43 protein-coding genes and 7 pseudogenes (1 of these 50 running past the window's edge) are annotated in these 57,671 nt (G+C 71.5%); 36 read left to right on the top strand and 14 right to left on the bottom strand.

What is annotated here, in order from left to right; translation table 11 throughout:
* A protein-coding gene (locus ACFYOV_RS31395; RefSeq protein ID WP_389093577.1) for an ATP-binding cassette domain-containing protein crosses the window boundary here: on the bottom strand, positions 1–298 show its beginning. 2,000 nt of this gene lie to the left of the window's left edge; 298 of the gene's 2,298 nt are visible here — the first part of the coding sequence; its start codon is at positions 296–298; its stop codon lies off the left edge, out of view.
* Positions 299–308: 10 nt separating this feature from the next.
* Positions 309–1,934 (bottom strand): ABC-F family ATP-binding cassette domain-containing protein, encoded by a 1,626-nt coding sequence (locus tag ACFYOV_RS31390; RefSeq protein WP_389093574.1) that lies wholly within the window; start codon positions 1,932–1,934, stop codon positions 309–311.
* Between the two features lie 313 nt (positions 1,935–2,247).
* On the opposite strand from ACFYOV_RS31390, the gene ACFYOV_RS31385 reads away from it, so the two are divergent.
* Positions 2,248–2,919: a GPP34 family phosphoprotein gene (locus ACFYOV_RS31385; RefSeq protein WP_389093571.1), complete on the top strand. Its 672-nt coding sequence runs from the start codon at positions 2,248–2,250 to the stop codon at positions 2,917–2,919.
* A gap of 141 nt (positions 2,920–3,060) precedes the next feature.
* Positions 3,061–3,261, top strand: a complete 201-nt coding sequence (locus tag ACFYOV_RS31380; RefSeq protein ID WP_389093569.1) for a hypothetical protein — start codon at positions 3,061–3,063, stop codon at positions 3,259–3,261.
* Positions 3,262–3,318: 57 nt separating this feature from the next.
* Here ACFYOV_RS31380 and ACFYOV_RS31375 read toward each other — a convergent pair whose 3' ends face one another.
* Positions 3,319–3,909, bottom strand: coding sequence for a hypothetical protein (locus ACFYOV_RS31375; RefSeq protein WP_389093566.1), 591 nt, complete (start codon positions 3,907–3,909; stop codon positions 3,319–3,321).
* A gap of 283 nt (positions 3,910–4,192) precedes the next feature.
* On the opposite strand from ACFYOV_RS31375, the gene ACFYOV_RS31370 reads away from it, so the two are divergent.
* The 3 genes and pseudogenes from ACFYOV_RS31370 to ACFYOV_RS31360 form a co-directional block, all read left to right on the top strand.
* The gene (locus tag ACFYOV_RS31370) at positions 4,193–12,862 is read left to right on the top strand and encodes a DNRLRE domain-containing protein (protein ID WP_389093564.1); all 8,670 of its coding nucleotides are present in this window, start codon (positions 4,193–4,195) and stop codon (positions 12,860–12,862) included.
* Between the two features lie 97 nt (positions 12,863–12,959).
* Entirely contained in the window at positions 12,960–13,454 is a 495-nt protein-coding gene (locus tag ACFYOV_RS31365; protein WP_389093561.1) for a hypothetical protein, read from the top strand.
* A gap of 223 nt (positions 13,455–13,677) precedes the next feature.
* A pseudogene (locus ACFYOV_RS31360) lies at positions 13,678–13,908 on the top strand (isocitrate lyase/phosphoenolpyruvate mutase family protein); the annotation flags it as partial.
* A 24-nt stretch (positions 13,909–13,932) separates the two neighbouring features.
* Here the strand turns inward: ACFYOV_RS31360 and ACFYOV_RS31355 are convergent.
* Positions 13,933–14,349: an SsgA family sporulation/cell division regulator gene (locus ACFYOV_RS31355; RefSeq protein WP_389093559.1), complete on the bottom strand. Its 417-nt coding sequence runs from the start codon at positions 14,347–14,349 to the stop codon at positions 13,933–13,935.
* Between the two features lie 246 nt (positions 14,350–14,595).
* On the opposite strand from ACFYOV_RS31355, the pseudogene ACFYOV_RS31350 reads away from it, so the two are divergent.
* The 4 genes and pseudogenes from ACFYOV_RS31350 to mmpA all read left to right on the top strand — a co-directional run bounded on the left by ACFYOV_RS31350 (position 14,596) and on the right by mmpA (position 17,241).
* Positions 14,596–15,716: pseudogene (locus ACFYOV_RS31350) on the top strand (WD40/YVTN/BNR-like repeat-containing protein).
* Between the two features lie 71 nt (positions 15,717–15,787).
* Entirely contained in the window at positions 15,788–16,111 is a 324-nt protein-coding gene (locus ACFYOV_RS31345) for a plasmid stabilization protein (protein ID WP_389093556.1), read from the top strand.
* Between the two features lie 182 nt (positions 16,112–16,293).
* Positions 16,294–16,986, top strand: a complete 693-nt coding sequence (locus ACFYOV_RS31340; RefSeq protein WP_389093554.1) for an endonuclease V — start codon at positions 16,294–16,296, stop codon at positions 16,984–16,986.
* Positions 16,987–17,091: 105 nt separating this feature from the next.
* Positions 17,092–17,241, top strand: coding sequence for a morphogenic membrane protein MmpA (gene mmpA, locus ACFYOV_RS31335; RefSeq protein WP_389093551.1), 150 nt, complete (start codon positions 17,092–17,094; stop codon positions 17,239–17,241).
* A gap of 18 nt (positions 17,242–17,259) precedes the next feature.
* Here mmpA and ACFYOV_RS31330 read toward each other — a convergent pair whose 3' ends face one another.
* The gene (locus tag ACFYOV_RS31330; RefSeq protein ID WP_389093549.1) at positions 17,260–18,438 is read right to left on the bottom strand and encodes a saccharopine dehydrogenase family protein; all 1,179 of its coding nucleotides are present in this window, start codon (positions 18,436–18,438) and stop codon (positions 17,260–17,262) included.
* Positions 18,439–18,540: 102 nt separating this feature from the next.
* Between ACFYOV_RS31330 and ACFYOV_RS31325 the strand changes: the two are divergent.
* From ACFYOV_RS31325 to ACFYOV_RS31310, 4 genes and pseudogenes are all read left to right on the top strand, one after another.
* Positions 18,541–18,905: pseudogene (locus ACFYOV_RS31325) on the top strand (MmcQ/YjbR family DNA-binding protein).
* A gap of 128 nt (positions 18,906–19,033) precedes the next feature.
* The gene (locus tag ACFYOV_RS31320; RefSeq protein ID WP_389093548.1) at positions 19,034–20,188 is read left to right on the top strand and encodes a CaiB/BaiF CoA transferase family protein; all 1,155 of its coding nucleotides are present in this window, start codon (positions 19,034–19,036) and stop codon (positions 20,186–20,188) included.
* Between the two features lie 11 nt (positions 20,189–20,199).
* Entirely contained in the window at positions 20,200–21,414 is a 1,215-nt protein-coding gene (locus ACFYOV_RS31315) for an acetyl-CoA C-acetyltransferase (RefSeq protein WP_389093546.1), read from the top strand.
* A 44-nt stretch (positions 21,415–21,458) separates the two neighbouring features.
* Complete coding sequence (locus tag ACFYOV_RS31310; RefSeq protein WP_389093544.1) at positions 21,459–23,636, top strand: 3-hydroxyacyl-CoA dehydrogenase NAD-binding domain-containing protein; 2,178 nt, start codon at positions 21,459–21,461, stop codon at positions 23,634–23,636.
* Between the two features lie 29 nt (positions 23,637–23,665).
* On the opposite strand, the gene ACFYOV_RS31305 is transcribed toward ACFYOV_RS31310, so the two are convergent.
* Positions 23,666–24,373, bottom strand: a complete 708-nt coding sequence (locus tag ACFYOV_RS31305) for a MerR family transcriptional regulator (protein WP_389093541.1) — start codon at positions 24,371–24,373, stop codon at positions 23,666–23,668.
* A gap of 96 nt (positions 24,374–24,469) precedes the next feature.
* On the opposite strand from ACFYOV_RS31305, the pseudogene ACFYOV_RS31300 reads away from it, so the two are divergent.
* A pseudogene (locus ACFYOV_RS31300) lies at positions 24,470–24,673 on the top strand (Appr-1-p processing protein); the annotation flags it as partial.
* Between the two features lie 121 nt (positions 24,674–24,794).
* Here ACFYOV_RS31300 and ACFYOV_RS31295 read toward each other — a convergent pair.
* A complete protein-coding gene (locus ACFYOV_RS31295) occupies positions 24,795–26,357 on the bottom strand; it encodes a M1 family metallopeptidase (protein WP_389093538.1) in 1,563 nt (520 codons plus the stop codon).
* Positions 26,358–26,566: 209 nt separating this feature from the next.
* Between ACFYOV_RS31295 and ACFYOV_RS31290 the strand changes: the two genes are divergently transcribed.
* Both ACFYOV_RS31290 and ACFYOV_RS31285 read left to right on the top strand, forming a co-directional pair.
* Positions 26,567–28,519 (top strand): Xaa-Pro dipeptidyl-peptidase, encoded by a 1,953-nt coding sequence (locus ACFYOV_RS31290; RefSeq protein ID WP_389093535.1) that lies wholly within the window; start codon positions 26,567–26,569, stop codon positions 28,517–28,519.
* A 329-nt stretch (positions 28,520–28,848) separates the two neighbouring features.
* Positions 28,849–29,269 (top strand): annotated as a pseudogene (locus ACFYOV_RS31285) (BCCT family transporter); the annotation flags it as partial.
* 66 nt (positions 29,270–29,335) lie between these two features.
* Here ACFYOV_RS31285 and ACFYOV_RS31280 read toward each other — a convergent pair.
* Positions 29,336–30,295 carry an FAD-dependent oxidoreductase gene (locus ACFYOV_RS31280; protein ID WP_389093532.1) on the bottom strand — a complete coding sequence of 320 codons (960 nt, stop codon included), beginning with the start codon at positions 30,293–30,295 and terminating at the stop codon, positions 29,336–29,338.
* Positions 30,296–30,361: 66 nt separating this feature from the next.
* Here ACFYOV_RS31280 and ACFYOV_RS31275 point away from each other — a divergent pair, with 66 nt between their 5' ends.
* Positions 30,362–31,384 carry an oxidoreductase gene (locus tag ACFYOV_RS31275; protein WP_389093531.1) on the top strand — a complete coding sequence of 341 codons (1,023 nt, stop codon included), beginning with the start codon at positions 30,362–30,364 and terminating at the stop codon, positions 31,382–31,384.
* A gap of 91 nt (positions 31,385–31,475) precedes the next feature.
* On the top strand, positions 31,476–33,116 hold the full coding sequence (locus tag ACFYOV_RS31270) for an ABC-F family ATP-binding cassette domain-containing protein (RefSeq protein WP_389093528.1): 1,641 nt from the start codon (positions 31,476–31,478) through the stop codon (positions 33,114–33,116).
* Positions 33,117–33,269: 153 nt separating this feature from the next.
* Here ACFYOV_RS31270 and ACFYOV_RS31265 read toward each other — a convergent pair whose 3' ends face one another.
* From ACFYOV_RS31265 to ACFYOV_RS31255, 3 genes are all read right to left on the bottom strand, one after another.
* Positions 33,270–35,657, bottom strand: coding sequence for a Tex family protein (locus ACFYOV_RS31265; RefSeq protein ID WP_389093526.1), 2,388 nt, complete (start codon positions 35,655–35,657; stop codon positions 33,270–33,272).
* Between the two features lie 106 nt (positions 35,658–35,763).
* The gene (locus ACFYOV_RS31260; RefSeq protein WP_389093523.1) at positions 35,764–35,895 is read right to left on the bottom strand and encodes an LPFR motif small protein; all 132 of its coding nucleotides are present in this window, start codon (positions 35,893–35,895) and stop codon (positions 35,764–35,766) included.
* A gap of 116 nt (positions 35,896–36,011) precedes the next feature.
* Complete coding sequence (locus ACFYOV_RS31255; protein ID WP_389093520.1) at positions 36,012–36,767, bottom strand: enoyl-CoA hydratase/isomerase family protein; 756 nt, start codon at positions 36,765–36,767, stop codon at positions 36,012–36,014.
* 197 nt (positions 36,768–36,964) lie between these two features.
* Between ACFYOV_RS31255 and ACFYOV_RS31250 the strand changes: the two genes are divergently transcribed.
* The gene (locus tag ACFYOV_RS31250; protein ID WP_389093656.1) at positions 36,965–37,582 is read left to right on the top strand and encodes an HdeD family acid-resistance protein; all 618 of its coding nucleotides are present in this window, start codon (positions 36,965–36,967) and stop codon (positions 37,580–37,582) included.
* A 174-nt stretch (positions 37,583–37,756) separates the two neighbouring features.
* Positions 37,757–38,263: an ATP-binding protein gene (locus ACFYOV_RS31245; RefSeq protein ID WP_389093653.1), complete on the top strand. Its 507-nt coding sequence runs from the start codon at positions 37,757–37,759 to the stop codon at positions 38,261–38,263.
* A 32-nt stretch (positions 38,264–38,295) separates the two neighbouring features.
* Here ACFYOV_RS31245 and idi read toward each other — a convergent pair whose 3' ends face one another.
* The 3 genes from idi to galE form a co-directional block, all read right to left on the bottom strand.
* On the bottom strand, positions 38,296–38,889 hold the full coding sequence (gene idi / locus ACFYOV_RS31240; RefSeq protein WP_389093518.1) for an isopentenyl-diphosphate Delta-isomerase: 594 nt from the start codon (positions 38,887–38,889) through the stop codon (positions 38,296–38,298).
* A 190-nt stretch (positions 38,890–39,079) separates the two neighbouring features.
* Positions 39,080–40,018 carry a cation diffusion facilitator family transporter gene (locus tag ACFYOV_RS31235; RefSeq protein ID WP_389093515.1) on the bottom strand — a complete coding sequence of 313 codons (939 nt, stop codon included), beginning with the start codon at positions 40,016–40,018 and terminating at the stop codon, positions 39,080–39,082.
* Between the two features lie 247 nt (positions 40,019–40,265).
* Positions 40,266–41,237: a UDP-glucose 4-epimerase GalE gene (gene galE / locus ACFYOV_RS31230; RefSeq protein WP_389093512.1), complete on the bottom strand. Its 972-nt coding sequence runs from the start codon at positions 41,235–41,237 to the stop codon at positions 40,266–40,268.
* Between the two features lie 341 nt (positions 41,238–41,578).
* On the opposite strand from galE, the gene ACFYOV_RS31225 reads away from it, so the two are divergent.
* From ACFYOV_RS31225 to ACFYOV_RS31150, 16 genes and pseudogenes are all read left to right on the top strand, one after another.
* Positions 41,579–43,432 carry a DUF5941 domain-containing protein gene (locus ACFYOV_RS31225; RefSeq protein WP_389093510.1) on the top strand — a complete coding sequence of 618 codons (1,854 nt, stop codon included), beginning with the start codon at positions 41,579–41,581 and terminating at the stop codon, positions 43,430–43,432.
* On the top strand, positions 43,429–44,181 hold the full coding sequence (locus tag ACFYOV_RS31220) for a sugar phosphate nucleotidyltransferase (protein WP_389093507.1): 753 nt from the start codon (positions 43,429–43,431) through the stop codon (positions 44,179–44,181). Before ACFYOV_RS31225 ends, ACFYOV_RS31220 begins: the two co-directional genes overlap by 4 nt.
* Complete coding sequence (locus ACFYOV_RS31215; protein ID WP_389093505.1) at positions 44,169–45,230, top strand: iron-containing alcohol dehydrogenase family protein; 1,062 nt, start codon at positions 44,169–44,171, stop codon at positions 45,228–45,230. Before ACFYOV_RS31220 ends, ACFYOV_RS31215 begins: the two co-directional genes overlap by 13 nt.
* Complete coding sequence (locus ACFYOV_RS31210) at positions 45,208–45,987, top strand: CDP-alcohol phosphatidyltransferase family protein (protein ID WP_389093503.1); 780 nt, start codon at positions 45,208–45,210, stop codon at positions 45,985–45,987. The genes ACFYOV_RS31215 and ACFYOV_RS31210 overlap by 23 nt, the downstream gene beginning before the upstream one ends.
* Positions 45,984–46,868, top strand: coding sequence for a glycosyltransferase family 2 protein (locus tag ACFYOV_RS31205; RefSeq protein ID WP_389093501.1), 885 nt, complete (start codon positions 45,984–45,986; stop codon positions 46,866–46,868). The genes ACFYOV_RS31210 and ACFYOV_RS31205 overlap by 4 nt, the downstream gene beginning before the upstream one ends.
* 98 nt (positions 46,869–46,966) lie before the next feature.
* Entirely contained in the window at positions 46,967–47,902 is a 936-nt protein-coding gene (locus tag ACFYOV_RS31200) for an ABC transporter permease (RefSeq protein WP_389093499.1), read from the top strand.
* Complete coding sequence (locus tag ACFYOV_RS31195; RefSeq protein ID WP_389093498.1) at positions 47,895–48,683, top strand: ABC transporter ATP-binding protein; 789 nt, start codon at positions 47,895–47,897, stop codon at positions 48,681–48,683. The genes ACFYOV_RS31200 and ACFYOV_RS31195 overlap by 8 nt, the downstream gene beginning before the upstream one ends.
* A gap of 360 nt (positions 48,684–49,043) precedes the next feature.
* Positions 49,044–49,955 carry a squalene synthase HpnC gene (hpnC, locus tag ACFYOV_RS31190; protein ID WP_389093496.1) on the top strand — a complete coding sequence of 304 codons (912 nt, stop codon included), beginning with the start codon at positions 49,044–49,046 and terminating at the stop codon, positions 49,953–49,955.
* Complete coding sequence (gene hpnD, locus ACFYOV_RS31185; protein ID WP_389093493.1) at positions 49,952–50,902, top strand: presqualene diphosphate synthase HpnD; 951 nt, start codon at positions 49,952–49,954, stop codon at positions 50,900–50,902. Before hpnC ends, hpnD begins: the two co-directional genes overlap by 4 nt.
* Positions 50,902–51,042: a DUF6380 family protein gene (locus tag ACFYOV_RS31180; protein WP_389093491.1), complete on the top strand. Its 141-nt coding sequence runs from the start codon at positions 50,902–50,904 to the stop codon at positions 51,040–51,042. The genes hpnD and ACFYOV_RS31180 overlap by 1 nt, the downstream gene beginning before the upstream one ends.
* Positions 51,000–52,547, top strand: a pseudogene (gene hpnE, locus ACFYOV_RS31175) (hydroxysqualene dehydroxylase HpnE); the annotation flags it as partial. The gene ACFYOV_RS31180 and the pseudogene hpnE, both read left to right, overlap by 43 nt.
* Before the next feature lie 62 nt (positions 52,548–52,609).
* Positions 52,610–53,677, top strand: coding sequence for a polyprenyl synthetase family protein (locus ACFYOV_RS31170; protein WP_389093488.1), 1,068 nt, complete (start codon positions 52,610–52,612; stop codon positions 53,675–53,677).
* A gap of 119 nt (positions 53,678–53,796) precedes the next feature.
* The gene (gene shc / locus ACFYOV_RS31165; protein WP_389093486.1) at positions 53,797–55,857 is read left to right on the top strand and encodes a squalene--hopene cyclase; all 2,061 of its coding nucleotides are present in this window, start codon (positions 53,797–53,799) and stop codon (positions 55,855–55,857) included.
* The gene (locus ACFYOV_RS31160) at positions 55,857–56,498 is read left to right on the top strand and encodes a 1-hydroxy-2-methyl-2-butenyl 4-diphosphate reductase (RefSeq protein WP_389093483.1); all 642 of its coding nucleotides are present in this window, start codon (positions 55,857–55,859) and stop codon (positions 56,496–56,498) included. Before shc ends, ACFYOV_RS31160 begins: the two co-directional genes overlap by 1 nt.
* 5 nt (positions 56,499–56,503) lie before the next feature.
* Entirely contained in the window at positions 56,504–57,526 is a 1,023-nt protein-coding gene (gene hpnH / locus ACFYOV_RS31155; protein WP_389093482.1) for an adenosyl-hopene transferase HpnH, read from the top strand.
* 4 nt (positions 57,527–57,530) lie between these two features.
* A pseudogene (locus ACFYOV_RS31150) lies at positions 57,531–57,671 on the top strand (4-hydroxy-3-methylbut-2-en-1-yl diphosphate synthase); the annotation flags it as partial.

The raw sequence follows: 57,671 nt of genomic DNA, 5'->3' as shown, positions 1-57,671 counted from the left end.
CGACCGTGGACCGCGAGTGCCCCCCGATCGGACGCTGGTCGACGACGATCGCGGGGGAGAGGTCCGCGATGGCGTCCGCGTGCGGTCGTTCGTACTTGGGCAGCCGGTTGCGGACGAACCACGTGAACGTCTCGTTCAGCCGGCGCTGCGACTCCACCGCGATCGTGTCGAGGACGACGGACGACTTCCCCGACCCCGAGACACCGGTGAACACGGTCAGCCGGTCCTTCGGAATGCGGAGGGTGACGTCCTTGAGGTTGTTCTCCCTGGCTCCGGTAAGCCTGATGTAGGCGGGCATGAGCCCGACGCTAGGCCGGATACCCGACAGCCTCTGTCGTGATTTCCTTCAGTTCTCCCTCCTCCATCAGCAGCCACCGCGTGATCCCGATCGACTCCAGGAACGGCAGGTCGTGGCCGGCCACGATCAGCGCGCCCTCGTAGGACTCCAGCGCCGTGGTGAGCTGACGGACGCTCGCCATGTCGAGGTTGTTGGTCGGCTCGTCCAGCATCAGCAGTTGCGGCGCCGGCTCGGCCAGCATCAGCGCGGCCAGCGCCGCCCGAAAGCGCTCGCCGCCCGACAGCGTCGCCGCCTTCTGGTCGGCGCGGGCGCCGCGGAACAGGAAGCGGGCCAGTCGTGCCCGGACGCGGTTGTTGGTGGCGTCCGGCGCGAACCGGGCCGCGTTGTCCGCCACGCTCAGCTCCCCGTCGAGGACGTCCAGCCGCTGCGGTAGGAACCGCAGGGGGACGTGCGCCGTCACCTCGCCCGCTCGCGGCTCGAGCTCCCCGGCGATCGTGCGCAGCAGCGTCGTCTTGCCCGCGCCGTTGCGCCCGATCAGCGCGACCCGCTCCGGTCCCCGCAGGTCGAGACCGCACCGCACCCGGGACCCGTACGCGAGCTCCAGGTCCAGCAGGGTCAGCACGCCGCGCCCCGGCGGTACGGCGGTGTACGGCAGGTCGACGCGGATCTCGTCGTCGTCCCGCACGGCCTCCACCGCCTCGTCGAGCCGCTCCCTGGCCTCGGCCAGCTTCTCCTCGTGCATGATGCGGTGCTTGCCCGCGGACTCCTGCGCCGCGCGCTTGCGGGCTCCCATGACGATCTTCGGCTCACGCTTCTGATCCCACATCTTCTGCCCGTACCGCTTGCGCCGGGCCAGTTTCATCCGGGCGTCGGACAGTTCGCGCTTCTGCTTGCGGAAGTCGGCCTCGGCCACGCGCACCATGCGCTCGGCCGCCTCCTGCTCGACGGCCAGGGCCTCCTCGTAGGCGGAGTAGTTGCCGCCGTACCAGCTGACCTCGCCGGCGCACAGGTCGGCGATCTGGTCGACCAGGTCCAGCAGTTCGCGGTCGTGGCTGACCACGACCATCACGCCCGGCCAGCGCTCGACGGCCGCGTACAGCCGTCTGCGGGCGTACAGGTCGAGGTTGTTGGTCGGCTCGTCGAGCAGCAGCACGTCCGGCCGGCGCAGCAGCAGCGCGGCCAGCCGCAGCAGCACCGACTCGCCGCCCGAGACCTCGCCGATCGTGCGGTCCAGGTCCACGTGACCGAGACCGAGTTCGCCGAGCGTGGCCAGGGCGCGCTCCTCGACGTCCCAGTCGTCGCCGACGGTCTCGAAGTGCTCCTCGGTCACGTCGCCCGTCTCGATGGCGTGCAGCGCGGCCCGCCGGGCGGCGATGCCGAGAGCCTGGTCGACCCGCAGCGCGGTGTCCAGCGTCACGTTCTGCGGCAGGTGGCACACCTCCCCGGCGACGTGCACCGTGCCGTCGCTCGGCGCGAGTTCGCCTGCGATCAGCTTCAACAGGGTCGACTTGCCGGAACCGTTGACACCGACGAGCCCGGTCCGGCCGGGACCGAAGGCGACGTCGAGACCCTCGAGGACGGGGGTGCCGTCGGGCCAGGTGAAGGAAAGGGACGTACAGGTGATGGATGCGGTCATGCGGACCTCCGCGGTTGCTCGGAGCGGTCAGGGGCACACGCGTATCGAGACACCGCCAGACGACGACCGAAGGCCGGGACGGCCGGGAGGGAAGCACCGGGCATGAGAAAAGCCCTGTTCCGCAAGGACGGCTCGAACGCCGAGGTCGCACGCTGCGCACACACCTTCGCGGTGTGACGCGGTGTCTCAGGACCTCAGACGAGCAACGTCCTTCTCCAATCGACGGCAACAGGACCGCTGTACACCGTACGAGAGGCCGGATCCGCTGTCAACGCCTTACCGTGATCGCGACCTCACGCCCCGAGGAGGCCCCGTGTCCAACGGCCCGCTCTCGCTGCCGGCCCGGCTCTACCTGCTGGCCTGGGACACCGCGCGGCGGGAGGTCGCCGACCCGGCCCGCCTGCCCCCTCTGGTGCGCGCCGGCGCCCTCACCGATCTGGCCCAGCGTGGTCTGCTGATCGACGACGACGGCATCGCCACCCCGCGCGACCTGGACACCCGCACCGGGGACGCGGTCCTGGACGGGCTCCTGGAGCTGGTCGGCGAGTCCTGCCCGCACCGCTGGCGCACCTGGGTGACCCTGCGCGCCCGGTACACCCTGGACGCGGTCCGGGAGCAACTGGTGGCCGAGGGGTACCTGCGGGCGGAGAAGAGGCGGGTGCTCGGGCTGTTCCCGTCGGTGGACCACGTCCTGGACGGCGTCGGCCGGGTGGACGCCCTGCGCGACCGGGCCCGCCGCATCCTCGACGGCACCCAGCCCCCGGCGGACGTCTCCGGGGCGGACGCGGCCGCCGTCGCCCTGGCCGCGGCGGCGGGCCTGCGCACGCTGCTTCAGGGCGGCGACCCGGCCGGCCACGAGCGGCGCATCGAGGAACTGACCGAGCGCGGCGGAGCGGCGACCCCCGCGCTGCGGTTGATCGTCGGCGAGGTGCGCGGGGCGATGGCGGCCGCGGTGTCGACGCCGTTGCCGGCCGCGGGCAGGTGATCGTCGGAGCGGGGGTGTGAAGCCGTCGACCGGGTGATCAGGACAACGGGGGGGAGCGGACCGCCCGTGCCGAGGGCGAACCGGTGCGGAGTCGCCGACAAGGCGCCGGCCGGCGCCGGTCGGCTCCCCGCCGGTCGTCGCGTGGCACCCGAGCCTGGCCACCCGCGGACCACGCCCGCCACCACCGACGACTTCAACCTCAACGAGGACGGCTGGTCCCGCGGCGTGTACGTCACGCAGATCCCCTGGCGCCTGGCGCCCTCCCCCCGGCGTGCCGACAGCATCCGGATCAGCTCGGCCAGAACAATGGCCGCCGGTGGGGCGCACGCGCGGATTCGATGACATTGGCGTGACGCAGGACAAGGGCCGTCGCAGCGACTTCGGCTTGGCGCTGGGATGTCAGCCTCCGGTCGCTGTCCGGCGGGGAAGAGTGCCGGAGCATGTCGCGCGGCCGAACGTGCCGGTGGCGGTGGCGCTTTGGACGTGTGTGCCGCGGATGGCCAGGGCGCAGCGGGCCTGTCCACCCTTCTCACCGAGGACGATGTTGACGATCGGATCCTTGCCGAGTGGGACGTGGACGGTCTTGCGCCACGGCAGTGCGGCTGCTTTGAGGACGATGGCCTGGCCGGTTTCACTGCGGGCTTGGTAGATGATGTCGGCGGTGCCCTGGCCGGTCACTTCGTAGGTGACCGCGGCGGTGGGAATGCGCCGCTCCGGCGGGTCGTCAGCATCGCCGGTGTCGAGAACGCCGTACAAAACGAGCCCGCCGCAGGCGGCCAGCGCGGTTCCGGCCACCAACAAGCCCGCCCGGTCCGCGCGCCGACGGGAGGGCTCGCGGTCCGGATTTTCGGCGTGCTGCGACAGCGCGTCCTGTCCGGCGCCGGCCGGCGGCAGGTCGTTCGGCGCGTCGGCCGGTTCGGAATCGGCCTGGGTTTCCGTCTCTCCCTGGACTCGATGGGATGGTGATGATATCCGGATTTGGTCAGGCACTGATTATCCCTTCGAAAGCGGTGTTCACATTTGAGTCCGGGCGGTTGTAGCGGATTCCGCGTACGGATGGCAAGTGGACGGAGATAACGGACATCCGGTGCCCGGATTTACCCTAACTGCCTCGCATGTCTACCGACTTGACAGAGCGTCACCAGCGCGAATAGAACCTCGGCGCCACCGTCGATGACCTCCATCTATGCAGGTGGATACGGTTCTTGGTGGCGTGTTGCGGTCCGTGGCATTCGAGGAAAGGTTTAGCGTGAGACCCAGACTGGGCAGGCTCATGGCATGCCTGGTGGTATCCGCGGTGACAAGTACCGCGCTGCCCCAGGTCGCCTATGCGGCACCGGCTGATGACGATGACGGAAAGGGAATTGTCGATACCGTCAAGGATTGGTTCTCGGGCGACGACGAGGGAAACGGAAATCCTTCGCCGTATGACGAACTCGAGATAGCGGACCGGCAGAAGCTTCCGAAGGGAAAGAAGGAGCCGGAGCCGAAGCGGGTCAAGGAGCTGACGGGTCGGCGCACGGCGCACGCGCGGTTCTGGCTGCTGTCGGACGGCCGAATCTCCGCGGAGCTGTCGGCGGTGCCGACGTCGTACCGTTCCGGCACGGGCAAGAAGGCGACCTGGAAGGCGATCAGTACCGCCGTCCGTGACACGGAGGCGAAGGGCTTCGACTTCGCCAACACCACGAACAACGGCCGCAGTTGGTTCGGTCGCAACGCTGACCGGCTGGTGCGGTTCGCCTCGCCGAGCGGCCGTTCGGTCACCCTGGGTCTCGACGGTGTGGACAAGGACCTGAAGCCCGCGGTCAAGGGTTCCACCGTCACCTACCGGGACGCGATGCACGGCGCGGACCTGGAGTACTTGGTCGGCCCGGGCCAGGTGAAGGAGAACCTCACTCTCGCCGAACGCCCCGACGGGCCGGTGAGGTTCACCTTCACGCTGGACACCGATGGGTTGACCCCGAAGGCGCACAAGGACGGCTCGATCGCGCTGTACGGCGAGTTGCCGCACACGCCGGAGCTGGTGATCCCGGCGCCGTACATGACGGACGCGAAGAAGGCGAATCGTTCCGTCTTCGGTCAGACCTACAGCACCAAGGTCACCCAGAAGCTCACCAAGGACGGCGACTCCTGGAAGCTGACAGTTGCACCGGACCCGAAGTGGCTCGGGGCGAAGGAGCGGCAGTATCCGGTCGTCATCGACCCTACGATCACGATCGCGCCGAGCGCTTCACAGTCCCAGGATGTCATGGTCCTGTCGGACCAGGCGTCGCTCAACTTCAACACCACCTGGAAGCTGTCGGCGGGTAGGACCGACACGGGCACGGCCCGGTCACTGATCAAGTTCCCGCTGAGTGAGATCCCGTCGGGTACGCAGATCGATTCGGCGCGTCTGGAGATGTACTTCGACCAGGTGCACACCACCAACGCCAATGACGTCACCATCGGCGCGTACCGGGCGACCGGGTCGTGGAGTGAGTCGACGGCGACCTGGTCCAGCACCAGTGCGCTGGTGGGCGAGTTGTCCGGGACCAGCGTGCAGGTGGACGACGGGGATGCGGGGACGACGGCGGCGGTCGGCTCGTGGAAGCCGGGGTCGCAGACGTATGGGATCGACGGCGACTACCTGTACAACAAGGACTCGATCACCACTGACACCTACACCTGGCAGCCGAAGATCCCGGAGACGGCTTCCTACCGGGTGGACGCACACTATGTGACGGCCTCGGACCGGTCCACGGCCGCCCCGTACACGGTGACCGGTCAGGACGGAACCGCCACCTATACCGTGGACCAGACGGCCGGTTCGGGCGGGGTGTGGGCCTCCCTCAACGGTGGGGCGCAGATCGACTTCACCAAGGGCACGGCCGGCAAGGTCGTTCTCGGGGACACCGACAGCGCGACCGCGGTGATCGCGGACGCGGTGCGCTGGGTGAACCCGGCGACGATCGTGAAGAACACCGGCGAGTACAACCAGTGGCACAAGTTCTCGGTCACGGACACCGTGCAGAAGTGGCTGGACGGCACGGCCACCAACCACGGCTTCGTGCTGAAGGCCACGGACGAGTCGTCGACGGCCCCGACCGGCGGCCCGCGTTATGAGGCGGGTGACGGCAGCGACTACGGCGGCGAGACGTCCACGATTCCCCGGCTGACGGTGACCTACGGCAAGGTCGGCACGACGCTGAACTCGCCGACTGTGGTGCATTCCACCGGCCCGGAGCTGTCGTGGAAGGCGTACTCCAACTCCACCGGTGACTCGGGTCTGGACATCGTGGAGTACCAACTGCACCGCTCCACGCAGCAGGCGTTCACGCCGTCCGCGGCGACCCTGATCGCGCCGGTCGACAAGTCGGCCACGACGTACACGGACACCACCGCGACTCCGACCCCGAACTCCTACAGCGGGGAGATCGGGCGGTCGTACTACTACCAGCTCGCGGTCAAGACCGCAGACGGCCAACTGCTCGGCTCGCCCACGCGCATCGTGGGCGTGCCCAAGACCGGTCGCACCATGCGGCTGATCCAGGGCACCTCCGACGTCGCAGACACGACACTGTCCTCCGCGCAGCCGACCACGAACCAGGACACCATCCAGTCCTGGGGCGTGGGCCAGAAATGGCTGAGCGTGGGCAACAACTCCTCCACTTACGGCAAGACCCGCGCGCTGATGAAGTTCACCACGTCGGACATCCCGACCACGGCCACAGTGACCGAGTCGCGGCTGTTCATGTGGGGCGCGGAGACCACCACCGGCACCGACGGCGCGATCTACGAACTGCGCGGTCTGAACCAGGACTTCGCCGAGACGTCGGCCACCTGGAACAACGCCACGTCCACCACGGCGTGGACCACGGCGGGTGGTGACCACTCCGGCACCGTCTCCGACACCGTCGCGCAGGTGTCGGAGGTGGGCCGCCACGACTGGGACGCCACCTCGCTCACCCAGGGCTGGATCAAGACCCCGACCTCCAACAAGGGCGCGATGGTCAGACTGAAGGACGAGTCGTCCACCGGCCCGCAGGAGCGCACGCTGTTCCTGGCCTCGGAGGCCTCCGACTACCAGCTCGGCCCGCTGCTGCGCGTCATCTACGTCGACTCCACCACCGACGACACTTACTACGCGCCGCAGACCCCGGCCCGCATGACTCCGAACTCCACCTACACGGTGGACTTCACGGTCACCAACACCACCAGCATCGCGTGGGCAGCGGGTGAGCGGCAGCTGTCGTACACCTGGAAGCTCCCGGACGGCACGGACGTCACCAACGGTGGCAACCAGGCCGCCACGGCCATCCCGGCCCTCAGCCCCGGCCAGTCGGCCGTGCTCCAGGCGCAGGTCAAGACGCCGATCAACTCCGACAGCGGCAACAAGCGCGCCGAGTACGTGCTCGGCTGGGACGTGCGCAAGGTCTCCGACGGCAGCTGGCTGTCCGCCGGAACCGGCGGCATACCGCCGCTGAAGCAGAAGGTGGCCGTCGAGGACCCCACCTCCAACACCCTGGGCCTGGAGAAGTTCTACTCCTACACCGGCAAGAACACCGGCGCCGGCTCCACGGTGATGAACAACCTTGCCTTCGGCAACACCGTCTGGTCCTACAATGCCTTCACCAACCCCGGCCGCGGCCTGACCACGTTCGCGCGGTTCGCCTACAACTCGCTCGACACCTCCGACACCGTCTCCGGTGCGGGCTGGTCGGCGCAGCTGGCCGGTCCGATCCGGCTGGGCGGGCACCTGGACTTCCACCCCAACCCCAACGCCAACGCCACAGAAATCCGCCTCCCGGACGGCGACGGCACCACGCACACCTTCCGCAAGCAGGCCGACGGCACCTGGAAGGCCCCGGCCGGCGTCCACTACCGCATCACCATGAAGGCGGGCCTGGACTGCACCCCCGACAAGGACCCGGTCCCGGACGCCTGGACAATGCTGCGCCCGGACGGCACCCGCTTCCTCTTCGGCTGCGACGGCTACCTGACCTCGGTGGTCGACAAGAACGGCAACACGCAGACATACACCTACGAGGAGCGCAAGTCCAACCACAGGCCGACGAAGTTCCTCAAGTACATCACCGACCCGGCCGGCCGCAAGTCACTGCGCATCGGCTACTACCTCCGTGGCGACGCGACCTACTCGTACGTCAATGACAGCGGCGACCTCGTCTCAGGCACCAACCTCACCGACCCCCACATCTACGATCACGTGGCGTCCATCACGGACATCTCCGGGCGCCGGATCTCCCTTTATTACACCGACACGGGCCTGCTCGGCCGCATGGTCGACGGCAACGGCTCAAGCCAGCCGAAGGTCTTCGAGTTCACCTACGACGCCACCCAGGGCAACAAGAACGTCAAGCTGGTGACCGCCACCGACCCGCGCGGCAACAGCACCCGACTGGCCTACAACCAACCGCCGGCGGACGACCCGAAGTACCACTGGTGGACGAAGACCATCACCGACCGCCTAGATGGTGACACCGGGTTCGCCTACGCGACGAACACCACGAACACCAAGTTCACCGACACCACCGTCACCGACGCCGAGAACCACGCCACGAAGTACGTCACCGACGACTTCGGCCGCCCCGTCCAGCAGACGAACGCCAAGTCCCAGACCACGAAGATGTCCTGGGACGCGGACAACAACGTCACGTACCTGGAGGAGGACAACGGGGCGAAGACCGCGTACTGCTACGACCAGAAGACCGGCTACCCGCTCTGGCAGCGCGACGCCGAGAACAACAAGTCCGGCGTGCCGGACCAGGCGACCACTTGCTGGACGGGCACGTCCAACGTGACGGACCCGTCCAAGTGGCCGGCGAACGCCGCGAAGTACGAGTACCAGACGCGCGCCGACGGCTACTCCGCCGACCTGGTCCGCAGGACCTCGCCCGAGGGGCGCGCATGGAAGTTCGGCTACGACTGCTTCGGCAACCTCAAGACGGTCACTGACCCCAAGGGCACAGCCACCTGGACGTCGGGCGTCTGTGAGCCGACCACCAACGGCTACACCACGAAGTACACGTACGACTCCTACGGTCAGCTGACCAAGGCGACCGACGCCAACGGCAACCCGACGACGTACAGCGACTTCGGTCCGACCGGCTACCCGAACACGATCACTGACGCGAAGACCAACCCGACGAAGTTCGTCTACGACGAACGGGGTCAGGTCACCCAGGTCACCGACGCCAACCAGAAGGTGACCACGCAGACCTACGACACCTTCGGGCGTCCGCTGGTCAACACGGTGCCGAAGAATCAGGACGCCGGGGTTCTGATCACGACTCCGGCGCCGGAGTACGACGCGAACGACAACGTCACCAAGTCGACGGCACCGAACGGTTCGGTCTCCACGGCGGTGCACGACAAGGCGGACCAGATCACGTCGGCGACCGCGCCGGCGAACAATCAGACCACTCCGCGCACAACGACATACGCCTACGACAAGGTCGGAAACCTCAAGACGACTACCGAGCCCAAGGGCACTGTAACGACCTCGGACAACACCGACCACATCACCACGAACCACTACGACGCCGTCTATCAGCTCACCGATGTCGTCAACGCCAAGGGCGACAAGCTCTCGTACGAGTACGACAACGTCGGGAACGTAACCAAGGTCATCGACCCCAAGAAGAACGCCACGGCCGACACCACCGACTACACGACCAAGACCGACTACGACCTGAATCACCGGGTCACGGTCGTCACGGACGCGGCAGGCAAGACCACCGAACGGGGTTACGACAAGGACTCGCTGGTCGTCTCGACCACGGATGCTGAGAACAACACCACGACAGTCACCTACGACGAGCGTGGCAAGCGGACAGAGGTCAAGGTCCCCTATGAGGGCACCACAACCCGGTCGACGAAGTACGAGTACGACGAGGTCGGCAACGTCACCCAGGTGATCAGCCCGCGTGCCGTCGCCGCCGGTACAACTACGGCGTTCACCGCCCGTACCGAGTACGACGCGCTCAACCGGGCGGTCAAGCAGTATCAGCCCCATGATCCGGCGGACTCCCGCTACAACGATCCCAATGTCTATACGGAGACCGTGTACGACAAGGTGGGCCGGGTGGCGAAGACCTCGCTGCCGCCGTCGGAGGGCGAGACGGTCCGCAACGACACGATCTACAGCTACTTCGACAACGGCTGGGTCGAGTCGTCCACGGACCCGTGGGACATCACCACTACTTACGACTACAACGAGCTGGGACGACAGACCAAGCGGACCCTGACTTCGGCGGGCGGTTCCTCCAACCGCACGATGACGTGGTCGTACTACCCCGACGGCTCGCTCAAGTCCCGCTCGGACGACGGTGTGCCGGTGGGTCTGTCGGTGGTCCTGGTGGACAACTCCGACATCCAGAACACCTCCTCGACCGGAACCTGGGCGAAGGGGAGTGCCACCGGCCAGCACGGCTACGACCACGCCACCCACGCGGCGGGAACGGGCACGGACGCGTTCACGTGGACCCTCAACATCCCCCAGGACGGCACGTACACGGCGTATGTGAAGTTCCCGAAGGTGACCGGCGCGGCGACCACGGCGAAGTACACCCTCACTCACGCCACCGGCACGGTCGACAAGACCGTCGACCAGAACGCCACCGCCAACCAAGGTGCCTGGGTCTCCCTGGGGTCCTACTCCTTCAACCGGGGGAACGCTGCGAAATTGCAGCTTTTCCAGAACAGCGGCGGTGTGATCGTCGCCGACGGCGTCAAGCTCGTTCGTGACACCAGCGGCGGTCCCACCGACACTGAGAAGAACGACTTCGCCTACACCTACGACCTCAACGGCAACCTGACCAAGGTCGACGACACTTCGTCGACTGCGAAGATCGACGCGTACACGGTCGCCTACACCGGCCTCAACCAGGTCCAGAAGGTGACCGAGCTGCTCGCCGGAACAGAGAAGAAGTCGACGTCGTACACCTACGACGCCAACGGTCAATTGGAGACGGTCACCCATCCCGACCAGTTCTCCAAGTACACCTACGACCTGCGTGAGCTGGTGAAGACGGTCTCGGTCGGTAAGACGGCGACCGACTCTTCGCCGAAGGTGACGTCGTACACGTATACCGACCGTGGCCTGAAACTGAAAGAGATCAAGGCCAACAGCAGCACCGTCGACTACACCTACTACCTCAACGCAGCGCTGAAGTCGACGACCGAGAAGAAGGCCAACGGCACCCTCGTCTCCTCCCACACCTACGCCTACGACCCCAACGGCAACAAGGCGCAGGACGTGGCGAAGAAGATGAACGCCGACAACCACGCGGCCTACCTCGAGTCGACGACCGACTACACCTACGACCCCGCCGACCGGCTGAGGCAGGCGGTCAAAACCGGCACCGGCGCCGGAACGGAGACGTACGTCCATGACGACAACGCCAACGTCATCCGCCAGACGGTCAAGAACAAGACCACTGACTTCGGCTACGACCGCAACCGGCTGCTGACCGCCACGATCTCCGGCGTCACAGCGAGACACAACTACGACCCGTTCGGACGCCAGGAGTCGGTGACTTCGGGCAGTCAGATCATCGAACGGAACGTGTATGACGGCTTCGATCACGTCGTGGAGTCCCAGAAGTTGGACGACACCGGCGCATTGAAGACGACGAAGTACACCTTCGACCCGCTGGACCGGACCGTCACGAAGACCGCGGACGGTAAGACCACGGACTTCACCTACCTCGGCCTGTCCACCGAGGTACTGGACGAGAAGGTGGCCGGCACGCTCACCAAGTCCTACCAGTACAGCCCATGGGGCGAGCGGCTGTCGCAGGTCAAGCACAACAGCGACGGCACGACCGAGGACGGCTACTACGGCTACAACAGCCACACCGACGTCGAGACGCTCACGGACAAGAACGGCGACACGAAGGCGACGTACGGCTACACCGCCTACGGCTCCGACGACGAGTCCGAATTCACCGGCATCGACAAGCCGGACACCGCGGACCCGACCAAGGAGGCGTACAACCCGTACCGGTTCAACGCCAAGCGCTGGGACGCCCAGTCGGGTACGTATGACATGGGCTTCCGCGACTACAAGCCGGGCCTGAACCGCTTCACCACCCGGGACATGTACAACGGCGCCCTCGCCGACATGGGCCTCGGCGCGGACCCGTTCACCGGTAACCGGTACGCCTTCACCGGCGGAAACCCGGTGAGCTTCGTGGAGATCGACGGCCACACAAGCTGCGATATCACCGGAATGTGCGGTGGGGTCTATCGCGAGACCCCGATGATCCGGCATGAGCAAAGCCAGGAAGTCGGTGCGGCCGCAGTAGTCGGTGAGATCATCAACAACAGCGAAGGTACGCTGCGCCACAATGAGGCTCAGCGCGTGGCGACGGAGTTTCTGCGACTCACGCACCCGCGTGCGACCATTCAGAACGAATACGAGATACCAGGCGGTGGCAAGGGAGGCGCAAAAGACGGATCTGCGGATATCGTCATGGTCGAGAATGGCATCATGTACATCTGGGAGGTCAAGTCCGGCAGGCGGGCAAAGGACGAGAAGGTGGCGGCCGATGAAGTAGCCGCTTATGTCGAACGGGAGCGAATGCTGCAAAACGGACCCGGAGGTCAGCGTCTGATCGTCCAAGCCGGTTTCGACATTCCGCAGCTCGTCACTCCCGATATCGTTCAGGCGGACCGTGTCCTGGTGACCGTGTCGACGAACAAGAAACCGAACATTGTAGGAAAGGGCGGTCACGACGGGGCGATCAGCTGGTGGACGAGGAAGAACCCCCGACCGAGCGACCCGGGAATGAAGCCCTATCCGGTGACAGTGCCCGCCACAGTCTGGGACTGGGAGATGAGCCCGAGCACTGCGGATTCCCTGCAGAGGGGGGCAACGTGGGCCGGGGTGGGTGTTCTGGGATTGCTCGCCACGGTGCTGACCGGCGGGGCTGCTACTCCCTAGCGCATACTGCCTGGCCGATATAACGGGAAGCCGGCCCATGTTGCTCCGCAGCGCGGGCCGGCTTCTACCGCCGCATCTGATGAGATAGGTTGTCACCATGAGCGAGTATGTGGACTACGTGGGTGCCATTTCCGTGTCGCCCGCGCTCAACGCTGCCGAGATCCGCTACTTGGAGCGGTTTGCCGGAACACGGAGGATGGATCGGAAGTCGGGGCCTTACGCCACGATCGAAACCCCGCGTCTGGTCGTTCCGGACGGCGACATCATCGACGTGAACAGGCCGCCGTCAGGACAGCCGGGTCTCAGCTGCCAGTGGGCGCCGACGGCTGACGGGTCGCACCTTGAATGGAACCGGAGGACGAAGTTTCCTTTCGCTGCGGAGTGGCTCACTTACCTTATTGATTCGTTCTTGAAGCCGGACGCCGCCCTTCACCAGGAGCTCTTGAACCCGGTGACGGGACGTTACTACGCTCCCGAGTTCCGTGAATTTACCTTTGATCACGTTTTGGACGGCTTGATCGAAGCGCAGGGAGAGGATGGGGATCACTGGCAGATCCTGGTGCGCAATAATTCCGTCAGTGTTCTTGAGTGACTCTGCTCCGCCGGTCAATGCACCATCGTCATGTCCGACCGCTCACCGGCGGTTCACCCATGGGCGAACCCGGCTGGCGCAGCTGAGCCGAACTGGATTCGACGTGCGATCGATCCGATGAACACTCCGGCGCCAATCTGCACGGCAGCCGGACCGGAGCCGAGCACGGCATCCCGAGATCTCGTCGTTCGGAACCTGGCGGCCTCGAGCAGGAACCGTGCATGACGGGCCGCTGTGCGTCATGGCCGGTCCCGGCGCCCCGCCGGTCGGCGAACTGGCCGCCCTCGGCGTCGCCCGCGTGAGCGTCGGTTCCGGCATGGCCCAGGCCGCGTACGCCCTGGTCCGCCGCGCCGCACGGGAGCTGCTCGACGCGGGGACCTACGGCGCCCTGGCGGGCGGGCTCGACTACGGTGAGCCCAACTCCCTGATGAGCTGCGGACGTCGGTCCCGCTGAGGGCTTCGCCCCAGGGGGACCGGATCAGCAGGTGTCCCGCATCAGCTCGGCCAGGTCGTGGTCCAGGTCGAGTTGGAGGTGCTCCAGGCCGGCCGGCACCAGTTCCCTCGTGGCCTCGAGGAACCGGCGCACCTCGCCCGAGCGGACGTGGATGACGGCGGTGCCCTCGGGGGCGTGGAACTCCAGCACGGTGCGGTCGTAGCCGTACGGCCGCACCCGTACGTCCCCGTACCCCTCGGGCCCCAGCAGCCCCGCGGCGAGCAGCTCGCGGGCGAAGGTCCAGCAGACCTCGACGCCCTCCAGCGTGGCGGGGGCCGGGAAGGTCATGCACACGGCGAACGGATCGCGGCGGTCGTAGGAGAACATGGCGGGAATGCTCGGCATCCGCGGCGCGGCGGCGACGAGACGGGCCTCGACGGGCTGCTCGATGACGATGGACAACGCCTTGCTCCCTCGTGACGGGCTGGACGGGCTTCCGGGGCGGATCGGGCCGGGTACTGGATGAGACGACGGAATCAGCCAATCCGTGCACACGAGAACCGAGTGACCTCTGTCACCGCCTTCATGCACCCCGGTGACGCGCTTCTCCCCGCCTGCCCCGGACGGCACTTGTGCACCCTCGCGGGACCCGCGGGGCTCACGAGGCCGTCTGGACGGGCCCCGGGCGGTGGACCAGCTTCGCGCGGCATGAGGCGCTCGGGGAACACGCGACGGACGAGAAGGACACATCGCAGGGCGGCCGCGGTGGCCGGGTGCGCGGCGGCGCTGGCCGCCCTGACGGCCGTACCCGCACAGGCGAACGGGCCGGGACGGACGGCGGGGTACCGCACGAGGCGCCGCGCTGGGTGCTGAAGGACAGCGGGGCCCCGCAGGTACGGTTCCGGGGCCTGGCCGCCGTCAGCCGTGACACCGCCTGGCTGGCCGGGACCGCGGGAACCGTCCTGCGCACCACCGACGGCGGACGCAGCTGGCGGGACGTCTCGCCGCCGGACGCGGCCGAGTTGCAGTTCCGGGACGTCGAGGCTTTCGACGCGCGGAGGGCCGTGGTGCTCGCCATCGGCGAGGGCGACGCGTCCCGCGTCTACCGCACCGACGACGGCGGAGCGACCTGGACCGAGTCCTTCCGCAACACCGACGCGCGTGCCTTCTACGACTGCCTCACCTTCTTCGACCACCGCCACGGCCTCGCGATGAGCGACCCGGTGGCCGGCAGGTTCCGCATCCTGTCGACCAGCGACGGCGGCCGATCGTGGACGGTGCTGCCCGACGACGGGATGCCGCCGGCGCTGGAGGGCGAGGCGGGCTTCGCGGCGAGCGGCCAGTGCCTGGTCTCGTCGGGACCGAAGGACGTGTGGCTGGCCACCGGCGGGGCGACACGCGCCCGCGTGCTGCACTCCGCCGACCGCGGCCGGACCTGGACGGCCACCGACTCACCCGTCCCGGCGGGCGACCCGGCGCGCGGGATCTTCGCGCTGGCCTTCCGCGACCGCACCCACGGGCTGGCGGTCGGCGGCGACTACCGCCCCGACCGGTCCTCGCCGGACGCGGGCGCCCGCACCCGGGACGGGGGCCGCACCTGGGGTCCCGCCGCCGCACCCCGGCCCGCCTACCGCTCCGGCGTCGCGTGGCTCCCGCACAGCCGCGCCGCCGCCCTCGCCGTCGGCCCCACCGGCACGGACCTGACGACGGACGCGGGACGCACCTGGCGGACCGTCGACACCGGGTCGTACGACACCGTCGACTGCGCCGCGGACCACGGCTGCTGGGCCGCGGGCGAGAAGGGGAGGGTTGCCCGGCTGGAGCACTGACGCGTGCGGCATGTCCTGTCCGCTGACAACGTGGGTACCCGTTCGCCGAACGCGAGAGGAAGTGAGCGGACATGCCACGCGGTTCCAGCCCGAAGCGGGAGCGTCAGTACGAGCACATCAAGGAGAGCGCGAAGGACCGGGGCGAGAGCACCGGGCGCGCCAAGGAGATCGCCGCGCGGACGGTGAACAAGGAACGCGCCCGCGCGGGCGAGTCGAAGACCGCGAGCCGCACCTCCACCCAGGACATGTCGTCCGGCAAACGGGGCGGCCAGCGGTCCGGCAAGGGCTCCCAGGGGCCCACGTACGACCAGCTGTACGAGGAGGCCAAGCGCCGTGGCGTCGAGGGCCGTTCGAGCATGAACAAGAGCCAGCTCCAGCGGGCCCTGGACAAGTAGGCCACTGCCTCCGGAGAGTGCCCGGCCCCCGGAGAGCGCCCGGCGCCCCCTGGACGACTCCTCCGCACGCCCCCGCGCCGACGGCCACCACCGCCGGCGCGGGGGCGCGTGCGGTGCGCGGCGAGCGGCCCGCGGGCCCGTCCCCCGCGCGGGCCCGTCCACCCCGTAGTCTCGAGGGCACCATGACGACCGCAAGCATCCCGGCCGACTGGCCGGTGAACGAGGAGCAGGCCCGCGCCGTCCAGGACGAGTTGCGCGGGCGGGTGGTGCTCGACGAGCCGGGGCCGGCGCCGGGCGGCGGCCTGGTCGCCGGGGTCGACGTGGCGTACGACGACGAGCGGGACCTGGTGGCCGCCGCGGCGGTCGTCCTGGACGCCGCGAGCCTCGACGTCGTCGCCGAGACCACGGCCGTCGGGCGGATCTCCTTCCCCTACGTGCCCGGCCTGCTCGCCTTCCGCGAGATCCCCACCGTGCTCGCGGCGCTCGACGCCCTGCCGTGTCCGCCCGGCCTGGTCGTGTGCGACGGCTACGGCCTCGCCCATCCCCGCCGCTTCGGCCTGGCCAGCCACCTCGGCGTGCTCACCGGCCTGCCCACCATCGGCGTGGCCAAGAACCCGTTCGCCTTCACCCACGCCGATCCCGGCACTCCGCGCGGCAGTACGGCCCCGCTGCTCGCCGGCACCGACGAGGTGGGCCGCGCCCTGCGCACCCGGGACGCGGTCAAGCCGGTCTTCGTCTCCGTCGGCCACCGCGTGAGCCTGGACAACGCCTGTGCCCACACCCTCGCGCTGACCCCCGCCCACCGCCTCCCGGAAACCACCCGCAGAGCCGACGCCCTGTGCCGCCGCGCCCTGCGTGAGGCGTCCGCCGGCTAGGCACCCGTGCCGCCGGTCCGGGCGGCCCGGACCAGGTACACCCACGCGACGACTGAGTACCTTCACGGATGCCCGGCCGCCGCCCCCGTCGGCAGGCTGGGGCGCATGACACCACACCGTGCGCCCGAGCCCGTCGCCGTCTCCGGCCGGCCCGTCGACCGAGCCGTGATCATCGGGCTGACCCTCGCCGCGGCGGCCGGACTGGGCTGGATCGCCGGGATGATCTACATCCTGGCCACGTGGCCGATGCCCTGACGCGTCCCGGCCCGCCGCTCAGCGTGTCGCCGCGACGCGGAAACGGATGCCCGCCCGCTGGAGCCGCTCGGTCAGCGCGTCGCCCATCGACACCGCGGTCGTGACCTGCCCGGCCGCCGGGGGCAGCTCGTCGGTGGCGAGGCAGAGCGCCGCCTCGGCGAACATCTTCGCCGTCTCGTCGTACCCGGGATCGCCGCCCGAGACCTCCGTGCAGACCCGTCGTCCCCCGCCCTCGCCGACGAACCGGACGCGGAACCAACTCCTGGCGCGCTTCTGGGCGCTCGGCCCGTCGCCGGGCCTCAGCCGGCCCGAGAGCCAGCGCCGCGCGGGCGGCAGCTGGGCCGCCGCGGCGAGCGCGCCCACGGCCGCCGTGCCGCCCACCGCGACCGGCAGATGCCGCACCGCCGCGTAGTGCCGGTAGCGGAAGTCGGGCCCGTACCGGTCCAGTGCCCTGGCCGACCGGATCACGATCTGTGGGTCGATGGTCGGCAGCGGAAGGGCCCAGGCGCCCACCTCGGGGGCGTAGCGCGGCGCTCCCGTCGGTGCCGACGCCCGGCGGCCCACCAGCCGCGGCTCGTGCCGCCGCCGGTCCCGGGCCGCCGCGCGGAGCTGTCGCGGGCGGGCGAACTGACCCAGCGCGGAGGCGAACGTCCCGCCCGAGAAGGCCGCGTCGGCCGTCACGAACGCGTCCACGGTCAGCGGCACCCCCTCCGGCAGCTGCCGGACCGTGAAATAGGCGCCCAGGTCGTGCGGGACCGAGTCGAAACCACAGGCGTGCACCAGCCGTGCCCCGGTCTCGCGCGCCCGTGCGTCGTGGCGCACGTACATCAGGTCTACGAACTCCGGCTCGCCCGTCAGGTCGAGGTAGTCCGTGCCGCCGTCCGCGCAGGCGGCGACGAGCGCCTCGCCGAAGGCCACGTAGGGGCCGACGGTCGTGGCCACCACCCGTGCCTGCCCGGCGAGTGCGCGCAGCGACGCCGGGTCGGACACGTCCGCCCGCAGCACTCCGATGCCCGCGCCGCCGGGCAGCCGCTCCCGCAACCGCTCCAGTTTCCCGGTGCTGCGGCCCGCGATCGCCCAGCGCAGCCCCTCGGGGGCATGGGCCGCGAGGTACTCCGCGGTGAGCGTTCCGACGAAACCGGTCGCTCCGAAGAGCACGATGTCGTACGGACGGTCGGTCCTGTTCAGCCTGCTCATGACACCCCTTGGTCGTGCGCCGCGCCGCTGTCGGTGGCCGAGGCTAGCGTGAGGGATGCGGGGCCCGACGGCGAGCCCCGGCGACGAGCCCGGAGGAAGCGCATGGCCGTACCCAGGAACGCGTTGAGGAAGTGGGAGAAAGTGCGCGAGTTCGCCCTCGCTCTCCCGGGAGCCGCGGAGGAGCATCCCTGGGGCGAGACCGTGGCGAAGGTCAACAGGAAGGTGTTCGTCTTCCTCGGCGTCGACGACGGCAGTCATCCGCTGGGGGTGACGGTGAAGCCCACGCCCACGCGCTGGCCTGCCCCGGCGCCGAACCCGCCGGATACGGACTGGGCCGGTCCGGATGGGTGAGCGTTCCCCTGGAGCCCCGGGGCGCCCCGGCCGCGGAGCTGCTGTGCGACTGGGTGGAGGAGAGCTACCGGGCGATCGCACCGAAGCGCCTGGCGGCGGAACTCGACGGTCACTGAGGCGGACGCGGAAGGCGGCTCGCCGTAGAGTGGCCAAGCGCTTGCTCGCCCCGGGGCTTGTGCCGGGTGGAACGTGTTCTTAGCATCACTGGTGTTACATCGGTTGTGTCACAGACGCTGGGGGCTCGATGACGGACGCGAACGCGCCGGGACGCCGCCCGCCGGGCCCCCTCGCCGGCGTGCGCGTGCTCGAGCTGGCCGGGATCGGCCCCGGCCCGTTCGCCGCCATGCTCCTGGCCGACCTGGGCGCCGACGTCGTACGGGTCGACCGCCCCGGCGGCCCCGGCCTCGGGATCGACCCGGCGCGCGACGTCACCAACCGCAACAAGCGCTCCGTGATCGTCGACCTGAAGGACCCCGAGGGCCCCGCCCGCGTCCTCGACCTCGCCCAACGCGCCGACGTCCTGATCGAGGGCTACCGCCCCGGCGTCGCCGAGCGACTCGGCGTCGGCCCCGGGGACTGCCACGCCCGCAACCCCCGGCTCGTCTACGGCCGGATGACCGGCTGGGGCCAGCGGGGCCCGCTCGCCGACCGTGCCGGACACGACATCGGCTACATCGCCGTCACCGGCGCCCTCGGCATGATCGGCGACCCCGACCGGCCCCCTGCCGTCCCGGCCAACCTCCTGGGCGACTACGCGGGCGGCTCCCTGTACCTCGTCGTCGGCGTCCTCGCCGCCCTGCACCACGCCCGCGCCACCGGCACCGGCCAGGTCGTCGACGCGGCCGTCGTGGACGGCACCGCGCACCTCTCCGCGATGATCCACGGCATGCTCGCGGCGGGCGACTGGCAGGACCGGCGCGGCGCGAACCTCCTCGACGGCGGCTGCCCCTTCTACGGCGCCTACGAGACGGCCGACGGCCGGTACATGGCGGTCGGCGCCCTGGAGGAGCGCTTCTACGAGGAGTTCGTCCGGCTGCTCGGCATCGAGGACCAGACTCCGCCCCGCACCGACGTCACCCGCTGGGACGCCCTGCGCGAGCAGGTCGCCGCCCGCTTCAGGACCCGCACCCGCGACGAGTGGACGGCCGTCTTCGAGGACTCCGACGCCTGCGTGGCCCCCGTCCTGTCGCTGCGCGAGGCCCCGCACCACCCGCACCTCGCCGCCCGCGGCACCTTCACCGACCACGGCGGCATCACCCAGCCCGCACCCGCGCCGCGGTTCTCCGCGACCCCGACCGCCGTCCGCACCGGGCCCGCCCGGCCGGGCACCGGCACCGACGACGTGGCCCGCGACTGGGACGTACCCCGACTGCTGTCCGCGCCCCGAAACCCTCAGTGAAAGGCCTCCCCGTGAGCACCGAAGCGTACGTGTACGACGCGATCCGCACCCCGCGCGGGCGCGGCAAGGCCACCGGCGCCCTGCACGGCACCAAGCCCGTCGACCTGGTCGTCGGCCTCATCCACGAGCTCCGCGACCGCTTCCCGGACCTCGACCCGGCCGCCGTCGACGACATCGTGCTCGGCGTCGTCGGGCCCGTCGGCGACCAGGGCTCGGACATCGCCCGGATCGCCGCCATCGCCGCCGGGCTGCCCGACACGGTCGCCGGCGTGCAGGAGAACCGCTTCTGTGCCTCCGGCCTCGAGGCCGTCAACCTCGCGGCGGCCAAGGTGCGTTCGGGTTGGGAGGACCTGGTGTTCGCGGGCGGCGTGGAGTCGATGTCCCGCGTGCCCATGGCCTCCGACGGCGGTGCCTGGTTCAACGACCCGATGACCAACCTCGCCACCAACTTCGTCCCGCAGGGCATCGGCGCGGACCTGATCGCCACGATCGAGGGCTTCTCCCGCCGGGACGTCGACGAGTACGCGGCCCTGTCCCAGGAGCGCGCCGCCGCCGCATGGAAGGACGGCCGCTTCGAGCGGTCCGTCGTGCCCGTGAAGGACCGCAGCGGCCTCGTCGTCCTCGATCATGACGAGCACCTGCGCCCCGGCACCACCGCCGACTCCCTCGCGGGGCTCAAGCCGTCCTTCGCCGACATCGGCGAGCTCGGCGGCTTCGACGCCGTGGCGCTGCAGAAGTACCACTGGGTCGAGAAGATCGACCACGTCCACCACGCGGGCAACTCCTCCGGCATCGTGGACGGCGCCGCCCTCGTCGCCATCGGCTCCCGGGAGGTCGGCGAGCGGTACGGCCTCACCCCCCGCGCGCGGATCGTCTCCGCCGCCGTGTCCGGTTCCGAGCCGACCATCATGCTCACCGGGCCAGCCCCCGCCACCCGCAAGGCCCTCGCCAAGGCCGGGCTGACCATCGACGACATCGACCTCGTCGAGATCAACGAGGCGTTCGCGGCGGTCGTGCTGCGCTTCGTGAAGGACATGGGCCTGTCGCTGGACAAGGTCAACGTCAACGGCGGCGCCATCGCCCTCGGCCATCCGCTCGGCGCCACCGGCGCGATGATCCTCGGCACCCTCGTCGACGAACTGGAGCGCCAGGACAAGCGCTACGGCCTCGCCACCCTGTGCGTGGGCGGCGGCATGGGCATCGCCACGATCGTCGAGCGCATCTGACCCCCTTCCCAGCGACCCGACGCGACTTCTACGGAGACCCCCTCATGACCGAGAGCACCACCATCCGCTGGGAACAGGACGACACCGGCGTCGTCACCCTCGTCATCGACGACCCCCACCAGTCCGCGAACACCATGAACCGGGCGTTCCGCGACTCCCTCGCCGTGATCACCGACCGGCTGGAGGCCGAGAAGGACTCCCTCCGCGGCGTCATCGTCACCTCCGCCAAGAAGACCTTCTTCGCCGGCGGCGACCTGCGCGACCTCATCAGGGTCACCCCGGAGACCGCCCAGCAGCTCTTCGACGGCGGCATGGCGCTCAAGCGGCAGCTGCGCCGCATCGAGACCCTGGGCAAGCCCGTCGTCGCCGCCCTCAACGGCGCCGCGCTCGGCGGCGGCTACGAACTCGCCCTCGCCTGCCACCACCGCGTCGCCCTCGACGCCCCGGGCTCCAAGATCGGCTGCCCCGAGGTCACCCTCGGACTGCTCCCCGGGGGCGGCGGCGTCGTCCGTACCGTCCGCCTGCTCGGCATCGCCGACGCCCTCCTGAAGGTCCTCCTCCAGGGAACCCAGTACAGTCCCCGGCGCGCCCTGGAGAACGGCCTGGTCGACGAGATCGCCGACACCCGCGAGGAGATGCTCGCCAAGGCCCGCGCCTTCATCGACGCCCACCCCGAAGCGCAGCAGCCCTGGGACCGGCCCGGTTACCGCATCCCCGGCGGCACCCCCGCCAACCCCAAGTTCGCGGCGAACCTCCCCGCCTTCCCGGCCACCCTGCGCAAGCAGACGGGCGGCGCTCCCTACCCGGCGCCGCGCAACATCCTCGCCGCTGCCGTCGAGGGCGCCCAGGTGGACTTCGAGACCGCCCAGGTCATCGAGGCGCGCTACTTCGTGGAACTGGCCGCCGGGCAGACCTCGAAGAACATGATCCAGGCGTTCTTCTTCGACCTCCAGGCCGTCAACTCCGGCGCCAACCGCCCCCGGGGCATCGAGTCCCGCAAGGTCACCAAGGCCGCCGTCCTCGGCGCGGGCATGATGGGGGCCGGTATCGCCTACGCGTGCGCCCGCGCGGGCATCGACGTGGTCCTGAAGGACGTGTCCCTCGAGGCCGCCGTCAAGGGCAAGGGCTACTCCGAGCAGCTGTGCGCCAAGGCCGTCTCCCGGGGTCGTACCACCCAGGACAAGGCCGACGCGCTGCTCGCCCGCATCACGCCCACCGCCGAGGTCGCCGACCTCGCGGGCTGCGACGCGGTCATCGAGGCGGTGTTCGAGGACACCTCGCTCAAGCACAAGGTGTTCCAGGAGATCCAGCACGTCGTCGCCCCCGACGCGCTGCTGTGCTCCAACACCTCCACCCTGCCCATCACCGCCCTCGCCGAGGGCGTCGAGCGCCAGGGGGACTTCATCGGGCTGCACTTCTTCTCGCCGGTCGACAAGATGCCGCTGGTCGAGATCATCAAGGGCGAGCGCACCGGCGAGGAGGCCCTCGCCCGGGCCTTCGACCTGGTCCGGCAGATCAACAAGACGCCGATCGTCGTCAACGACTCGCGCGGCTTCTTCACCTCCCGGGTCATCGGGCACTTCATCAACGAGGGCGTGGCCATGGTCGCCGAGGGCGTCGAGCCCGCCTCCGTCGAGCAGGCCGCCGCCCAGGCGGGCTACCCGGCCAAGGTGCTCTCCCTCATGGACGAGCTGACCCTCACGCTGCCGCGCAAGATCCGCGCGGAGTCGAAGCGGGCGGTCGAGGAGGCGGGCGGCACCTGGACGCCGCACCCCGCCGAGACCGTCATCGACCGCATGGTCGACGAGTTCGGCCGCACCGGCCGTGGCGGCGGCGCCGGCTTCTACGACTACGACGAGAACGGCAAGCGCCTCACGCTGTGGCCCGGCCTGCGCGAGCACTTCACGAAGCCCGGCCACGAGATCCCGTTCCGGGACATGCAGGAGCGCATGCTCTTCGCCGAGGCGCTGGACACCGTCCGCCTCCTCGAGGAGGGCGTGCTCACCTCCGTCGCCGACGCCAACATCGGTTCCGTCCTGGGCATCGGCTTCCCCGGCTGGACCGGCGGCGTGCTCCAGTACATCAACGGCTACGACGGCGCCCTGCCGGGCTTCGTGGCACGCGCGCGTGAACTCGCCGAGCGTTACGGCGAGCGCTTCACGCCCCCGGCGCTGCTGGTGGAGAAGGCCGAGCAGGGGGAGGTCTTCACGGACGCGCGCTGATCCGCCTCAGGGACGACCGGGCGCGGGGCTCATCGATCGGGCCCCTCGCCGTCGAGCCACTCCCGCAGCTCCTCCTTCAGCGACCGCTGGAAGGTGGTGAGCAGCGCCTGCACCACGAGCGGATGCATATGGGCGGACAGGGACTTCACGTCCCGTGCGTCCCGCTCCGCGACCGCGTCGCGCAGCAGCCGCGACAGGTCGTGGGCGGCCGCGCGGGAGTGCTCGACGAGCGTTGCGCGGGCGGCGAGGATCGTCTCCTCGGACAGCGGCACGTCCAGCAGCGCGACACCGAGCCCCAGCAGCCCTGCGTCCACGCGGAAGGAGCCGCCGTCCCGCTCGACGACGTCCATCGCTGCCAGCCGCTCCACCTCCTCGTCGTCCAGCGGCCGCCCGGCCCGCCGCTGGAGCTCCTCCCGCGACACCGTCTCCACCGTGTCCGGCGCCCAGGAGGCGACCACCGCCCGCTGGATGGCGAGATCGCGCACGCTCAGGTCCGGCGGCAGCTGCCCCAGGTACCGCTCGATGGCCGCCAGCGTCATGCCCTGGCGCTGCAACTCCTCGATGAGCGCCAGCCGGGCCAGGTGCTCCCGCCCGTAGTGACCGACCCGCCGGGGACCGATCTCCGGGGGCGGCAGCAGCCCCCTGGTGCCGTAGAAGCGGATCGTCCGCACCGTGACGCCGGCCCGGGCCGCGAGTTCGTCGATCGTGAGGGTCGGCTCCTCGGTCTCGGTCGTCATGTGCAGCAGTATCGCTGTACCACCGGTGCTGTGACACCTCCCACGTCACATCCCACGCCGCTGTGAGCTGTGCCGCGGTGCGACACCTGCCATCGCACGGGCACGGACGGCCAAGGCGTCCCCGTGCGCCACGAGGCGATCGACGCGGCCCTCGCCCGCCTCGCCGCCGACCCCGGCACCTCCGTCTCCATGCCGCGCATGGGGTGCGGCCTCGCCCGCGGCAAGGGCACCCGCGTCGAGCCGTTGATCGTCGAGCAGCCGGTGAAACGGGGCATACCAGTCACGTTGTACGACCACGGGACTGACCGTCCGGGGCGGGCGGGGTCCACGCGCACGCGGCACGTGGGTCCACGCGTCGCGTGCGCGTGGGCCCACGGCGGGCGCCGGGGCGAACAGGCCCAAGGCCGCCGGGGCGCACGCCTCAGTGGCCGTGCCCGTCCTCGCGCCGGTGCCCGGTCTCGTGCACCCCGTTCGTCGCGGCGATCTTCTTCCACGACCTGGGCCGCACCGGAGTGCCGGGAGCCGCCGACGTTCCGGCCGCCGCCGAGGCCCGGGGCGCCGCGCGGGCGACGTCCGCCGCCCGCGCCGCCGCCGTCCCCGGCTTGGACGCCTGGTACAGCCATGTGTCGAACAGCGCCGCCAGCGGCTCGCCGGACACCTCCTCCGCGTACCGCCGGAAGTCCCCGACCGTCGCGTCGCCGTGGGCGTACTTCTGCGGCCAGCCCTTCAGGACGGTGAAGAAGGCCTCGTCCCCGATCGTGTTGCGCAGTGCCTGGAGGGCCAGCGCGCCCCGGTCGTACACGGCGCCGTGGAACTGGTTCTCCGGACCGGGGTCACCGGGCCTCACCGCCCAGAACGGGTCCTCGGCCGGGTGCGAGGCGTACACGTAGTCGGCGAGTTCCTGCGCCGTGCCCTCGCCCTCGTGCTCGGACCACAGCCACTGGGCGTACCGTGCGAAGCCCTCGTTGATCCAGATGTCCTTCCAGCCGGACACCGAGACCAGGTTCCCGTACCACTGGTGCGCCAGCTCGTGGACCACGACGGAGACGTTGGAGCCGTTGGCGAACTGCCGCGGGCTGTAGAACGGCCGGGTCTGGGTCTCCAACGCGTACCCGGTCTTCGTGTTCGGCACGTATCCGCCGAGGGCGTTGTACGGATACGGCCCGAAGTACCCGGTCAGCCAGTCGGCGACCTCACCGGTCCGCTCGACGCTCGCCCGTGCCGCCCCCGCGTGCGCGCCCAGATCCTTGCTGTAGGCGTTCAGGACGGGGATGCCGCTCTCGGTGGTGCCGGTGGTGACATCGAACCGGCCGAGTGCGAGCGTGGCGAGGTACGTCGCCTGCGGCTTGTCCGAGCGCCAGTTCCAGCGGGTCCAGCCGAGCCGTGAACTCGTCGACTGTAGCGTTCCGTTGGAGATGGCCTGGGTGCCGTCCGGCACCTGGACGGACACGTCGTAGGTGGCCTTGTCCCGCGGATGGTCGTTGGACGGGAACCACCACCAGGCCGCCTCCGGCTCGTTCGCCGCGACGCCGCCGTCCGGGGTGCGGTGCCAACTGGTGAAGCCGTACGCCGTCTTCGACGAGGGCACGCCCCGGTAGCGGACCACGACGGTGACGTCCGCGCCCTTGGGCAGCGCCTTCCTCGGGGTGATCTCCAGTTCGTGCTCGCCGGAGGCGGTGAACGACGCCTTCGCGCCGTCGACCCGCACCTCGCTCACGTCCAGCAGGAAGTCCAGGTTGAAGCGCGACAGGTCCTGCGTGGTGCGGGCCAGGAGGGTCGCGGTGCCCTCGAGTTCGTCGGCGGCCGGGCGGTACCTCAGCCTCAGGTCGTAGTGGGAGACGTCGTATCCACCGTTGCCGTAGTCCGGGTAGTAGGGGTCGCCGATGCCCGGCGCGCCGGGGGAGGGGCTCGCGGCCGAGGCCGGGATCGCCAGCAGCATCGCGGCCGAGGCCAGGAATCCCGGCACGGTGATCCTGTGGTGCACGAAGGGCTCCAAGTCGTAGGGGCACGAGGTCCTTTCGGAGCCTATTGGTCCCCCTCGCCTCAGACCTGTCCATGGTCCGCCCTGTCACACGATCGCCATTCGGCCGCCACGAAACGCCGGACCCAGGGGTGGTTCCCGGCCGCACGGGGCATCCATCGTCCGTCATGTGCCCTCTTCTGCACCGCAGTTGACCGATGTACCGTCCGCGCATGCCGAAACGCACGCGCTTCACGACCTGGAGACCGCTCGCGACGGTGGCCACGGCCGCCCTCACGGCCACGCTGCTCAGCCCTGCCGCGGCGGACGCCGCGCCGCGCGAGAGCCTGCCCGTCCACTCCTACGAGGACGCCGTCCGCGAGGCCGTCTGGGTGGACACCGGACTCGACGAGGACCGCGACGGACGTACCGACCGCGTCGCCGTCGACATCGTCCGCCCCCGCGAACCCGCCGCGCAGGGACGGAAGATCCCCGTCATCATGGACGCCAGCCCGTACTACTCCTGCTGCGGGCGCGGCAACGAGAGCCAGCGCAAGACCTACGACGCGAACGGCGACGTCGTGCGCATGCCGCTGTTCTACGACAACTACTTCGTGCCGCGCGGCTACGCCGTCGTCGGCGTCGACCTGGCCGGAACCAACCGGTCCGACGGCTGTGTGGACGTCGGCGGACGCTCCGACATCCGATCCGCGAAAGCAGTCGTCGACTGGCTCAACGGCCGTGCCAGGGCCTACACCACCCGCACCGGAACCGAACGCGCCGAGGCGGACTGGTCCAACGGCCGCACCGGCATGATCGGCAAGAGCTGGGACGGCACCATCGCCAACGGGGTGGCCGCCACCGGAGTCGAGGGCCTGGAGACCATCGTCCCCATCGCCGCCATCTCCTCCTGGTACGACTACTACTTCGCCAAGGGCGCCCCGCTCTACGACTCGGGCCCCGACTGGCTGTCGAACTACGTGGAGACCCCCGACGCCCGAGCCCGGTGCGCCGCCGTCCAGCGCGAGCTCGTCGAGGGCGCCCCGCGCAGCGGGGACCGGACGCAGCTGTGGACCGAGCGCGACTACGTGCGCGCCGCGAAGAGGGTCAGGGCGAGCGTCTTCCTCGTGCACGGCATGCAGGATCTCAATGTGCGCATGCAGCACGTCGGCCCCTGGTGGGACGCCCTCGAGAAGAACGGTGTCCGGCGCAAGATCTGGCTCTCCCAGACCGGGCACGTCGACCCCTTCGACTTCCGCCGAGCGAAGTGGGTGAAGACCCTGCACCGCTGGTTCGACCACGAGCTCCTCGGCCACGACAACGGCATCGACCGCGAGCCCATGGCCGACATCGAGCGCCGGCCGGACCGGTGGGTCACCTCCGCGAGCTGGCCGCCGCGCGGCACGCACGCCGCGATGCTGCGGCCCGCGAAGGGCACCGAGGCCGGCGTGGGCAGCCTGGGCCTCGGCAGGGGCAGGGGCACCGAGACCTTCACCGACGACCCCGGGCTGAGCGAGACCGACTGGGCCGCCCGCGTCGCCACACCGACCCCGGACAAGGCCGGCTTCGTCACCGGACCGCTCACCCGGGACCTGCGGCTGGCCGGCTCCTCCCAGGTCACCGTCGCCGTGACACCCAGCACCCCGACGGCCCATCTCTCCGCCGTCCTGGTGGACCTCGGCCCCGACACCGTCCGCGACTACGGCGACGCCGGCGAGGGCATCACCACCCTCACCGAACGCACCTGCTGGGGTGCGAGCACCGAAGGCGACAGCTCCTGCTTCAAGGAGACGCGCGCCAAGACCACCGACGTCGAACACACCGTGGTCAGCCGTGGCTGGGCCGACCTGGGCAATCACGCCTCCGACCGCACGGGCACGCCGCTCACCCCGGGCCGGCGGTACACGATCACCCTGGACCTCGGGGCCACCGACCACGTGGTCCCCGCCGGCCACCGCCTCGCGCTGATCGTCGCGGGCACCGACCGGGGCCTGATCGACCCTCCGGCCGACACCCCGACGCTCACCCTCGACCTGGCCCGCACCTCCGCGCAGGTCCCGTTCGTGGGCGGAACGGCCGCCTTCGCCCGCGCCACCGCCGGTGCGCACACCGCGGAGCGGCCGACGGTCCTGGACGGAGTGGACCGCCCGGTCCGCATCCACCGCATCCCCGGGGGAGGCCGCTGAGACCCGGACCGGCCGCTGAGACACGGACCGGACCACCACGGCAGGGTGTGCGCAGCACACATGTCCTGCTGAGAAGGTGAGTGTTGCGCCACATGTGGTAGGCGCCTCGTCCGGAGGAGCGTTCCGCTCGACGGCTCGAGGAAAGTAGCCGCCCGTGACGCAGCACCACAACGGCGACAAGGACCGCACGGCAGGCCCGCTCCCGGGTTCGGAAGCGGGCCTGCCCGGCCGTGAGCGGTCCCGGACCGACCGGGTGGTGTTCGGTGTCACGGGCGTGCTCACCCTGGCGTGTTCGTGTTCGTGTTCGTGGCCGGCCCGACCGTCGTCGTGTCCTCGTCGGTATCTCCTTCGTCTCGGGCGCGGACGCGGCCTCCACCGTCATGGGCACCCTCTCGCAGAGGGGCGCGCTCGAACCGGGCCGCCCGGTCGTCGTCTTCTGGGGCATGGTCACCGGTGCCCGTGGCCGCGATCATGCTGCTCGTCGGCAGCGGCCAGGACGACGCGCTGACGGGCCTCCGGAACCTCACCATCCTGGCCGCGGCCCCGTTCGTCGTCGTGATGATCCTCATGTGCGTGGCGCTGATGCGCGACCTGCGCCGCGACCCGCTCATCGTGCGCGGCGAGATGGGCTCCGAGGCCGTCGAACTCGCGGTCATCGAGGGGCACCGGAAGTCCGCCGGCGAGTTCGAACTGCGCATCGGCCCCGGCCGGGGCCCGGACGTGGAGGGCGACCCGATCGGCAAGCACTGACCGTCGGCACCGGCACCGCCTGCCGGGGGTACCCCCGGCAGGCGGTGCGGGCCGGGTACCCCCGGCTCACAGCCCGGCCAGCCCCGCCGCCTCCTCCGCGCAGCCCCAGGCCACCGTGACGCCCGCGCCGCCGTGCCCGTAGTTGTGGACCAGGAGGCGTCCGTCCTCCGACTGCTCGCGTTCCAGACGCACCGTCGGCCGGACGGGGCGCAGTCCCACGCGGTGCTCCAGGACCCGGGCGTGCGCGATCTCCGGGCGCAGGGCCGCGCACCGCCGCACGATCGCCTCGGCGACCGCCGGGTCCGGCTCCAGGGACCAGGCGTCCTCCTCCGCCGTGCCACCCAGCACCAGGCGCCCCGGCTGCGGGAAGAAGTACGCCATCTCACCGTCCGCGCCCGTGGAGACCGTCCAGGTGTCGATCCCCGGGTTCTCCACCACCACCAACTGCCCCCGCACCGGCCGCACCGAGGCATCCGGCACCAGTTCCCGCGCCCCCAGCCCCGTGCAGTTGACCACCACCGGCGCGTCCGCCTCCGCGAGACCGGACACCGTACGCGTCTCGACCACCCCGCCGGCCGCCACCAACCGCTTCCGCAGCCACGGCAGATGGGCCGGCATGTCGAGCAGCGGCAGCCGCGCCCACACCCCCGACCCGGCCGGATACTCCCCGGCCGTCGCCGCCCGCAGCCCGGGCAGTCGCGCCGCGGCCCACGAGCCCACCTCGTCCACCCGGGTCTCGCCCAGTACCCCTTCGGCCATCCGTACGCCGGTGACCCCCGGCCGCGCCGCCAGCTCCTCGTAGACCTCCAGGGAGCGCAGCGCCCAGGCGCGCGCCGACGCGACCGGCTCGATCCGGTACGGCCACCACAACGCCCCCGCCACCGCCGACGTGGTCCGCTCGGCCGGGTCCCGTGTCCACAGCCGCACCCGCGCCCCGCGCTCGGCGAGGACGACCGCCGTCGTCAGCCCGACGATCCCGCCGCCGACCACGACCACACCGCGTTCCTGCCCGGTTCCTGTCTTCACAGGGGGACGTTAACCGAGCATGACACGCCGTGCTCGGATCCGTCCCGCTGCGGGAATACTCACGGCATGTCTGCCGAGTACGCGACCTTCGGCCTGGCACCGGCGATGCGGGCCGGTGGAGTCCTGGCGGACGGTCACTACCAAGTCCACCGGGACTTCGTCGACTTCGTCGTCGACGGGTGCCCCCTGCTGCTGCGCCTGTCGGACCTGGACGCCGTCTCCCCGCTGGCCTCCGACGTCCCGCCCGCCGTCCTCATCGCCCAGGTGCGCAGCCTGCTCCTGGAGGCCGAGCCGCCCCTGCGCTCCGGCCGCCACATCGTCTACGCCTGCCCCGAGTGCGAGGACCTGGGCTGCGGCGCGGTGACCGCCGTGATCGAACGGGACGGCGAGGACTTCGTCTGGCGGGACTTTGCCTGGCAGACCGACGAACACGCCGACCTGGAACTCAACGGCTACCGCGGCGTCGGCCCGTTCCGCTTCCGCGGCGCCGAGTACCGCACGGCCCTGACCGCGCTGCTGGACGAGGGCCCCCCGGCGGTCCGCAACCGCGTCCTGCTGATCGGCCCCCGCGTCGCCCTGCTCGCCAGACTCGCGGCGGCCCTGCGCACCATCGGCGTCGGCGCCGACATCGCCCGGGACGCGGACGGTGTCCCCGCCGACGAACTGCGCTCCTACGGCGCCGTCGTTTTCGGCCGATCCGTCCCCGCACCGGAGCGTGCCGCCGTCCGCCGCGCCTTCGAGGCCGCCGGCACCGACGTGCCCTGCGTCGACGGCCTCGCCCCGATCGTCCCGCTGCTCGTCGCCCAGACCCAACACGCCCTGGACCGCGGCCGGGACGCACAGCGCCGCCTCACCGCCCTGACCGCCACCGACGGCGCCGCGGACATCGAGGTCACCGCCGCCTGCCGGGTCCGCCTCACCGCGTACCGCCTGGACCGCCTGTCCCGCCTCCGCACGCGGGAACTCCTCGACACCGTCCTGGAACCGGGCCGCCACCGCGTGCCGCTGGATGCCGAAGCGGTGCGGGGCGGGTCGTACCTCGTGGCCCGCACCACCGGGACGGTGCTGGTGACGGCCGTGGGGCGCTGAGGCAGGCGGGAAGGGGGGCGTAAAGAGGTGAGAAGGGCGGTGCGCACCGGCGCACGCGCGCCCCGCGGCGGCCGTTAGGATCGGCCCCCTGATGACTGCCACCCTCGTCGCCAAGGCGCTCGCCGCCGGTCACGGCGACCGCTCCCTGTTCAGCGGCCTCGACCTCGTCGTCGCCCCCGGCGACGTGATCGGCCTGGTCGGCGCCAACGGTGCGGGCAAGTCCACGCTGCTGCGCCTGCTCGCCGGTCTCGCCGCACCCGAGCAGGGCGAGCTGCGGCTCTCCCCACCGACCGCGACCGTCGGGCACCTGCCGCAGGAGCCCGAGCGCCGCCCCGGCGAGACGGTACGGGCGTTCCTGGCCCGCCGCACCGGCGTCACCGAGGCCCAGCGGACCATGGACGAGGCGACGCGGGCCCTGGTCGACGGGGCACCGGGCGCCGACGACGCGTACGCGACCAGCCTGGAGCGCTGGCTCGCCCTCGGCGGCGCCGATCTCGACGAGCGCGCCGAGGAGGTCCTCGACGGCCTCGGCCCGGCCGTCGATCCGGACCAGCCGATGACCTCGCTGTCCGGCGGCCAGGCGGCCCGGGCCGGACTCGCCTCCCTGCTGCTGTCCCGCTACGACGTCTTCCTCCTCGACGAGCCCACCAACGACCTGGACCTGGACGGCCTGGAGCGCCTCGAACGCTTCGTGACCGGACTGCGCGCCGGCACCGTGGTGGTCAGCCACGACCGCGAGTTCTTGACCCGCACCGTCACCAAGGTCCTCGAACTCGACGTGGCGCAGCGGCGGATCAACCTCTACGGCGGCGGCTACGCGGCCTACCTGGAGGAGCGCGAGGTGGCCCGCCGGCACGCCCGGGACGAGTACGAGGAGTACGCCGACAAGCGGGCAGCGCTCCAGGACCGGGCCCGGATGCAGCGCGCCTGGACGGACCAGGGCGTGAAGAACGCCCGCCGCAAGGCCGGCAATGACAACGACAAGATCGGCCGCAAGTTCCGCAGCGAGACCAGTGAGAAGCAGGCCGCCAAGGCCCGCCAGACCCAGCGCATGATCGAGCGCCTGGAGGTGGTCGAGGAGCCCCGCAAGGAGTGGGAGCTGCGCATGGAGATCGCGGCGGCCCCGCGCTCCGGGGCCGTGGTGGCCACGCTGCGCGACGCGCAGGTGAGGCACGGTACCTTCGCGCTCGGACCGGTCACCCTCCAGATCGACTGGGCGGACCGGGTCGCCGTCACCGGGGCCAACGGCGCGGGCAAGTCCACCCTGCTGGGCGCCCTGCTCGGCCGCGTCCCGCTGGACGCGGGGCACGCCGCACTGGGCTCGGGCGTCCTGCTCGGCGAGGTGGACCAGGCCCGCGCGCTGTTCCACGGCCCCGAGACCCTGCTCGACGCCTTCCGCGCACCCCTCCCGGACACCGAACCGGCCGAGATCCGCACCCTCCTTGCCAAGTTCGGCCTCAAGGCGGACCACGTCGTGCGCCCCGCGGCCACCCTCTCCCCGGGCGAACGCACCCGCGCCGCCCTCGCCCTCCTCCAGGGCCGGGGCGTCAACCTCCTCGTCCTCGACGAGCCCACCAACCACCTCGACCTGCCCGCCATCGAGCAGCTGGAGTCGGCCCTCGACGCCTACGAGGGCACCCTCCTGCTCGTCACGCACGACCGCCGCATGCTCGACGCGGTCCGCGTCACCCGCCGCCTGGAGGTCGCCGAGGGCAAGGTGACCGAGCGCTGACACGGCGACCGCCGGACCGTCGCACGGTCGGCGGCGCCGGGCGGGACCGGTGGCGTCGGCGCCGCCGGGCCCCTGCGGAACGGCCCGGGCCCGGACCCCGCCAACACGACGGAGAGCCGGACCCGGTGTGCGCACGCGGCGTACCGCGCGGGGTCAGCGCCGCCCGTTCCCGGGGTCGACGAGCCCGGCGCGGCGCAGCGCGTCGGCCATCGCGCTGTTGGCGGGTGCGGGCGCCTGACGCGCGCCGCCGCCGTTGCCGCGCCCGCCGCCACCGCCGTTCCCGCGACCGCCCTGGCGCTGCTGCGGCGGACGCCCGCCGCGCTGCCGGCGCTCGCCGGGCGCCGACTGCCCCTGCGGGGCCGCCTCGTCCTCCAGCCGGAGCGTCAACGAGATCCGCTTGCGTGGGATGTCCACGTCCAGGACCTTGACCCGGACGATGTCGCCCGGCTTCACCACGTCCCGCGGATCCTTGACGAACGTTTTCGACATCGCCGACACGTGCACCAGACCGTCCTGGTGGACCCCGACGTCGACGAAGGCCCCGAAGGCGGCCACGTTGGTGACGACACCCTCGAGGATCATCCCGGGGGTCAGGTCGGAGATCTTCTCCACGCCCTCCTTGAAGGCGGCGGTCCGGAACGCCGGACGCGGATCCCGCCCCGGCTTCTCCAGCTCCTTGAGGATGTCGCCGACGGTCGGCAGACCGAACGTGTCGTCCACGAAGTCCTGCGGCCTGAGCGAACGCAGCACCGCCGTGTTGCCGATCAGCGCGGCCACGTCCTGACCGGAGCTCTTCACGATGCGCCGCACGACCGGGTAGGCCTCGGGGTGCACGCTGGAGGCGTCCAGCGGGTCGTCGCCGCCGCGGATGCGCAGGAAGCCCGCGCACTGCTCGAACGCCTTGGGGCCGAGCCGCGCCACCTTCTTCAACTCGCCGCGCGACCTGAACGGGCCGTTGGCGTCCCGGTGGCCCACGATGTTCTCGGCGAGCCCGGAGGTGATGCCGGAGACCCGGGCGAGCAGCGGCGCCGAGGCGGTGTTGACGTCCACGCCCACGCCGTTCACACAGTCCTCCACCACCGCGTCCAGCGAACGCGACAGCTTCACCTCGGACAGGTCGTGCTGGTACTGGCCGACACCGATCGACTTGGGGTCGATCTTCACCAGCTCCGCCAGCGGGTCCTGCAGGCGCCGCGCGATCGACACGGCGCCGCGCAGCGACACGTCCATGTCCGGCAGTTCCTGCGAGGCGAAGGCGGAGGCCGAGTACACGGAGGCGCCCGCCTCGGACACCATCACCTTGGTCAGCTTCAGCTCGGGGTGCCTGGCGATCAGTTCACCGGCGAGCCGGTCGGTCTCGCGGGAGGCGGTGCCGTTGCCGATCGCGACGAGCTCGACCGCGTGCTCCTTCGCGAGCCGCGCCAGCCTGGCGATCGCCTCGTCCCACCGGTTGGCCGGGACGTGCGGATGGATCACATCGGTGGCGACGACCTTGCCGGTGGCGTCCACCACCGCGACCTTCACGCCCGTGCGGAAGCCGGGGTCCAGACCGAGGGTGGCGCGGGTGCCCGCCGGGGCCGCGAGCAGCAGGTCGCGCAGGTTGGCCGCGAACACCCGTACCGCCTCGTCCTCGGCGGCGGTCCGCAGCCTCAGCCGGATGTCGAGGCCGAGATGCACCAGGATCCGGGTGCGCCACGCCCAGCGCACCGTGTCCAGCAGCCACGTGTCGGCGGGACGCCCGCGGCCGGCGATCCCGAAACGGTGGGCGATGATCCCCTCGTAGGAGGAGGGGCCGTCCGCCGGCTCCTCGGGCTCCAGGACGAGGTCGAGGACCTCCTCCTTCTCACCGCGCAGCATCGCCAGGACCCGGTGCGAGGGGAGGGCGGTGAACGGCTCGGCGAAGTCGAAGTAGTCGGCGAACTTGGCGCCCGCCTCCTCCTTGCCCTCACGCACCTTCGCGGCCAGCCGCCCGCGCACCCACATGCGTTCGCGCAGCTCGCCGATCAGGTCGGCGTCCTCGGAGAACCGCTCCGTGAGGATCGCCCGCGCGCCGTCCAGGGCGGCCTGCGGATCGGCGACGCCCTTGTCGGCGTCCACGAACGCGGCGGCCGCGGCGAGGGGCTCCACACCGGGGTCGGTGAGCAGTCCCTGCGCCAGCGGCTCCAGTCCCGCCTCTCGCGCGATCTGCGCCTTCGTACGCCGCTTGGGCTTGTACGGAAGGTAGATGTCCTCCAGGCGCGCCTTGGTCTCGGCACCCCGGATGCGCGCCTCGAGCTCGTCGGTCAGCTTGCCCTGCTCGCGCACCGAGTCCAGGATTGCCGTGCGACGCTCCTCCAGCTCCCGCAGATAGCGCAGCCGCTCCTCGATCGTGCGCAGCTGCGCGTCGTCGAGCATCTCGGTCGCTTCCTTGCGGTAGCGGGCGATGAAGGGCACCGTCGAACCGCCGTCCAGCAGTTCCACGGCGGCCTCGACCTGCCGCTCCCGTACGCCGAGCTCCTCGGCGATCCTGCCTTCGATGGACCCTGTGAGGGGTGTCGTCACGATCCCGTACCCGCCTTCTGCACTGAGGTTGCGCGGCAATTGTGGCAGGTGACACCGACGATCGGGGATCAGGGCGGCGACTCGCCGGGGGCGCGTCCGATCGGCGTCAGGCGCGGTGGCCGCGGGCCGAGGACGAGGCACCGCCGAACAGCCGGGACAGCGCCCTGAACGGCAGCGTCACGACGGTGGCGACGGCGCCGCCGATCTGGCGCAGGACATCTGCGATGGCACGGAACACGTGACTCCCCTTTCGTCTCCCCGGCCGCTCGGCCGGTGGATACCGGGTACCTCGTGCACGCTGCACCATGCACGGGCCGCGTGGCCGGGGGAGCGGGCGCACGCGCCGGGCCGGTTTCACCGCGCCGCGGGCCCGCTCCAGGTGAAGCGCGGCTCGCGGCGCTCCAGGAACGCGGCGACGCCCTCCGCGGTGTCGTCGCTTCCGGCGGCCTGCCCGGCCCAGTGGGGGTCGCGGTCGGTGCGGCCGTCCGCGAACTCCTTGGCCGCGGCCTGCGTCAGCTGGGAGCGGGACGCCAGGATCCGGGTGAACTCCGCTACGCGCTTGTCCAGTTCGCCCTCCGGCAGCACCTCGTCCACGAGACCGGTGCGCAGCGCCCGCACGGTGTCGATCAGCTCGCCGGAGAACAGCAGGTACTTGGCCGTGGCCGGCCCCACCAGGGAGACCAGCCGCCGGGTGGAGGAGGACGGGTAGACGATCCCGAGCCGGGCCGGGGTCACTCCGAACCGCGCACCCTCCTCGGCGAACCGCAGGTCGCAGGCCGCCGCCAGCTGCGCCCCGCCGCCCACGCAGTGGCCCCGGATCGCCGCGAGCGTCGGCTTGGGGAAGGCGACCAGCGCCTCCTCCGCCGCCACGGCCAGCCGCTGGGCCTGGACCGGCGACCCCTGGAGCGTGGAGATGTCGGCCCCGGCGCAGAAGGTCCCGCCCTCGCCGGTGAGCACCAGCGCCCGTACCGACCGGTCGGCCGCCAGTGCGTCGAGCAGGGGCGGCAGGGCGGCCCACATCGCCGCCGTCATGGCGTTGCGCTTCGCCGGATGGCGGATGACGACGGTGGCGACCGAGTCGGTGACGGTGTGCAGCAGCTGCGGCTCCATGCGCCGGATGCTATCCGCCGGGTCCGGCGCAGTGGGCGGCGGGCGGCGGGCACGGCGTTAGGACCCGCGGACGAAGGGGACATGGGGAGGAGGAACGGACCGAGGAGGCACCCATGGCCAAGACCGCCAAGTCCGCCAAGTCCGCCAAGTCCGCCTCGACCGCCGGGCCCGGCGCACCGCACGGCGAGGCGGCGAGGATGAACCGCGGCTTCGGCCTGCTCGCCGTGCTCGGCGTGATCCTGGTCGTCGCGGGACTGGTCGGTCTCGTCTACACGGGGGTGGCCACCCTCACCTCGATGCTGCTGTTCGGCTGGCTGCTGCTGATCGGCGGTGTGGTCGGTCTGGCGCACGCGGTCCAGGCCCGTGACAGCAACTTCTTCTGGCTCGGTGTGGTGGTGGCGGCGCTGAACATCGCGGCCGGCGTGGTGATCCTGCGCACCCCGGAGGCGGCGGCCGAGGCGCTCACCATGTTCGCCGCGCTGCTGTTCCTCACCGGCGGGGTGTTCCGGCTGGTGGGCAGCCTGGTCGTGCGCGGCCCGCAGTTCGGCTGGACGCTGGTGCAGGGCGCCTTCGGCCTGCTCCTGGGCGCCCTCGTCCTGGCCTCCTGGCCGAGCAGCAGTCAGTACGTCATCGGTACGTTCTTCTCCCTCGCCCTGCTCTTCGACGGGCTCGGGCTGATCGCCACCGGTTACGGCGGGCGCCGGATCGTCGGCGTGGTCTCCGGCCGGCTGGCCGAGGAGCAGGCCGCCCGGGAGGCGCGGGAGGGGCGGGCGGGGCCGGAGGGAACCACCGTCAAACCCGTACAACCCGAATAGTTCGCCGAGACGGCACAAGGCGGACAGAAACGGTCCTGCAGTCGACCGTGTCATACGCCAACGGTCGGAAACGCTCGATATCCGCTGACTTGTGTTCAGGCCTTGGGTGCGGAGCGGATCATTACCAACACTCGACCTGTGGTGACAACCGAGCGTGAGGGTGGCGACCGGACGATGGACGACCAAGGGCGCGGGCCCGGCCCACGCCCGCGGGGCGCGCAGTCCTCCGTCGACGCGAGACCCGTGGATCCACCGCCCTACGAAGGGGTCTGGCGCTTCACCGCGCCCGCCGTCGACGCCTCCGTCCCGCAGGCCCGGCACGCCGTACGGGACCTGCTGCGGCGCCAGGGCGTGCCGGCCGCGGACGAGGTCGTCCAGGGCCTGCTGCTCATCGTCTCGGAGCTGGTCACCAACGCGGTGCGGCACGCGGCGCTGCTGTCCCCGACGCTCGCCGTCGAGGTGGCCGTCGGCGCGGAGTGGATCCGGGTGTCCGTCGAGGACGACCACCCCTACAGGCCGACCGCCCTGGAGACTGACCACGGCCGCACCGGCGGCCGCGGTCTGCTCCTGGTTCGCGAGATCACCCGCGAGGCGGGCGGCGTGTGCGACGTCGAACACACCGCGACCGGCGGCAAGGTCATCTGGGCCGCCCTGCCGCTCACTCCCGCACCGACGCTCTGACGGAAGGCGTCACCCCCGGGAGAAGAACTTCGTCACCAGCCGGCCGCGGGACCCGTCAGCTCCCGTACCGCCGGGCGGGCCGCGTCGAGGACCGTCATGAACCACGCCGAGAAGGTGTCGCGGGCGTGCCGCTGCGCCAGTTCGGCCGGGGTCACGAACGCCGTGGACGCCACCTCCTCCGGGTCCGGGCGCACCGGGGACTGCACCAGCCCGACGAACAGGTGGTTGTACTCCTGCTCGACCAGCCCGGAGGCCGGGTCGGGATGGTTGTAGCGCACGGTGCCCGCCTCGGCGAGCAGCGACGGGGACACCCCGAGCTCCTCGTACGTCCGCCGGGCCGCGGCGGCGAACGGCGCCTCACCGGGATAGGGGTGCCCGCAGCAGGTGTTCGACCACACACCGGGGGAGTGGTACTTGCCGAGCGCCCGCTGCTGGAGCAGCAACCGCCCGCGCTCGTCGAACAGGAACACCGAGAACGCCCGGTGCAGCTGCCCCGGCGGCTGGTGGGCGGCGAGCTTCTCCGCGGTGCCGATCGTCACGCCGTCCTCGTCGACCAGTTCCAGCAAAATCGCCTCTGCGGTGCCGTTCGACGGGCTGTGCGTCGCGGTGGCAGGTGTGATCGGCATACCCATCCTTCACATCGGTCTTCGCGCCCCAAGTCTGCCGTACGAATCCGGCGCTCCCGGCACTTCCCGGCGCGCCCGCATGTCCCGCGGACGGCGCGGGCCGATCACCGGGAGAAGGCCCAGTGGATGATCCCGCGGCGGCCGACGGAAAATCGCCGGCCCCCGCGCCGCCGGTGGCCGGAACGCGCCCTCAGTGGCACAGGCGGGCCTCGTGCTCCGCGTGCCCGCCGGGTTCCAGCTGGAAGGTGCAGTGCTCCACGTCGAAGTGGTCGCCCAGGCAGCTCTGGAGCTCGTGCAGCATCTTCTCGTGCCCCAGGGCGTTCAGGACCTCGGAGCTGACCACCACGTGCGCGGACAGCACCGGCATGCCCGAGGTGATCGTCCAGGCGTGCAGGTCGTGCACGTCCTCGACCCCGTCCGTGGCGAGGATGTGCGCCCGCACCTGCGCCATGTCGACGCCCTTCGGGGCCGCCTCCAGCAGGACGTCCAGGGTCTCGCGCAGCAGCTTCCAGGTGCGTGGCACGATCATCAGGGCGATCACCAGGGAGGCGACGGCGTCGGCGGCCGTCCAGCCGGTGGTCAGGATCACCACGGCCGAGACGATCACCGCCACCGAGCCGAGCGCGTCCGCCGCGACCTCCAGGAAGGCGCCGCGCACGTTCAGGCTCTCCTTCTGCCCGCGCATCAGCAGGGTGAGCGACACGACGTTGGCCACGAGGCCGACGGCGCCGAACACCACGGTCAGCCCACCCTCGGTGGCGGCCGGGGTGACGAACCGCTCGATCGCCTCGTACAGCACGTAGCCGCCGACGCCGAGCAGCAGCAGACAGTTGGCGAGGGCGGCGAGGATCTCGGCGCGGGCGAACCCGAAGGTGCGGCGCTCGCTCGGCGGGCGGTTGGCGAAGTGGATCGCCAGCAGGGCCATGCCGAGGCCCAGGGCGTCCGTCGCCATGTGGGCGGCGTCCGCGACGAGCGCCAGGGAGTCGGCGAGCACGCCGCCGACGATCTCGGCCACCATGACGCCGAGCGTGATCGCCAGCGCCACCCGCAGCCTGCCGCGGTACGCCGCAGCCGCGGTGCCGCGGCCGGCCGCGCCGTGCGCGTGCCCGTGATCGTGCCCAGCCCCCATGACAGCCCGCCCTTCCGTGACCCGTCCGGAGCACAGTCAACTACGGCCGCGGGGGATCCGGCAACGCGGCACTGAACACCGTTGTCATGTGCCGTGACCTGGGGAAACGTTGCCCAGGTCGGCTGGCGTGCGAGGGGCGGCGTGCGGGCCGCCGCGGGGGCTCCAGCCGCTCGGACCGGACGGCCACGCCCGGTCGAGCGCCCGGCCGGGGGAGGAGCAGTCCGCCCCGGCCGGCCCGTCCCGTGCTTCATGCCTCGCGGTGCAACTGCCACCCCCGCCAGGCCGACTCCACCATCTCGCGCACGTCGCGGCGTGCCGTCCAGCCGAGGGCCTCCCCGGCCCGGGTGGCCGATGCCACCGCACGCGGAGCGTCGCCGGGGCGGCGCGGTTCCACGACCGGGGGCCGGGTGTCACCGGTGACCTCGCCGATGACCGTGATCAGCTCGCGCACCGAGACGCCCTCGCCGCGGCCGATGTTCACCGTGAGGTCCCCGGTGAGGTCGCCCGCGGACAGGCGCCGGGCCGCCGCCAGGTGGGCCTCGGCCAGGTCGGCGACGTGGATGTAGTCGCGCACGCACGTGCCGTCCGGCGTCGGATAGTCGTCGCCGAAGATCCTCGGTGCCTCGCCACGGGTGAGCCGGTCGAAGACCATCGGGACGATGTTGAACACACCGGTGTCGGCGAGCTCGGGCGCCGCCGCGCCGGCCACGTTGAAGTAGCGCAGGCACACCGTCGCGATGCCGTGCGCCTGCCCCGCCGCCCGGACCAGCCACTCCCCGGCCAGCTTGGTCTCCCCGTAGGGGTTGACCGGGACGCAGGGCGTGTCCTCCGTGATGAGATCGACCCCGGGGTCGCCGTAGACGGCCGCCGACGACGAGAACACGAACCGCTGGACCCCGGCCTCCGCGACCGCGTCCAGCAGCGTCGCGAGGCCGCCCACGTTCTCCCGGTAGTAGCGGGTCGGCTGCGCCACCGACTCCCCGACCTGCTTGCGCGCGGCGAGGTGCACCACCCCCGTCACCCCGTGCTCCGCGAACACCTGCTTGAGCAGCTCGCCGTCCAGCGACGAGCCCCTGACCAGCGGGACGTCGGCGGGCAACCGCGCCGGCAGCCCGGTCGAGAGGTCGTCCAGCGCGACGACACGCTCCCCGGCATCCGCCATGGCCCGCGCCACATGTGCCCCGATGTAACCGGCTCCGCCGGTGATCAGCCATGTCATGGTGGCCCACCCTATGCCGACCCGTGCCGAGCGGACCGGGCGGCCGGGATGCTCCCCGTGCCGCCCATGCCCTCTCCGTGAATGCGTTGATGCGTGATGCGTGATGCGTGATGCGGGGGTCCGTCGACGTGGTTTGTGGGCCGGGCCCCGGATCCCCGATGATGATCGCGGCAGGGACGACGGGCGAACCGCGCCGATCCGTCCGCCGAACGGGTGGTGAACGCGCGCTCTCGGGCATCCGATAGCCTCTGCCGACATGCCGCCCGGAGGCCCCGGCACGGGCGCCCTCATCATGTACATGGCCGGCGTGGCTCGCGTCGGCACCCAGGGAGTGAGTTCGGTTGTCGACCGCCATCCTCACCGGTCAGCCGGTGCCCGGTTCGTCACTCGAGGGCGATCTGCGCTCCCTCGGCTTCGACGTCCGGACCGCTTCCGACGCCGCCGAGGCCGAGACCCTGCTCGCCGGGGTGCCGATGGGGGAGCGGGTCGCCCTGGTCGACGCCCGCTTCGTGGGCCATGTGCACGCGCTGCGCCTCGGCCTCACCGATCCCCGCTTCCCGCTCGCCGCGGTCCCCGGCGCCGTCACCGCCCAGCCGGCCGGCCGCCAGGCCCTGACCCGTGCGGTCGCCCGTGAGAACTCCGCCGGCGGCGGGACGGCCGGCGGGGGAGCTCCCGCGCGGGTGAAGCCGACCGCGGGGGACGTCGACAGCGTCGCCGACCGCGTCGTCACCGCGCTCGACGCCGACGGCGCCGACGTGCACCGCCCCGAGCTCGGCACCCTCGTCGCCACCGTCCCTGTCGACCCCCAGGCCCGCAACGAGGCCCGGCAGGCGGTCGCCGCCGTCGACGACGAGGCGGTCCGCCTGAAGTCGGCCGTCAAGGCGCGCGACGGCTTCTTCACCACCTTCTTCATCAGCCCGTACTCCCGCTACCTCGCCCGCTGGTGCGCCCGCCGCGGACTGACCCCCAACCACGTCACCACCGCCTCGCTGCTCACCGCGCTGGTGGCGGCCGGCTGCGCCGCCACCGGCACCCGCGGCGGCTTCGTCGCCGCCGGCGTCCTGCTCATCGCCTCCTTCGTGCTGGACTGCACCGACGGCCAGCTCGCCCGCTACTCCCTGCAGTACTCCACCCTCGGCGCCTGGCTCGACGCCACCTTCGACCGGGCCAAGGAGTACGCCTACTACGCGGGACTCGCCCTCGGCGCCGCCCGCGGCGGGGACGACGTGTGGGCCCTCGCCCTGGGGGCGATGGTCCTCCAGACCTGCCGGCACGTGGTCGACTTCTCCTTCAACGAGGCCAACCACGACGCGACCGCCAACACCAGCCCCACCGCCGCCCTCTCCGACCGACTCGACAGCGTCGGCTGGACGGTCTGGGTGCGCCGCATGATCGTCCTGCCGATCGGCGAGCGCTGGGCGATGATCGCCGTCCTCACGGCCCTCACCACCCCCCGGATCACCTTCTACGCCCTGCTCGTCGGCTGCGCCTTCGCGGCGACGTACACCACGGCGGGCCGCGTCCTGCGCTCGCTGACCCGCAGGGCCCGCCGCACCGACCGCGCGGCCAGGGCACTGGCCGACCTCGCCGACTCGGGGCCGCTCGCCGAGGGCCTGGCCGCGGTGCTGCGCACCCCCGCCCGCCGGCTGCCCGGCGCCGCCGCCCCCGCCCTCGCCCTGCTCGGCGGCCTCGCCGTCGTCGCCACGGCCGCACTGACCGGCTTCGGCGGACCGTGGCCGGCCGTCGCGGCGCTCGGGTACGTACTGACCTCCGCCCTCGCCGTCGCCCGCCCCCTCAAGGGCGCCCTCGACTGGCTCGTCCCGCCCTTCCTCCGCGCCGCCGAGTACGGCACCGTCCTGGTCCTCGCGGCCCGGGCGGAGGTGAACGGAGCCCTTCCGGCGGCCTACGGGCTGGTGGCCGCGGTCGCCTACCATCACTACGACACGGTCTACCGCATCCGCGGCGGCGCGGGCGCGGCCCCGCACTGGCTGGTGCGGGCGATCGGGGGGCACGAGGGCCGCACACTGGCGGTCGCCGTACTGGCGGCGCTGCTCACCGCCTCGCAGTTCACGGTCGCGCTCACGGTCCTCGCCGTGGCCGTGGCCCTGCTGGTGCTCGCCGAGAGCATCCGCTTCTGGGTCGCCGCCCACAAGGGGGGCGCGCCCGCCGTACACGACGAAGGAGAACCCGCATGATCGGCCTCGTGCTGGCGGCCGGCGCCGGACGGCGTCTGCGCCCCTACACCGACAGCCTCCCCAAGGCGCTGGTGCCGGTGGGCCCCGCGGGCATAGAGGACGCACCGACGGTTCTCGACCTGACCCTCGGCAACTTCGCCGAGGTCGGTCTGACCGAGGCCGGGATCATCGTGGGTTACCGCATGGAGGCCGTGTACGAGCGCCGGGAGGCGCTGGAGAAGAAGTACGGGCTCAAGCTCACGCTGATCGACAACGACAAGGCCGAGGAGTGGAACAACGCCTACTCCCTGTGGTGCGGGCGTGACGCCCTCAGGGACGGGGTGATCCTCGCCAACGGCGACACCGTGCACCCGGTCTCCGTGGAGAAGACCCTGCTCGCGGCCCGCGGGGACGGCAAGCGGATCATCCTGGCGCTGGACACGGTGAAGTCCCTGGCGGACGAGGAGATGAAGGTCGTCGTCGACCCGGAGAAGGGGATGACGCGGATCACGAAGCTGATGGACCCGGCCGAGGCCACCGGCGAGTACATCGGCGTGACCCTGATCGAGGGCGAGGCCGCGGACGACCTGGCCGACGCCCTGAGGGCCACCTTCGAGCGGGACCCGCAGCTGTACTACGAGGACGGCTACCAGGAGCTGGTCGACCGCGGCTTCCGGATCGACGTGGCGCCCATCGGCGACGTCCCGTGGGTCGAGATCGACAACCACGACGACCTCGCCCGCGGACGGGAGATCGCGTGCCAGTACTGACCAGGCTCATCCCCTCCCCGCTCGTCGTGGACATCCGCCCGGGTGCCCTCGACGACCTGGGCTGCGTGCTCGCCGACGAGCGCATCTCGCATTCCGGCCGGCTCGCCGTCGCCGTCAGCAACGGCTCCGGCGCCCGGCTGCGCGAGTGCGTCGCCCCCTCCCTGCCCGGCGCCACCTGGTACGAGGTCGGCGGCGGCACCCTCGACGACGCGGTCCGGCTGGCCGACGGAATGAAGTCCGGCCACTACGACGCGGTCGTCGGCCTCGGTGGCGGCAAGATCATCGACTGTGCCAAGTTCGCCGCGGCACGCGTCGGCCTGCCCCTGGTCGCCGTGCCGACGAACCTCGCCCACGACGGCCTGTGCTCCCCGGTCGCCACCCTCGACAACGACGCGGGCCGCGGCTCCTACGGTGTGCCCAACCCGATCGCGGTCGTCATCGACCTCGACGTCATCCGTGCCGCTCCGGTGCGGTTCGTGCGCGCCGGCATCGGCGACGCCGTCTCCAACATCTCCGCCATCGCGGACTGGGAGCTGGCCGGACGCGTCAAGGGGGAACGGATCGACGGGCTCGCCGCGGCGATGGCGCGCCAGGCGGGCGAGGCCGTGCTGCGCCACCCCGGCGGCATCGGGGACAACGACTTCCTCCAGGTGCTCGCCGAGGCTCTGGTGCTCAGTGGCATCGCCATGTCGGTCTCGGGCGACTCCCGCCCGTCCTCCGGCGCCTGCCACGAGATCAACCACGCCTTCGACCTGCTCTACCCCCGGCGGGCGGCCGCCCACGGCGAGCAGTGCGGCCTGGGCGCGGCCTTCGCCATGTACCTGCGGGGAGCGCACGAGGAATCGGCGTACATGGCCGAGGTGCTGCGCCGGCACGGCCTGCCCGTGCTGCCCGGCGAGATCGGCTTCACGACGGAGGAATTCGTCCGGGTCGTCGAGTTCGCCCCGGAGACCCGGCCCGGCCGCTACACGATCCTCGAACACCTCGCCCTGAAGACCGAACAGATCAAGGACATCTACGCCGACTATGTCAAGGCCATCGGTAGCTGAACTCCGCCCGGTCGTCCACCCCGCCGGGGTGAAGGACCGGCGCAGCGGTGAACATTGGGCGGGACGCCTCTACATGCGCGAGGTGTCCCTGCGGGTGGACCGCTATCTGGTGAACACCAGGGTCACGCCCAACCAGCTCACCTACCTGATGACCGTCTGCGGCGTGCTCGCGGCCCCGGCCCTGCTGGTGCCGGGGATCACCGGAGCCGTGCTCGGCGTGGTGATGGTCCAGCTCTACCTGCTGCTGGACTGCGTCGACGGCGAGATCGCGCGCTGGCGGAAGCAGTACTCCCTCGGCGGCGTCTACCTGGACCGGGTCGGCGCCTACCTCACGGACGCCGCCGTGCTGGTCGGCCTCGGCCTGCGCGCCGCCGACCTGTGGGGCCCCGGCCGGATCGACTGGCTGTGGGCCTTCCTCGGCACCCTGGCGGCGCTCGGCGCGATCCTGATCAAGGCCGAGACCGACCTGGTCGGCGTGGCCCGCCACCAGGGCGGACTGCCCCCGGTCCAGGAGGCCGCGGCGGAGCCGCGCTCGTCCGGCATGGCGCTGGCCCGCAGGGCCGCCGCCGCGCTGAAGTTCCACCGGCTGATCCTCGGCATCGAGGCGTCCCTGCTGATCCTCGTCCTCGCGATCGCGGACGCGGCCCGGGACGACCTGTTCTTCACCCGGCTCGGCACCGCCGTCCTCGCCGGCATCGCCCTGCTGCAGACCCTGCTGCACCTGGTGTCCGTCCTCGCTTCCAGCAGGCTCAAGTGAGCGGCCCCATCAAGGTCGGCGCGGTGATCATCACCATGGGCAACCGCCCCGACGAGCTGCGCGCCCTGCTGGACTCGGTCGCCGAGCAGGACGGCGACCCGATCGAGGTCGTCGTGGTCGGCAACGGCTCACCCGTCCCGGACGTCCCCGAGGGCGTGCGCACCGTCGAACTCCCGGAGAACCTCGGCATCCCCGGCGGGCGCAACGTCGGCATCGAGGCCTTCGGCCCGGCCGGCCAGGACGTCGACATCCTGCTCTTCCTCGACGACGACGGCCTGCTGGCGCACCACGACACCGCGCAGCTGTGCCGCGAGGCGTTCGAGGCCGACCCGCGACTCGGGATCATCAGCTTCCGCATCGCCGACCCGGAGACCGGGATCACCCAGCGCCGTCACGTGCCCCGGCTGCGCGTCTCCGACCCGTTGCGCTCCTCCCGCGTGACCACCTTCCTCGGTGGCGCCAACGCCGTGCGCACCAAGGTCTTCGCCGACGTGGGCGGCCTGCCGGACGCCTTCTTCTACGCGCACGAGGAGACCGACCTGGCGTGGCGGGCCCTGGACGCGGGCTGGATGATCGACTACCGCTCCGACATGGTGCTGTACCACCCGACGACCGCGCCCTCGCGGCACGCGGTCTACCACCGCATGGTCGCCCGCAACCGCGTCTGGCTGGCCCGCCGCAACCTGCCCGCGGCGCTGGTGCCGGTCTACCTGGGCGTCTGGATGCTGCTCACCCTCGTCCGCCGCCCCTCGCGCCCGGCCCTCAAGGCGTGGTTCGGCGGGTTCCGGGAGGGCTGGGCCACCCCCTGCGGCCCCCGCCGGCCCATGAAGTGGCGTACGGTGTGGCGGCTGACCCGACTGGGCCGGCCCCCCGTCATCTGACAAGCTCGTATCCGGGAACATCGGGGCCGTACCCAGGCTCCCCGGCTCATGCCAGGCCCGCACAGGCCGCGCATCTCGAGGACGAAAGTTTTCCACTAGTGAGTGAGACAACGCACGACCGCACGGTCGCGACGAGCGTGCCCGTGTCGCCCGACGAGGGCCTCACGGCGGCCGAGCTCGCCGCCAGGTACGGGCTGACCGTCAGCGGTGCCCGGCCGTCCCTCGCCGAGTACGTCCGTCAGCTGTGGGGGCGGCGGCACTTCATCGTCGCCTTCTCCCAGGCGAAGCTGACCGCCCAGTACAGCCAGGCCAAGCTCGGCCAGCTCTGGCAGGTGGCGACCCCGCTGCTGAACGCGGTCGTGTACTTCTTCATCTTCGGTCTGCTGCTGGGCGCCCGGCAGGGCATCCCGCACGACATCTACGTGCCGTTCCTGGTGACCGGCGTGTTCGTGTTCACCTTCACGCAGAGCTCGGTCCTCGCGGGCGTGCGGGCCATCTCCGGGAACCTCGGCCTGGTGCGGGCCCTGCACTTCCCGCGGGCCTCGCTGCCCATCTCCTTCGCGCTGCAGCAGCTCCAGCAGCTGCTGTTCTCGATGCTCGTGCTGGTCGTCATCGTGCTGGCCTTCGGCAGCTTCCCCGACCTGTCCTGGCTGCTGATCGTCCCGGCGCTGCTGCTCCAGTTCGTCTTCAACACCGGCCTCGCGCTGATCTTCGCGCGCATGGGCAGCAAGACGCCCGACCTCGCCCAGCTGATGCCGTTCGTGCTGCGCACCTGGATGTACGCCTCCGGCGTGATGTTCAGCATCCCGGCGATGCTCGAGGGCAAGGACGTTCCCGGCTGGCTCTCCGACGTCCTCCAGTGGAACCCGGCCGCCATCTACATGGACCTGGTCCGCTTCGCCATGATCGACGACTACGGCTCCCAGTACCTGCCGCCGCACGTCTGGGCCTTCGCGGTGGGCTGGGCGCTGCTGACCGGGGTGGTCGGCTTCGTGTACTTCTGGAAGGCGGAGGAGAGGTACGGCCGTGGCTGACGAGAACACGGGCGCACGCGTCCCCACCGTCATCGCGGACGGCCTGCACATCGTCTACCGCGTCAACGGCGCCAGGACCGGCAAGGGCAGCGCCACCGCGGCCCTGAGCCGCATCCTCAGGCGGGGCTCCGACGACACGGCGCGGGGTGTGCGCACGGTGCACGCCGTGCGCGGGGTGTCCTTCATCGCCTACCGCGGCGAGGCGATCGGCCTGATCGGCTCCAACGGCTCCGGCAAGTCGACCCTGCTGCGGGCCATCGCCGGCCTGCTGCCGGCCGAGAGGGGCAAGGTCTACACCGACGGCCAGCCGTCCCTGCTCGGCGTCAACGCCGCCCTGATGAACGACCTGACCGGCGAGCGCAACGTCATATTGGGCGGGCTCGCCATGGGCATGTCCCGCGAGGAGATCAAGGAGCGGTACCAGGAGATCGTCGACTTCTCGGGCATCAACGAGAAGGGCGACTTCATCACCCTGCCGATGCGTACCTATTCCTCCGGCATGGCGGCCCGGCTGCGCTTCTCCATCGCCGCCGCCAAGGACCACGACGTCCTCATGATCGACGAGGCGCTGGCCACCGGCGACCGCAAGTTCCAGAAGCGCTCCGAGGCGCGCATCAGGGAACTGCGCAAGGAGGCCGGCACGGTGTTCCTGGTCAGCCACAACAACAAGTCCATCCGTGACACCTGCGACCGGGTGCTGTGGCTGGAGCGCGGCGAGCTGCGCATGGACGGGCCGACGGACGAGGTGCTCAAGGAGTACGAGAAGTTCACGGCGAAGTGACCCGATGGGCGCCGGGCCCCGCCGGAACTCTTCCGGCGGGGCCCGGCGTCTGCAGAAGGAAGCGTCAACTGCTGCGCCGCAAAGGAAGCTTGACGCCGATCGGTGTGTTGTCGTGATGTGCGGGACACCCCGGCGGTCCGTACCGCGTTGTACAACGTAAGCTGTACCGGTCCCGAAAGGCGGCAATCAGGGCCATAATGCGCGACACCATCCGGCAGGACCGTCGGGCGAAGTGCGGGCGGCGTGTCCGAAATAGTGTGTATTGGGTCTGCAGTGTAGAACGGGAGATGTGACGGCAATGGCTACGGAAACTCCCCGGCTGAACGCAGCATGTGCCGTCCCCGCCCAGGGCAGCCCACGATGACGCCGGCCGGCACCACGCGTCCCGCGGACCCGGAGCGCGCCACCCTCGACAAGGCCGCCGCCGAGAACTTCCCGGTGGCGCCCTTCTTCCTGCCCCGCGTCTGGCGCGACGACCTGCTGGCCGTGTACGGCTTCGCCCGCCTCGTCGACGACATCGGGGACGGAGACCTCGCCCCCGGCGGCGACGACGCCCGGCTGCTCGGCGTCACCCCTGAGGAGGCCGGGAACCGGCTGGCTCTGCTGGACGCCTTCGAGGCCGACCTCCACCGCGTGTTCGACTCCCGCGGGACGGAGCCCCGCCACCCGCTGCTGCGCAGGCTCGGGCCCACGGTGCGCCGCTGCTCGCTGACGCCCGAGCCGTTCCTCGGCCTGATCGCCGCCAACCGCCAGGACCAGCTCGTCGGCCGCTACGAGACCCACGACGACCTGCTCGCCTACTGCGAACTGTCGGCCAACCCCGTCGGCCGGCTCGTCCTCGCCGTCACCGGCACCTCGACCCCCGAGCGCGTCCGGCGCTCCGACGCGGTCTGCACCGGCCTCCAGATCGTCGAACACCTCCAGGACGTCGCCGAGGACCTCCGCCGCGACCGCGTCTACCTGCCCGCCGCGGACATGAAGCGCTTCCACGTCCAGGAGGCCGACCTCGCCCGGCCCACCGCCGGCGCATCGGTGCGCGCACTCGTCGCGTACCAGGCGCACCGCGCCCGGGACCTGCTGAACGAGGGCATCCCACTCGTGGGGAGCGTCCACGGCAGGCTGAAGCTGCTGCTCGCCGGGTTCGTGGCGGGGGGCAGGGCGGCCGTCCACGCGATCGCCGCCGCCGACTACGACGTACTTCCCGGCCCGCCCAGACCCGGCAGGACCCGGCTGCTGCGCGAGGTGGGCCTGACCCTGCGAGGAGAGGGGTGATCCGGGCCGTGGAGCCGGAACCGCACGCATCCGCACCGGTGCTCGCCGCCTACCGCTACTGCGAGGCCGTCACCGGACAGCAGGCCCGCAACTTCGCCTACGGCATCCGGCTGCTCCCGACGCCCAAGCGGCGCGCGATGTCGGCCCTGTACGCGTTCTCCCGGCGGGTCGACGACATCGGCGACGGCGCCCTGGCGGACGACGTCAAGGTCACCCGGCTGGAGGACACCCGGACGCTGCTCACCCGCATCCGCGAGGGCGCGGTCGACGAGGACGACACCGACCCGGTCGCGGTCGCCCTCGCGCACGCCTCCACGCACTTCCCGATCCCGCTCGGCGGCCTGGACGAGCTCATCGACGGCGTCCAGATGGACCTGCGCGGCGAGACCTACGAGACCTGGGACGACCTGAAGGTCTACTGCCGCTGCGTCGCCGGTGCCATCGGCCGACTCTCGCTCGGCGTGTTCGGCACGGAGCGCGGGGCGCGCGGCGCCGAGCGGGCCCCCGAGTACGCCGACACCCTGGGCCTCGCGCTCCAGCTCACCAACATCCTGCGCGACATCCGCGAGGACGCCGAGGGCGGGCGCACCTACCTACCCGCCGACGACCTCGCCAAGTTCGGCTGCTCGGGCGGGTTCGGCGGGCCGACCCCGCCCGAGGGCTCCGACTTCGCCGGTCTGGTGCACTTCGAGGTGCGCCGGGCCCGCGCCCTGTTCGCCGAGGGCTACCGGCTGCTGCCCATGCTCGACCGGCGCAGCGGCGCCTGCGTCGCCGCCATGGCCGGCATCTACCGCCGCCTCCTCGACCGCATCGAACGCGACCCGGAGGCGGTGCTGCGCGGCCGGGTCTCGCTGCCCGGCCGGGAGAAGGCGTACGTCGCCGTGCGCGGACTGTCGGGCCTGGACGCCCGGCACGTGACCCGGCGGACCGTCAGGAGGCGCGCCTGATGGACCCCTTGTCCCCGGGTGCCCCCCGGCGCGAGAAGCGGCGGGCAACCCTCCGCCACCGGGTCGCGTCCCTCACGGAGACGGCCCGTCGTGCGGTGTTCCAGCGGCACGGGCGCCGGGCAGGGGAGGGCGCACCATGACCCACGCCACGCGGCCCGAGGGGCCGCTCACCGACGGCACCGCCGGGGCTGGGCACGCCGTGGTGGTCGGCGGCGGCCTCGCCGGCACCACCGCCGCGCTCGCGCTCGCCGACGCCGGGATGCGGGTCACGCTGCTCGAGGGCCGGCCGCGCCTGGGCGGACTCGCCTTCTCCTTCCGACGCGGCGACCTGACCGTCGACAACGGCCAGCACGTCTACCTGCGCTGCTGCACCGCCTACCGTTGGTTCCTCGACCGGATCGGCGGCGCGGCGCTGGCACCGGTGCAGGACCGGCTCGACGTGCCCGTCGTGGACGTCACCCGCCCCGAGGGGCGCAGACTCGGCAGACTGCGGCGCGACGCGCTGCCCGTGCCCCTGCACCTGGGGCGCAGCCTCGCCACCTATCCGCACCTCTCCCTCGCCGACCGGGCCCGGGCGGGCCGGGCGGCCCTCGCGCTCAAGGGCCTCGACCTCGACGACCCGGCCCTGGACGGCCAGGACTTCGGCAGCTGGCTGACGGCGCACGGTCAGTCCGTACGCGCCGTGGAGGCCCTGTGGGACCTGGTCGGGGTCGCCACCCTCAATGCGGTCGCGGGTGAGGCGTCCCTCGCCCTCGCCGCGATGGTGTTCAGGACCGGTCTGCTCTCCGACCCCGGCGCGGCCGACATCGGCTGGGCCCGCGTCCCGCTGGGCGACCTGCACGACCGGCTGGCCCGCGAGGCGCTCGCCGCCGCGGGGGTGCGCACCGAGGTCCGCACCCGGGTCACCTCGATCCGCTCGGACGCCGACGGCCGGTGGACCGTCCGGGTGCCCGGCCAGACGCTGGCGGCGGACACGGTCGTCCTCGCCGTACCGCAGCGCGCGGCCCACGATTTGCTGCCCGACGGCGCGCTCGACGACCCCGAGCGGCTGCTCGCCATCGGCACCGCGCCGATCCTCAACGTCCACGTCGTCTACGACCGCAAGGTGCTCGCGCGGCCCTTCCTCGCCGCCCTCGGCACCCCCGTGCAGTGGGTGTTCGACCGCACGGAGGCGTCCGGACTGGAACAGGGGCAGTACCTTGCGCTGTCCCAGTCGGTCGCCCGGAACGAGATCGACGCACCCGTCGCCGCGCTGCGCGAGCGCTATCTGCCCGAGCTGGAGCGGCTGCTGCCGCGCACGCGCGGCGCCGAGGTGAAGGACTTCTTCGTCACCCGGGAGCGCACGGCCACCTTCGCTCCCACCCCCGGCGTCGGCCGTCTCAGGCCCGGCGCCCGCACCAAGGCACCCGGCCTGTACCTGGCCGGAGCGTGGACCGCCACCGGGTGGCCCGCGACCATGGAGAGCGCGGTCCGCAGCGGCGTCGCGGCGGCGGACGCCGCACTGCACGCCCTCGGCCGGCCCCGCCCCCACCGCCTCTTCGCCCTCGAGGAGGCGGCCCACCGTACCTTTCCGGCAGACCGGCCCCGCACCCCCGCCCGGATCCCGCAGAGGACCGGCGCGGCCCTGCGAGGTGGGCTCCGGTGAAGGGCGACCAGCACGGCGCGGCAGGACCCCGCACCCCCGGTACCGCAACAAGAGGAGAGACTGTGCCCACTGTGCCCCCGGCCTCGAAGGCTCCCGACGCGGTGGACGTGTCCGCGCTCCTGGAGCGCGGCCGGACCTTGGCCACACCGGTACTGCGGGCGGCCGTCGACCGTCTGGCATCTCCCATGGACACGGTCGCCGCCTACCACTTCGGTTGGATCGACGCCGACGGCCGCCCCGCCGACGGCGACGGCGGCAAGGCCGTCCGCCCCGCCCTCGCGGTGCTGTCCGCCGAGGTCACCGGAGCCGCGCCGGAGACCGGCGTGCCCGGAGCCGTCGCCGTCGAACTGGTCCACAACTTCTCGCTGCTGCACGACGACCTGATGGACGGCGACGAGCAGCGCAGGCACCGCGACACGGTCTGGAAGGTGCACGGGCCCGCCCAGGCCATCCTCGTCGGCGACGCCCTGTTCGCGCTGGCCAACGAGGTCCTGCTGGAGCTCGGCACCGTCGAGGCCGGCCGCGCCACCCGCCGGCTGACCACCGCCAGCCGCGCGCTGATCGACGGTCAGGCGCAGGACATCTCCTACGAGCACCGTGACCGCGTCAGCGTCGAGGAGTGCCTGGAGATGGAGGGCAACAAGACCGGCGCCCTGCTCGCCTGCGCCAGCTCCATCGGCGCGGTGCTCGGCGGCGCCGACGACCGCACCGCCGACGCGCTGGAGAGGTACGGCTACCACCTGGGCCTCGCCTTCCAGGCCGTCGACGACCTCCTCGGCATCTGGGGAGACCCGGAGGCCACCGGCAAGCAGACCTGGAGCGACCTGCGCCAGCGCAAGAAGTCCCTCCCGGTCGTGGCCGCGCTCGCGGCGGACGGCGCCGCCTCCCGGCGGCTCGGCGAGATCCTCGCCGCCGACGCCAAGAGCAGCGACGTCGAGAACTTCTCCGAGGAGGAGTTCGCGGCCCGCGCCGCCCTCATCGAGGAGGCGGGCGGCCGCGCATGGACCGCCGAGGAGGCCCGCCGCCAGCACACCATCGCCATCGAAGCCCTCGAGGCCGTGGACATGCCCGACCGGGTGCGGGCACGGTTCACGGCGCTCGCGGACTTCGTCGTCGTACGAAAGAGATGATCACTATCGGTCGAATAGCCCTCGCGTAGTCGCCGGCCGGTGGTGCGGGGAGCACAGCACCGGCCGACGGCGGACCCACAGCAGACGCACGACTTGCAGGACTGCACGAAGGGGAAGCCATGACAGCGACGACCGACGGAAGCACCGGGGCGGCCCTGCCGCCCCGAGTGGCCGCGGCCAGCGACACCGACACCGACACCGACACTCCCGAGGCGGCCGGGGCCCACGACCTCGCCGCCCGCGCCGTGCGGCGCGCCACCGACTTCCTGCTCTCCCGGCAGGACGACCAGGGCTGGTGGAAGGGCGACCTCGAGACCAACGTCACGATGGACGCCGAAGACCTGCTGCTCCGCCAGTTCCTGGGCATCCGCGACGAGGAGACGACCCGCGCGGCCGCCCTCTTCATCCGCGGCGAACAGCGCGAGGACGGTACCTGGGCCACCTTCTACGGCGGACCCGGCGAACTGTCCACCACCATCGAGGCGTACGTCGCCCTGCGCCTGGCCGGCGACTCGCCCGACGCCCCGCACATGGCCCGGGCCTCCGCCTGGATCCGCGAGCGGGGCGGCATCGCCTCCGCCCGTGTCTTCACCCGGATCTGGCTGGCCCTGTTCGGCTGGTGGAAGTGGGAGGACCTGCCCGAACTCCCGCCCGAGCTGATCTGGTTCCCCACCTGGGTTCCGCTCAACATCTACGACTTCGGCTGCTGGGCCCGGCAGACCATCGTCCCGCTGACGATCGTCTCCGCGAAGCGGCCGGTGCGTCCCGCCCCGTTCCCGCTGGACGAACTCCACTCGGACCCCGCCCGCCCCGCTCCGCCCCGGCGCCTGGCACCGGCGGCCGGCTGGGACGGCGCCTTCCAGCGCCTCGACAAGGGCCTGCACGCGCTGCGCCGGGTCGTGCCTCGCAGGCTGCGCCGGGCCGCCATGAACACCGCCGCCCGCTGGATCATCGAACGGCAGGAGAACGACGGCTGCTGGGGCGGCATCCAGCCCCCGGCCGTGTACTCGATCATCGCCCTGCACCTGCTCGGTTACGACCTGAACCACCCCGTGATGCGCGCGGGCCTCGAGTCGCTGGACCGGTTCGCCGTGTGGCGCGAGGACGGGGCCCGGATGATCGAGGCCTGCCAGTCCCCGGTGTGGGACACCTGCCTCGCCACCATCGCGCTGGCCGACGCCGGGCTGCCCGCGGACCACCCCCAACTGGTCAAGGCCGCCGACTGGATGCTGGGCGAGCAGATCGTGCGGCCCGGCGACTGGTCGGTGCGCAGGCCCCATCTCCCGCCCGGGGGCTGGGCGTTCGAGTTCCACAACGACAACTACCCCGACATCGACGACACCGCCGAGGTGGTGCTGGCGCTGCGCCGGGTCAAGCACCACGACCCGGAGCGGGTGGACAACGCCGTCGGGCGCGGGGTGCGCTGGAACCTCGGGATGCAGTCCCGCAACGGCGCCTGGGGCGCGTTCGACGTCGACAACACCAGCCCGTTCCCCAACCGGCTTCCGTTCTGCGACTTCGGCGAGGTCATCGACCCGCCGTCGGCCGACGTCACCGCGCACGTGGTGGAGATGCTCGCGGTCGAGGGCCTGGCGAACGATCCGCGCACCCGGCGCGGCATCCGGTGGCTGCTGAACGAACAGGAGCCGGACGGCCCGTGGTTCGGGCGCTGGGGCGTCAACTACATCTACGGCACCGGGTCCGTGGTGCCCGCTCTGACCGCCGCCGGGATTCCCGCCTCGCACCCGGCGATCCGGCGTGCGGTGGCCTGGCTGGAGTCGGTCCAGAACGACGACGGCGGCTGGGGCGAGGACCTGCGCTCCTACCCGTACGCGCGCGAGTGGAGCGGCCGGGGCGCCTCGACCGCCTCCCAGACGGCGTGGGCGCTGATGGCGCTGCTCGCGGCGGGCGAGCGGGAGTCACGGGCCGTCGAACGCGGCATCACCTGGCTCGTGGCCACCCAGCGGGCGGACGGCTCCTGGGACGAGCCGTACTTCACCGGCACGGGCTTCCCGTGGGCCTTCTCCATCAACTACCACCTCTACCGGCAGGTCTTCCCGCTCACTGCGCTGGGCCGGTACGTGAACGGTGAGCCGTTCGTGAACCGGCCGGCGGCCGCGAGAACCGGCGCGGCACCGGCCGGCCCGGGGCGTCCGCTCGCCGAGGCGAAGGGCAGCTGATGAGTGCTCCGGCCGCCCCGGCTCCGCTGCTGATCGCCTGCGCGCTCGGCATCGAGCAGTTCGCCCTACGCACCAGCGAGCGCGGCGGGGCCGGCGGACCGGTCACCGTGCTGCGCACCGGCATGGGGCCGGCGGCGGCCGAGCGCTCCGTCACCCGGGTGCTCGCCGAGCCCGCCCTCAACGGGGCCGCCGTCCTGGCCACCGGCTTCTGCGCCGGGCTCGCCCCCGGGATGCACCCCGGTGACCTGGTCGTCGCCGAGGAGACCCGGGACCCGCGCGGCAGCGTTCCCTGCGTGGGCACCGAGCTGCTGGTCGAGGAACTGGGACGGGCCGTTCCCGGGCGCACCGTGCACAGGGGGCCGCTCACCGGCTCCGACCACGTGGTCCGCGGCCCGGAGCGCTCCGCTCTGCTCACGACCGGGGCGATCGCGACCGACATGGAATCGGCTGCCACGCTCCTGAGCGCCGTCCGCGTGGGCGAGCGCCCGGTTGCGGCCGTCCGGGTGGTCGTGGACGCTCCAGAACATGAACTGGTCCGGATCGGCACGGTGCGCGGTGGAATATCGGCTTTCCGTGTCCTTCGTTCCGTACTCCCGGCTTTCTATGAATGGCACCGTTCCTTGCTGCTCCCCAGGAGGTGAGCCAGATGGCCATGCCGCTGCGCCAGTCCGTCAAGGTCGCTACATACTTGGCCGCACAGAAGCTCCGCAGGCGGGACAAGTTTCCGCTCATCGTCGAGTTGGAACCGCTCTTCGCCTGCAACCTCAAGTGCGAGGGATGCGGCAAGATCCAGCACCCCGCCGGGGTGCTCAAGCAGCGCATGCCGGTCGCCCAGGCCGTGGGAGCCGTGCTGGAGTCCGGGGCGCCGATGGTGTCCATCGCCGGCGGCGAGCCGCTGATGCACCCTCAGATCGACGAGATCGTGCGCCAGCTGGTGGCCAGGAGGAAATACGTCTTCCTCTGCACCAACGCCCTGCTGCTGCGCCGGAAGATGGACAGGTTCACGCCCTCCCCCTACTTCGCGTTCGCCGTGCACATCGACGGGCTGCGCGAGCGGCACGACGAGTCCGTCGCCAAGGAGGGCGTGTTCGACGAGGCCGTGGCGGCCATCAAGGAGGCCAAGCGGCGCGGCTTCCGGGTCACCACCAACTCGACCTTCTTCAACACCGACACCCCGCAGACCGTCATCGAGGTGCTCGACTTCCTCAACGACGACCTGGAGGTGGACGAGATGATGATCTCGCCCGCCTACGCCTACGAGAAGGCCCCCGACCAGGAGCACTTCCTGGGTGTGGAGCAGACCCGGGAGCTGTTCCGGAAGGCCTTCGCGGGCGGCAACCGCAGGCGCTGGCGGCTCAACCACTCGCCGCTGTTCCTGGATTTCCTCGAGGGCAGGGTCGACTTCCCCTGCACCGCCTGGGCGATCCCCAACTACTCGCTGTTCGGCTGGCAGCGGCCCTGCTATCTGATGAGCGACGGGTACGTGCCGACGTACCGGGAGCTGGTCGAGGACACCGACTGGGACACGTACGGCCGCGGCAAGGACCCGCGCTGCGCCAACTGCATGGCGCACTGCGGTTACGAGCCCACCGCCGTGCTCGCCACCATGGGCTCCCTCAAGGAGTCCCTGCGCGCCCTGCGCGAGACCGTCTCCGGAAACCGGGAGTGACGTCATGACCGCTGTCTCCCTCGGAGTACCCGAGATGCCGGTCCGGCCGGTCGCCGAGCGCCGGAAGAGCCGGCGGATCCAGGTCGGCTCGGTGGCGGTGGGCGGGGACGCGCCCGTCTCGGTGCAGTCGATGACGACGACGCGT

Origin of the sequence: Streptomyces sp. NPDC005931, assembly GCF_042871235.1 — a bacterium.
Taxonomy (GTDB): domain Bacteria; phylum Actinomycetota; class Actinomycetes; order Streptomycetales; family Streptomycetaceae; genus Streptomyces.
The sequence above is the reverse complement of the archived record's forward strand: the minus strand, read 5'-3'. Positions and strand labels throughout refer to the sequence as shown.

Excerpts from the sequence above, each read along its gene's own strand:
- ACFYOV_RS31365 (WP_389093561.1), top strand. The coding sequence starts at position 12,960 with ATGAGCGAGTATGTGGACTACGTGGGTGCCATTTCCGTGTCGCCCGCG.
- ACFYOV_RS31250 (WP_389093656.1), top strand. The coding sequence starts at position 36,965 with ATGAACCGCGGCTTCGGCCTGCTCGCCGTGCTCGGCGTGATCCTGGTC.
- ACFYOV_RS31340 (WP_389093554.1), top strand. The coding sequence starts at position 16,294 with ATGACGACCGCAAGCATCCCGGCCGACTGGCCGGTGAACGAGGAGCAG.
- galE (WP_389093512.1), bottom strand. The coding sequence starts at position 41,237 with ATGACATGGCTGATCACCGGCGGAGCCGGTTACATCGGGGCACATGTG.
- mmpA (WP_389093551.1), top strand. The coding sequence starts at position 17,092 with ATGACACCACACCGTGCGCCCGAGCCCGTCGCCGTCTCCGGCCGGCCC.
- ACFYOV_RS31270 (WP_389093528.1), top strand. The coding sequence starts at position 31,476 with ATGACTGCCACCCTCGTCGCCAAGGCGCTCGCCGCCGGTCACGGCGAC.
- ACFYOV_RS31210 (WP_389093503.1), top strand. The coding sequence starts at position 45,208 with ATGTCAAGGCCATCGGTAGCTGAACTCCGCCCGGTCGTCCACCCCGCC.
- ACFYOV_RS31275 (WP_389093531.1), top strand. The coding sequence starts at position 30,362 with ATGTCTGCCGAGTACGCGACCTTCGGCCTGGCACCGGCGATGCGGGCC.
- ACFYOV_RS31290 (WP_389093535.1), top strand. The coding sequence starts at position 26,567 with ATGCCGAAACGCACGCGCTTCACGACCTGGAGACCGCTCGCGACGGTG.
- ACFYOV_RS31245 (WP_389093653.1), top strand. The coding sequence starts at position 37,757 with ATGGACGACCAAGGGCGCGGGCCCGGCCCACGCCCGCGGGGCGCGCAG.
- ACFYOV_RS31220 (WP_389093507.1), top strand. The coding sequence starts at position 43,429 with ATGATCGGCCTCGTGCTGGCGGCCGGCGCCGGACGGCGTCTGCGCCCC.
- shc (WP_389093486.1), top strand. The coding sequence starts at position 53,797 with ATGACAGCGACGACCGACGGAAGCACCGGGGCGGCCCTGCCGCCCCGA.
- idi (WP_389093518.1), bottom strand. The coding sequence starts at position 38,889 with ATGCCGATCACACCTGCCACCGCGACGCACAGCCCGTCGAACGGCACC.
- ACFYOV_RS31180 (WP_389093491.1), top strand. The coding sequence starts at position 50,902 with ATGGACCCCTTGTCCCCGGGTGCCCCCCGGCGCGAGAAGCGGCGGGCA.
- ACFYOV_RS31160 (WP_389093483.1), top strand. The coding sequence starts at position 55,857 with ATGAGTGCTCCGGCCGCCCCGGCTCCGCTGCTGATCGCCTGCGCGCTC.
- ACFYOV_RS31310 (WP_389093544.1), top strand. The coding sequence starts at position 21,459 with ATGACCGAGAGCACCACCATCCGCTGGGAACAGGACGACACCGGCGTC.
- ACFYOV_RS31330 (WP_389093549.1), bottom strand. The coding sequence starts at position 18,438 with ATGAGCAGGCTGAACAGGACCGACCGTCCGTACGACATCGTGCTCTTC.
- ACFYOV_RS31305 (WP_389093541.1), bottom strand. The coding sequence starts at position 24,373 with ATGACGACCGAGACCGAGGAGCCGACCCTCACGATCGACGAACTCGCG.
- ACFYOV_RS31255 (WP_389093520.1), bottom strand. The coding sequence starts at position 36,767 with ATGGAGCCGCAGCTGCTGCACACCGTCACCGACTCGGTCGCCACCGTC.
- ACFYOV_RS31235 (WP_389093515.1), bottom strand. The coding sequence starts at position 40,018 with ATGGGGGCTGGGCACGATCACGGGCACGCGCACGGCGCGGCCGGCCGC.
- hpnC (WP_389093496.1), top strand. The coding sequence starts at position 49,044 with ATGACGCCGGCCGGCACCACGCGTCCCGCGGACCCGGAGCGCGCCACC.
- ACFYOV_RS31345 (WP_389093556.1), top strand. The coding sequence starts at position 15,788 with ATGCCACGCGGTTCCAGCCCGAAGCGGGAGCGTCAGTACGAGCACATC.
- hpnH (WP_389093482.1), top strand. The coding sequence starts at position 56,504 with ATGGCCATGCCGCTGCGCCAGTCCGTCAAGGTCGCTACATACTTGGCC.
- ACFYOV_RS31320 (WP_389093548.1), top strand. The coding sequence starts at position 19,034 with ATGACGGACGCGAACGCGCCGGGACGCCGCCCGCCGGGCCCCCTCGCC.
- ACFYOV_RS31390 (WP_389093574.1), bottom strand. The coding sequence starts at position 1,934 with ATGACCGCATCCATCACCTGTACGTCCCTTTCCTTCACCTGGCCCGAC.
- ACFYOV_RS31370 (WP_389093564.1), top strand. The coding sequence starts at position 4,193 with ATGGCATGCCTGGTGGTATCCGCGGTGACAAGTACCGCGCTGCCCCAG.